General features: G+C 43.1%; 40 protein-coding genes. 9 read left to right on the top strand and 31 right to left on the bottom strand.

Features of this window, described 5'->3' with window-relative positions; translation table 11 throughout:
- Nucleotides 1-14: 14 nt before the first annotated feature.
- The 4 genes from GX654_15570 (at nucleotide 15) to GX654_15555 (ending at nucleotide 9,028) form a co-directional block, all read left to right on the top strand.
- Nucleotides 15-5,894 (top strand): hypothetical protein, encoded by a 5,880-nt coding sequence (locus GX654_15570; GenBank protein ID NLD38281.1) that lies wholly within the window; start codon nucleotides 15-17, stop codon nucleotides 5,892-5,894.
- 26 nt (nucleotides 5,895-5,920) lie between these two features.
- Nucleotides 5,921-6,268 (top strand): hypothetical protein, encoded by a 348-nt coding sequence (locus GX654_15565; GenBank protein ID NLD38280.1) that lies wholly within the window; start codon nucleotides 5,921-5,923, stop codon nucleotides 6,266-6,268.
- Between the two features lie 298 nt (nucleotides 6,269-6,566).
- Nucleotides 6,567-7,955, top strand: a complete 1,389-nt coding sequence (gene rlmD / locus GX654_15560; GenBank protein ID NLD38279.1) for a 23S rRNA (uracil(1939)-C(5))-methyltransferase RlmD — start codon at nucleotides 6,567-6,569, stop codon at nucleotides 7,953-7,955.
- Between the two features lie 83 nt (nucleotides 7,956-8,038).
- Nucleotides 8,039-9,028 carry a ketoacyl-ACP synthase III gene (locus tag GX654_15555; protein NLD38278.1) on the top strand — a complete coding sequence of 330 codons (990 nt, stop codon included), beginning with the start codon at nucleotides 8,039-8,041 and terminating at the stop codon, nucleotides 9,026-9,028.
- A 175-nt stretch (nucleotides 9,029-9,203) separates the two neighbouring features.
- Here the strand turns inward: GX654_15555 and GX654_15550 are convergent, their stop codons facing one another.
- Both GX654_15550 and GX654_15545 read right to left on the bottom strand, forming a co-directional pair.
- A complete protein-coding gene (locus tag GX654_15550; GenBank protein NLD38277.1) occupies nucleotides 9,204-10,943 on the bottom strand; it encodes a thioredoxin fold domain-containing protein in 1,740 nt (579 codons plus the stop codon).
- Nucleotides 10,944-11,064: 121 nt separating this feature from the next.
- Nucleotides 11,065-11,730 (bottom strand): response regulator, encoded by a 666-nt coding sequence (locus GX654_15545; GenBank protein NLD38276.1) that lies wholly within the window; start codon nucleotides 11,728-11,730, stop codon nucleotides 11,065-11,067.
- Nucleotides 11,731-12,013: 283 nt separating this feature from the next.
- Here GX654_15545 and GX654_15540 point away from each other — a divergent pair, with 283 nt between their 5' ends.
- The 4 genes from GX654_15540 (at nucleotide 12,014) to GX654_15525 (ending at nucleotide 15,334) form a co-directional block, all read left to right on the top strand.
- A complete protein-coding gene (locus GX654_15540; GenBank protein ID NLD38275.1) occupies nucleotides 12,014-13,321 on the top strand; it encodes a 3-deoxy-D-manno-octulosonic acid transferase in 1,308 nt (435 codons plus the stop codon).
- Nucleotides 13,322-13,432: 111 nt separating this feature from the next.
- Entirely contained in the window at nucleotides 13,433-13,651 is a 219-nt protein-coding gene (gene infA / locus GX654_15535) for a translation initiation factor IF-1 (GenBank protein ID NLD38274.1), read from the top strand.
- Nucleotides 13,652-13,786: 135 nt separating this feature from the next.
- Nucleotides 13,787-14,917 carry a YjgP/YjgQ family permease gene (locus tag GX654_15530; GenBank protein ID NLD38273.1) on the top strand — a complete coding sequence of 377 codons (1,131 nt, stop codon included), beginning with the start codon at nucleotides 13,787-13,789 and terminating at the stop codon, nucleotides 14,915-14,917.
- A 24-nt stretch (nucleotides 14,918-14,941) separates the two neighbouring features.
- Nucleotides 14,942-15,334, top strand: a complete 393-nt coding sequence (locus tag GX654_15525; GenBank protein NLD38272.1) for a PilZ domain-containing protein — start codon at nucleotides 14,942-14,944, stop codon at nucleotides 15,332-15,334.
- A gap of 147 nt (nucleotides 15,335-15,481) precedes the next feature.
- Here the strand turns inward: GX654_15525 and GX654_15520 are convergent, their stop codons facing one another.
- From GX654_15520 to GX654_15410, 23 genes are all read right to left on the bottom strand, one after another.
- Entirely contained in the window at nucleotides 15,482-15,769 is a 288-nt protein-coding gene (locus GX654_15520) for a flagellar biosynthesis protein FlhB (GenBank protein NLD38271.1), read from the bottom strand.
- 14 nt (nucleotides 15,770-15,783) lie between these two features.
- A complete protein-coding gene (locus GX654_15515; GenBank protein NLD38270.1) occupies nucleotides 15,784-16,863 on the bottom strand; it encodes a flagellar hook-length control protein FliK in 1,080 nt (359 codons plus the stop codon).
- Between the two features lie 18 nt (nucleotides 16,864-16,881).
- Entirely contained in the window at nucleotides 16,882-17,361 is a 480-nt protein-coding gene (locus tag GX654_15510) for a hypothetical protein (protein ID NLD38269.1), read from the bottom strand.
- Nucleotides 17,362-17,365: 4 nt separating this feature from the next.
- Nucleotides 17,366-17,641, bottom strand: a complete 276-nt coding sequence (locus GX654_15505; protein NLD38268.1) for a hypothetical protein — start codon at nucleotides 17,639-17,641, stop codon at nucleotides 17,366-17,368.
- Nucleotides 17,642-17,691: 50 nt separating this feature from the next.
- Entirely contained in the window at nucleotides 17,692-18,252 is a 561-nt protein-coding gene (locus GX654_15500) for a hypothetical protein (GenBank protein ID NLD38267.1), read from the bottom strand.
- A 2-nt stretch (nucleotides 18,253-18,254) separates the two neighbouring features.
- On the bottom strand, nucleotides 18,255-19,049 hold the full coding sequence (locus tag GX654_15495) for a FliA/WhiG family RNA polymerase sigma factor (GenBank protein ID NLD38266.1): 795 nt from the start codon (nucleotides 19,047-19,049) through the stop codon (nucleotides 18,255-18,257).
- A 72-nt stretch (nucleotides 19,050-19,121) separates the two neighbouring features.
- Nucleotides 19,122-20,012 (bottom strand): MinD/ParA family protein, encoded by an 891-nt coding sequence (locus GX654_15490; GenBank protein ID NLD38265.1) that lies wholly within the window; start codon nucleotides 20,010-20,012, stop codon nucleotides 19,122-19,124.
- Complete coding sequence (locus GX654_15485) at nucleotides 19,990-21,132, bottom strand: hypothetical protein (protein ID NLD38264.1); 1,143 nt, start codon at nucleotides 21,130-21,132, stop codon at nucleotides 19,990-19,992. The genes GX654_15490 and GX654_15485 overlap by 23 nt, the downstream gene beginning before the upstream one ends.
- 4 nt (nucleotides 21,133-21,136) lie before the next feature.
- On the bottom strand, nucleotides 21,137-23,212 hold the full coding sequence (gene flhA / locus GX654_15480) for a flagellar biosynthesis protein FlhA (protein ID NLD38263.1): 2,076 nt from the start codon (nucleotides 23,210-23,212) through the stop codon (nucleotides 21,137-21,139).
- A gap of 3 nt (nucleotides 23,213-23,215) precedes the next feature.
- Nucleotides 23,216-24,289 carry a flagellar biosynthesis protein FlhB gene (gene flhB / locus GX654_15475; protein NLD38262.1) on the bottom strand — a complete coding sequence of 358 codons (1,074 nt, stop codon included), beginning with the start codon at nucleotides 24,287-24,289 and terminating at the stop codon, nucleotides 23,216-23,218.
- Between the two features lie 7 nt (nucleotides 24,290-24,296).
- Nucleotides 24,297-25,070, bottom strand: coding sequence for a flagellar type III secretion system protein FliR (fliR, locus tag GX654_15470; GenBank protein NLD38261.1), 774 nt, complete (start codon nucleotides 25,068-25,070; stop codon nucleotides 24,297-24,299).
- A 9-nt stretch (nucleotides 25,071-25,079) separates the two neighbouring features.
- Nucleotides 25,080-25,349, bottom strand: coding sequence for a flagellar biosynthesis protein FliQ (gene fliQ, locus GX654_15465; GenBank protein NLD38260.1), 270 nt, complete (start codon nucleotides 25,347-25,349; stop codon nucleotides 25,080-25,082).
- An 11-nt stretch (nucleotides 25,350-25,360) separates the two neighbouring features.
- Nucleotides 25,361-26,128, bottom strand: coding sequence for a flagellar type III secretion system pore protein FliP (fliP, locus tag GX654_15460; GenBank protein ID NLD38259.1), 768 nt, complete (start codon nucleotides 26,126-26,128; stop codon nucleotides 25,361-25,363).
- On the bottom strand, nucleotides 26,115-26,498 hold the full coding sequence (gene fliO / locus GX654_15455; GenBank protein ID NLD38258.1) for a flagellar biosynthetic protein FliO: 384 nt from the start codon (nucleotides 26,496-26,498) through the stop codon (nucleotides 26,115-26,117). Before fliO ends, fliP begins: the two co-directional genes overlap by 14 nt.
- Nucleotides 26,499-26,528: 30 nt before the next feature.
- Nucleotides 26,529-26,846, bottom strand: a complete 318-nt coding sequence (gene fliN, locus GX654_15450) for a flagellar motor switch protein FliN (protein NLD38257.1) — start codon at nucleotides 26,844-26,846, stop codon at nucleotides 26,529-26,531.
- A gap of 27 nt (nucleotides 26,847-26,873) precedes the next feature.
- Nucleotides 26,874-27,869 (bottom strand): flagellar motor switch protein FliM, encoded by a 996-nt coding sequence (gene fliM / locus GX654_15445; protein ID NLD38256.1) that lies wholly within the window; start codon nucleotides 27,867-27,869, stop codon nucleotides 26,874-26,876.
- 37 nt (nucleotides 27,870-27,906) lie between these two features.
- The gene (locus tag GX654_15440; protein NLD38255.1) at nucleotides 27,907-28,419 is read right to left on the bottom strand and encodes a flagellar basal body protein FliL; all 513 of its coding nucleotides are present in this window, start codon (nucleotides 28,417-28,419) and stop codon (nucleotides 27,907-27,909) included.
- Nucleotides 28,420-28,445: 26 nt separating this feature from the next.
- Nucleotides 28,446-29,210 (bottom strand): motility protein A, encoded by a 765-nt coding sequence (locus GX654_15435; protein ID NLD38254.1) that lies wholly within the window; start codon nucleotides 29,208-29,210, stop codon nucleotides 28,446-28,448.
- Between the two features lie 581 nt (nucleotides 29,211-29,791).
- Nucleotides 29,792-31,222, bottom strand: a complete 1,431-nt coding sequence (locus tag GX654_15430; protein NLD38253.1) for a flagellar hook protein FlgE — start codon at nucleotides 31,220-31,222, stop codon at nucleotides 29,792-29,794.
- A 60-nt stretch (nucleotides 31,223-31,282) separates the two neighbouring features.
- Nucleotides 31,283-31,957, bottom strand: a complete 675-nt coding sequence (locus tag GX654_15425) for a hypothetical protein (GenBank protein ID NLD38252.1) — start codon at nucleotides 31,955-31,957, stop codon at nucleotides 31,283-31,285.
- Nucleotides 31,958-31,977: 20 nt separating this feature from the next.
- Nucleotides 31,978-34,110 (bottom strand): hypothetical protein, encoded by a 2,133-nt coding sequence (locus tag GX654_15420; protein NLD38251.1) that lies wholly within the window; start codon nucleotides 34,108-34,110, stop codon nucleotides 31,978-31,980.
- 321 nt (nucleotides 34,111-34,431) lie between these two features.
- Nucleotides 34,432-36,954, bottom strand: coding sequence for a TonB-dependent receptor (locus tag GX654_15415; protein ID NLD38250.1), 2,523 nt, complete (start codon nucleotides 36,952-36,954; stop codon nucleotides 34,432-34,434).
- Between the two features lie 883 nt (nucleotides 36,955-37,837).
- On the bottom strand, nucleotides 37,838-38,884 hold the full coding sequence (locus GX654_15410; protein ID NLD38249.1) for an HlyC/CorC family transporter: 1,047 nt from the start codon (nucleotides 38,882-38,884) through the stop codon (nucleotides 37,838-37,840).
- 153 nt (nucleotides 38,885-39,037) lie between these two features.
- On the opposite strand from GX654_15410, the gene hisF reads away from it, so the two are divergent.
- Entirely contained in the window at nucleotides 39,038-39,808 is a 771-nt protein-coding gene (gene hisF / locus GX654_15405; GenBank protein ID NLD38248.1) for an imidazole glycerol phosphate synthase subunit HisF, read from the top strand.
- 71 nt (nucleotides 39,809-39,879) lie between these two features.
- On the opposite strand, the gene GX654_15400 is transcribed toward hisF, so the two are convergent.
- The 6 genes from GX654_15400 to GX654_15375 are packed head-to-tail and all read right to left on the bottom strand — an operon-like array spanning nucleotide 39,880 to nucleotide 46,474.
- On the bottom strand, nucleotides 39,880-42,522 hold the full coding sequence (locus tag GX654_15400; GenBank protein NLD38247.1) for a cation-translocating P-type ATPase: 2,643 nt from the start codon (nucleotides 42,520-42,522) through the stop codon (nucleotides 39,880-39,882).
- Nucleotide 42,523: 1 nt separating this feature from the next.
- Nucleotides 42,524-43,330, bottom strand: coding sequence for a DUF4124 domain-containing protein (locus GX654_15395; protein NLD38246.1), 807 nt, complete (start codon nucleotides 43,328-43,330; stop codon nucleotides 42,524-42,526).
- A 24-nt stretch (nucleotides 43,331-43,354) separates the two neighbouring features.
- Complete coding sequence (locus tag GX654_15390) at nucleotides 43,355-43,945, bottom strand: ABC transporter substrate-binding protein (GenBank protein ID NLD38245.1); 591 nt, start codon at nucleotides 43,943-43,945, stop codon at nucleotides 43,355-43,357.
- Between the two features lie 26 nt (nucleotides 43,946-43,971).
- Nucleotides 43,972-44,421, bottom strand: a complete 450-nt coding sequence (gene mlaD / locus GX654_15385; GenBank protein ID NLD38244.1) for an outer membrane lipid asymmetry maintenance protein MlaD — start codon at nucleotides 44,419-44,421, stop codon at nucleotides 43,972-43,974.
- Nucleotides 44,418-45,641: an ATP-binding cassette domain-containing protein gene (locus GX654_15380; GenBank protein NLD38243.1), complete on the bottom strand. Its 1,224-nt coding sequence runs from the start codon at nucleotides 45,639-45,641 to the stop codon at nucleotides 44,418-44,420. Before GX654_15380 ends, mlaD begins: the two co-directional genes overlap by 4 nt.
- Before the next feature lie 29 nt (nucleotides 45,642-45,670).
- Nucleotides 45,671-46,474 (bottom strand): ABC transporter permease, encoded by an 804-nt coding sequence (locus tag GX654_15375; protein NLD38242.1) that lies wholly within the window; start codon nucleotides 46,472-46,474, stop codon nucleotides 45,671-45,673.
- Nucleotides 46,475-46,868 lie beyond the last annotated feature (394 nt).

Below are 46,868 nucleotides of genomic sequence, written 5' to 3'. Positions count from 1 at the left end.
CGAACACAGGAGCATTGGCTTTTACAATAGGAGATGTTGAGACAGCGGTAAATGACCTGACAGTTACAGGTGCTTCAAGCAATACGACACTTGTTCCAAATACGAATATAGTTTTTGGAGGAAGCGGTACAGACAGGACAGTGACAGTAACTCCTGCTGGAAATCAGTTTGGAACTGCCAACATAACAGTGACAGTACAAGATGCAGATGGAGGTAGTGCGCAGGAGATTTTCCAACTGACAGTTACCTCAGTGAATGATCTGCCAACAATAAGTGAAATATACAATCAGACAATAGATGAAGATACCAGCACAGGAGCATTATTTTTTACAATTGGAGATGTTGAGACAGATCCTGCTGCTTTGATACTTACGAAGAGTTCAAGTGATACTACCCTTGTTCCATTGGCGAATATAGTCTTTGGAGGAAGCGGTACAGACAGGACAGTTACTGTTACCCCGGCAGCCAATCAGTTTGGAAGCGCTACTATAACAGTGACAGTAACAGATGGAGATAGTGAAACGGCGTCAGAGGAATTTATTGTGACAGTAACTCCAGTGAATGACCTTCCGACAATAACCGCAATAGATGATCAGATGATATTTGAAAATGGGAACACTGGCTCTCTGGCTTTTATAATCGGAGATGTTGAGACAGATCCTGCTACCCTTACTGTTACAGGTGCTTCAAGCAATATTGCTCTAGTTCCATTGGCTAATATAGAATTTGGAGGAAGCGGCGCCAACAGGACAGTTACTGTAACCCCGGTAGCGGAACAATCTGGAGTGGCAACTATTACTGTGACTGTAACAGACGAAGATGGCGGCAGTACACCTGAGAGTTTTCTGCTGACTGTAACCTCTGTCAACGATGTTCCTTCATTTACAAAAGGGCCGGATCAGGTTGTTATCCAGGGTTCCGGCGCTAAGGCCATAACCGGATGGGCTACTGCAATATCTGCCGGCCCTGCTGATGAGTCGTGGCAGACCCTTACATTCCATGTTTCAACTCCACAAACTAACCTGTTCTCTGTACAGCCTTCTGTTGACTCAAGCGGCACCCTAACATTTACCCCTGCTTCAAACGCAAACGGTATTGCCACAGTAAGCATATACCTGAAAGATGATGGTGGTATTGCCAATGGGGGTGTTGATACCTCTGACACCCAGACCTTTACAATAGCTGTCCGCTCAGCGCCGGTTATTGATGTGAGCACAGCCAAGATTGCAAGGGAAATCTATTATTCTGCCAGAGGAAATGGAAGCCCTGCAAGTGTAACATTTACAGTTACAAACAATAATTCGGGGTATGATCCGCTTAACCTGGATTATACCATAACAAATAATTCATCCGGGTGGCTGACCTGTTCAGGCAGCGGAAGTTTGGCCTCTGGGAGTTCGGATGAGATAACCGTGCAGTTTAATTCAACAGGCCTGGCAGTGGATACCCATGAAGCCCTGATTACAATATCAGACCCTAATGCTCTAAATAACCCGATAGAGATATATGTTAAACTGGGCATTATTGGTGTCGTATCAATACCGGTCGGTGGCAATGCAGATGATGCAGATGAGCAAAATGGAGATGTGATTATCTCCAGCAAAACACTTAATATGGGTGAAAAACTTATAGGTATACGTTTTCCAAATATCAGCATCCCGGCAGGCAGCCAGATAAAAAGCGCCTATATATCATTCGAATCCGCTGCTTTTAAGGATACCTCTACCAGTCTTAATATCTATGGCCAGTATGCAGGGAACGCACTGCAGTTTACCACTGCCCAAAATAATATCTCCTCCAGACCAAGAACAACTGATTATATAACCTGGTCTCCTGATACATGGAGCCAGAATAGCGTAGATATGTCCCCGGGGCTTTCCGGTGTCGTGCAGAATATTGTCAATCATCCTGACTGGGCCAGTGGAAATGCAATGGCGTTTATTATTACTGGTTCAGGATCTCGCATATCGTACTCAACAGACGGAGCACCTGGTTGGACTGAAACTACACGGGGTGCATGCAAATTGTGGTTTTATGGTTTTTGTTGGCAATATGAAGAGATAGTCGTGAATTTTCCAGGAGGGACTCCTCCCACGCTACATGTAGAGTATCTACCAAATGCTAATCCTATCCTTGAAGTCAGCCCCACAGTGTATGATCTTAGGGTATGGGAGGGAGAAAATCCTGATCCTGAAACATTTACAATAGCAAACAGAGGCACAGGGCAACTTCTATATAATATCAGTGATACTAATGATAGTGCTGTTGACTGGATATCTGTTACACCTGATACCGGCGGACCTTTGATGAAAACTGATTCCCCTGACACGGTTACAGTTAATTTTAACGCCTCAACCCTTGCTGCAGGCGACCCCTCTACAGACTATACCGGTACCATAACTATAACAGATGTTGAAGGTGAAGCATTAAACAGTCCGCTTAATATTGGAGTTGGTTTAAAAGTCTTTAAAAAGAAACCCCAAATCGAGATAGACAAAACATATATAGGCGTTACTGCATATGAAGGTAAAAATGCCTTTTTTGAGGAGTTTACCATCACAAATACGGGTCGGGCGCCCCTGAATCCATCTATTTCAGTTAACTATGTGAATGGCAGCGGCTGGATATCCTGTTCATCCCCTGACCCTATAGCAGAGGGTGAATCACGTCTTGTTTATGTCTATTTCCCATCTTCAACCCTCTCTACCGGCACATATGAGGCATATATCAGGGTTGAGGATAGCAATGCAATTAACTTGCTTCAGAGTATTACAGTAAGCCTTACTGTTGAGCCCCCTCCATTGAGTACTGCTTGCGGTGATGTGCCTGTTTATACCGAAAATCTTGTAAGCCCGGCTATTATGCTGCTACTGGATGTTTCGGGCAGTATGAACTGGGATATACCAGTAAGTGTAAGCAAGTATAAGACAACGGAGTTAAAAACGATTGTACAGCAGATAGTAAACAGATCAGACTGGGAAAGCGGGAATGCAATGGCATTTTATCTCCAGGGATCAGGGACAAGAAGGGCCATGTCCTATGACAGTTTCCCCCATTTTGCGCCTATGCTCTATGTGGAACTGACAAACGGAGAATCATATAGTATCAGGATATCGGGTTTTAATAGTGATGCTGTGCAGAGAACCGATACTTCTTATAATCGTATGTACTTAACTGATAGTGAACTTCAATTAGGGGCAAATCGTATTGTAGGGTTAAGATTTGGGGATATACCAATAGAAAAGGATGCTTCAATTGCAACTGCATATATTGAATTTTCCGCCAGGTATACTAATACTACTACAACAAGCATCACCATAAGAGGTGAGGCCACCGGTAATGCCAGTGTATTTAGTGCATCTAATAACGATATCGGGAGCAGATCTAAAACAACCAGCTCTGCTTCATGGTCTGTGCCTTCATGGGTGGAATCGACCATGCAGCGCAGGATAGAGGTCGCACAGGCTGCCCTCAGGGAACTGGTTGAGGATAAGACAATTTCATGGGGTTTTGGTACATGGCATGACGGGTTTAGCTCCACGATTGATTACACAAGAATAAATGTAGGCTGCAAATACCATAGTTCAACACATGAAGGATATCTTAAGACTGCTATAAATGCGGCTGTCCCGGGTTCGGGTACCCCGTTGACACCCTCTCTCAGGGCCGGTCTAAAATATTTTAAGGGGGAAAAAAATGATATAAAATACGATCTACCGTTTGAAAAAATAGATTGCCAGCCCCTTTTTGTAATCAATATTACAGATGGTATGGGTAACACCGGAACAACAGTTACCAATGTTGGAACTGCAACAGAGGCGCTTGCAGATTATGGTGTGAATACAGTGGGTATTGGGTTCGGTCTTGCACCGAATCAAACTGAACAGATCTATAAGCTTGCTGAGATAAGCAACAGCAGGGGGAATGCTTCGGCTGATGATTCACTCTACTCATTGCATAACGAGATTAATAATGTGGCTCAGCCTTTCCTTTCACAAAACAAGGAAGAGCTTCTAGCGGCATTAAGGACAATCACCTCCAATATCAAGGCAGAGGTCTTTCATGGTTCAGCCCCTGCGCCTACTACATCGGTCGATTATGGCGATATAGTTATTACAGCCAAGTTCCAGCCCGCTGACTGGTCTGGTGACCTGGTGGCCACTCAGTATAACAATGATACTGGCGAGCTGACAGATGAGCTGTGGTCAGCTAATGATCGTATGCCTGCTACCATAAAGGCGTTCATAGGAAATTCAACCGGTGATGACTGGGTGCCCTATACTGATTCCACCCTTTTAACAGACAGTTTCATATGCGCCACCAAGGGGCTTGGGGACATAATTAACTCCACCCCGGTTATCGTTGAAAACCCTCCATATTTCTACAACTTCAACAACTATCTGAGAGGGTTTAAATATACAACACAAAGGGATCCTCTTGTATATATAGGCGCCAATGATGGGGCACTGCATGCATTCATGCTTACAGATAAGATAGTTAACGGCACTGTAGTAGTTCCAGGAGGCACAGAGGTGTGGAGATTCTATCCCACTGCTGTACGTAATAACCTGAACAAGGCGCTTACAACATCCAACTGGAATATGTGTGATGAAGATACTTACTGTCACAGGTACTTTGTTGACGGGTCCCCTGTTGTTGGAGATATTTTTGATGGAACAAAATGGCGGACAATGCTTGTATCAGGGTTAAGGGAAGGAGGAGAGGCATATTTTGCCCTTGATATTACAAGCGGGAAATCATTTGACGCGGCAACTAATCCTTCTCAGTATTTGTGGGAATTTACAGATATCGAACTGGGGCAGACCTGGGCTGATCCGGCTATAACACGTGTTGCTAAACAAGACTCTGGCACCGCATGGGGTGTATTCTTCGGGTCAGGATATAAGGAGTTGACTGCGGAACAGTCAAATAAAGAGGCATATCTATATGGCATTGAGGCCCATAACAAAGGTGCTTTATGGAAGGATGCAAGTGATAGCCCTGTTAACCGGGTCAAGATATCATCAGCAACACTGAAAAATGATGCATTATCACCACCCATGCCTGCAGATATTGAAGGTGATTACATTTCTGATAGTTTATATACCGGAAATCTATACGGGTCTATGTATCGAATAAAGAATATTGGCAAGGATATGAAACCTTCAGTATCCATGCTGTTTGATTCTGAAAATATGGGTGATCATGGCAGGCCAATAAGGGCCAAGGCCGATTACGCATATACAACTGATCCAAATGTTATCAGGGTGTATTTCGGCACAGGTATCTATGAGATACAGGTGGATAAGGTTTCTATGGCAAAACAGCACTTTTTCGGGCTAAAGGATGATTATACCGACCACAGGACATATAAAATGGGCGATGCGGACCTTGCCAAGCTTACAGCAAATTATATCACTGATGATGTAACAGGGAAGATTTTCAGGAATATTACAGGCGCCAATAATGATAAGAATTCCTGGGTAATTGGACTGGATAATACCTCACCGGGTCTTATCGGGAGTGAGCGTGTTGTAACCCAGCCTCTGGCTGTAGCGGGGATTGTATTTTTCGCCACATTTATACCTGACGAAGATGTCTGCGCAGGTAACGGAAGGGCATGGCTTTTTGCCGTGGATTATGAGACAGGCCTGCCTCCGACTGAACCTGTGTTTGATATAAATGAAGATGGCGTTATAGACTCGCGTGATGTGGTGACCATTGGGGATTATAAATATGTACCGGCTGCTGTTTCCATTGGTGCTGGTCAGCCTTCAAAGCCGGTGCTTCACAAGGATACCATGTTTGTTACAACAACAGGCGGAGGTCTTGCAAGCTTGAAGGTAAATCTGTCAAAACAATTGACCAGGGTTACTTCCTGGAGTGAGAAGTAAAACTATTTGATCAGGAGAGATAAAATATGAAAAAGAAATTTGGAATAATTGCCTGCCTGATATGCTTATTTTTCTTTGTCGGAATCACAACCGCACAGGAAGAGGATGAGACAGTCACCGGTGAAATCATGGAGATAGCTGAGGCAGAACATATCATAATGGTGAAAGATCGTAACTATATTGTTTCTTCTGTACATGTTGATGACGGACTGTCAGAGGAGCCTCTGCCTGCTTCATTCAATGACCTGAAGGTGCTCAGTATTGTAAAGATAACCCCCGGTGAAAAAACCGAGGGCTTCTGGAAGACCAAAAAGGTGATACTTTTAACTGGTGAAAAGGCGAAAGCGTTCAAGAGTAAACCGGAGGATAATTAATGTAAGGCTATAATCGGTGGGGGGATACCGCTCTACAGTATTTAACTGAAAATTAGCTTTTTTTATTGATCACCTGTAGAGACAAGGCATGCCTTGTCTCTACAATTTCCCACTTTCTAAATTCCAGAGGCGAGGGTTTTGGATGTCTACTTTTTAAAGTTAGATATTAATTGATCTCCAAGATCTTTAAATCCCTTCTTTTTTCTTATTTTTTATTTTTTACTACCATAGCTTGAGCCCATGATGTAACATCGGCCATCTGATTACACTTATAGTAAATATGGGATGGTATACATTAATGATCATAAGAAATAATGATTTGGTTGAATTATATGTAGAGACGCTCGCATTTGGTGGTGAGGGCATTGCCAGGGTAGATGGGTTTGTTGTTTTTGTCAAAGGCGCTATCCCTAACGACAGGGTAATTGCCCGGATAATAAAAAAGAAAAAGGATTATGCCAATGCTGTAATTGCTGCGATGCTTACACCATCCCCTGACAGGATCAATGCCCCATGCCCATATCATGAGCACTGCGGCGGTTGCAGGTATCAGCATCTGGTTTATTCATCTCAGCTCAAATATAAGGAAGAGCATGTGGCAGATTCTATAAAGAGGATAGGGGGGCTCACAGGGGTTCCTGTCCATGATGTGATCCCATCTGATGAGATATATGGTTACAGGAATAAGATGGAGTTTTCATTCTCTGACAGGCCCTGGGTATTACCTGAGGAATACAGCAGGGACAACATCAGGGAGGGTTTTGCGCTGGGGCTGCATGTGCCCGGCACCTTCAGCAAGGTTATAGATATAGATGCCTGCCTTATACAGGATTCTACCGGGAATGCAATCCTTCAAACTGTAAAGGCATTTGTAGATAAGTCTCATTTGCCGGTCTATAACCTGAAAACCAATGAAGGTTTCTGGCGTTTTCTCACACTCAGGCATTCAGTGGCATTTGATGAGTGGATGGTGAACATAGTTACATCTGTAAATGAGCCGGGTCAGATCAAGGCCCTTGCAGATATACTGCATAAGAGTTTCCCCAATATAAAGACAATCGTTAACAATATAAGCAGCAGAAAGGCAGCCACAGCTGTGGGTGAAGAGGAGATAGTGGTAACCGGTGAGGGCTATATAAATGAAAAGATCGGCCCTTACACATTCAGGGTCTCACCCAATTCATTTTTCCAGACCAATACAAAAGGGGCTCAAAGGCTCTATGATCAGGTGTTAAAATATGCAGAACTTACCGGTTCTGAAAGGGCGCTTGACCTTTTTTGCGGTACAGGCACTATCCCCATTTACCTTTCTGGATATGCGGGAGAGATACTCGGTATGGAGATTTCTGAAAGCGCAGTAGCTGATGCAAAACTCAACTGCCGCATTAATAATATATCCAACTGTAAGTTTATACTTGGAGATATTCGTGACACTATCAATAAGATATCATACAAGCCTGATCTGATGATTGTTGACCCGCCCAGGACTGGCATACACAAGGATATCCTGAAGACAATCATGGAGATGGGTGTGGAAAGAATAGTTTATGTATCATGCAACCCTGCAACAATGGCAAGGGATTTATGTGATATGAAGGAGAAGTATGAGGTGCTGGAAATACAGCCGGTTGATATGTTCCCACATACATACCATATTGAGTCTGTCGCAAAAATAAGAATAAAATAATATAGTCTCTTGACTTTTATTACGTATCATTTACACTCTCTTACCTTTATCATATAGAACCTTCAGGAGGTTATTTGGTATAAATGAAAAAGATCAGGATACTCGGCACAGGGTCATATGTCCCTCTAAAAAAACTTACCAACGATGATATAAAAGACATGGGGCTTGACACATCTGATGAATGGATAGTGCAGCGCACAGGTATCAGGGAAAGAAGGATTGCTGAGCCCGATGTTGCTACTTCAGACCTTGCCTTTGAGGCATCTAAAAAGGCCCTTGATATGGCAGGCCTTACGCCCGATGATATTGATCTTATTGTGCTTGGTACCATTACCCCTGATACGCAGTGTCCGGCAGCGGCCAACTGGCTACAGGCCAAGCTCAATGCTAAAAGGGCTATAAATTTTGATGTTACTGCTGCCTGTTCAGGGTTCATATACGCATTGCATGTTGCGTCCCAGTTCATACATGCTGGTTCAGCAAAAAATGCCCTTGTAATAGGCGCAGAGGTAATGTCGCGGGTAGTCAACTGGAAAGACAGGACAACCTGCATATTGTGGGGTGACGGAGCAGGGGCTGCCATATTGACTGCTGATAACAAGGGACATCAGCTTTTATCCACACATGTACATACTGATGGTGAAAACGGGAGGGATCTCCTTGTGCCGGGTGGCGGATCAAAGGTTACCCCTATAACAAAGGAGAGCGTTGAAAGGGGAGAGCACTACCTGAATATGATAGGCGCAAATGCAAGTTTCAGGGTTGCTGTGCGTCACTTTGTTGATTCGATCATGGAAGGGGTTGAGCACAACAAGCTTACCATAGAGGATATAAACTGGTTTATACCCCACCAGGCTAATTTCAGGATGTTTAGCTCGATTGCCAAATCAATAGAGGTGCCCATTGAGAGGTTTTACATCACGCTTGACCGCTATGGCAACTCATCCTCTGCATCGTGCGCCATTGCCCTTGATGAGGCGGTAAGAGATGGGAGCATAAAGGATGGAAACCATGTCTGCATGCCTGTATTTGGCGGTGGCTTAACCTGGGGAAGTGCGCTGATAAGATGGTAATGAAGCTTTCAGCAATCAGCAATCAGCGGTCAGCTTCATTTGATTTAAGATATGGGATTTAAAATAACAGATAAACCTCTGTGCACTCTGTGCTCTCCCTGGCCCGCCATAGCTTTATGCGAAGGCGGCTGTGGTGAGATGAGATTTCAGATTTCAAATTTGAGATTTGAAATCCTTATTCCCCAAGCGCCTTTTTCATATGTTCCAGGAATTCTTCAGCGCTGATTTTTGCCTCTATACGAATTTGCGGGATCTCCTTGCCATCTTTATCAAAAAATATGATGGTTGGCGCACCGTCAATACTGTAGAGCTTTCTTATGCTCTCCTGTTTCGGCTGTTTTCTGGTAATATCGAGCCTCAGGGTAATAAATCTTTTACTTAACTCTACAACCTCCGGGGCATTAAAAACGGTCTTTTCCATGTGTCTGCAAGGCAGGCACCAGTCCGCGTATACATCCAGGATTACCGGCTTTTTATTATCTTTTGCTTCTGTAACAAGGGTTTCATTGTATGGTATCCATTTGACATGCTCACTCAGGTCAATGGATGTAAAGAGATAAAGCCCGGCTGCCAGGATAATCAATACACCAGCTGTCTTTTTCATCAGGCTGAATGACTTAAGCCTTGCCCCTGTTTTATCAAGCCATCCCAGATGGATCGCAGCAATAATTGATAGAGCTCCAAACACCACATAATAGACCATGGGGTTTTTTATAAGGGTGCTTAAGAAATAGTACCCCATAAAAATCATGACCCACCCCATTACCTTTTTTACCCAAAGCATCCAGTCCCCGGACATCGGGAGACGATCTATGGCGCTTGAAAAGATGGCCAACAGGCATAATGGAAGACCTATCCCTATGCTCAATACAAAGAAATAGAGAAAACCTATAAAGGGGTCTCCCTTTTGACCAACATAGGTTAAAAGCCCTAAGACAAAGGGGCCAAGGCACGGCGCTGCCACGATCCCAAGGGTAAGCCCCATAAAAAATGTGCCAAAATAACCGCTGAAATTTTTTGATGCTATCTTTGTGATGCTTCCAGGCACATGGATCTCCCAGAGGCCAAAGAAACTTAACCCCAGTGAAAACATGATAAGCGCAATTATAATAAGCACAACCGGGTACTGAAGGGCTGCACCCAGAATCCCGCCTGTAAGGGCTGCTGTTACACCAAGTATGGAATTGGTGAAGGCAAGCCCGGAGATATAAAGTATGCCAAGAAGTATTGTATGGCTGCCATGCCTGTTTTCTCTCCCTCCAAAGTATGAGACAGTTATGGGGATAAGAGGATATACACAGGGTGTGAGGTTAAGTGCAAGCCCACCCAGGAATATCCACAGTATTGCCCAGAGGATGCCTGAATCATACTTTGAAGCAGACCTATCCATCCTCTCGCTTGCAAGAAAGATATCCTGGTTTATCTGATTCGTTGCAGTACCTGTAGTAACAACATCCAGCTCTATCTCAACCGGTATGGTTTCAGGGGCAAGGCATGATGCCTTTGAGCATGCCTGATAACTGAGCTCACCTGTTATTGATTTTAACCCTGTAGCCGCCCCCTGCTCCACCTTTACCATGCCCTGCGCATAGAAGGTACCGGCATAAACATCAACAGCCCTGTCTGTGTATTCAAATTTTATCTTTTCCGGCAAAGGAAACTCTATGTTCTCAACTGATATGCCATCTGTGCCAGTGAATACAAGGGCGGTGGGTATCAGATAATCCTCTTTTGTTGTCCCGTGAATGTACCAGCCACTGGCTACTGTCAATCTGAAGAGAACAGGGTATGATTTTGACATTTCATGTCTGTCAGTGGAGTGTATAACCTCTACAGATACAGTGGGGGTTTTTGCCTCTACTGTAAAAGATAGTAAGAGATATATTAAAAGTATAATGAGAAAGTTATTTTTCATGGAAAGTTATATGCCTCAGTTCCATTAACCATTTCTAATATATCTTCAGGGGTAAAGCTCAGGTATCTGAATATCTTTTTTTCTACCTCTCTGCATAGCCTGAAGTTATCTTCTATAATTCTCATGAGCGGCTAAGGTAACCCTTTACAAGCTCAAGCATCTCGCTTGTCTTAAAGGGCTTTGCAAGTGTCGGATACCTGTATTTTACAATATCGTCGTCCAGCTCCTCCCTCAGCCTTCTTATGCCGAAAAACCCGCTTATATATATCACCTTGATATCAGGCGTGATCTCTCGGATCTTGCTGACAAGCTCAATGCCGCTCATCTTTGGCATTACCACATCCGTAAACACCAGGTCTGGTAAAAACTGCTTGTACATCTCAAAGCCGTTTACACCATCTACTGCAACCCTTACCTCATAGCCTTCCATCCTGAAGATATCCTTGAAGATCTCCTGGAGACCGAACTCATCTTCAACCACAAGTATCTTTTTCCGGTGATTTTCATTGCCGTTTAGCTTTATATTATCAAAAATGCCTATGATTTCGCTATCCTCCATCTGGCCGATAAGGATGCTGAGTCTGTTAAGGCTCTGCTGTGTCTTTACAGCCATATGAAGATTTTCAGGATTAAGGTCAGGGTGATATACCTTGCTTAAAAGGCGATGGCTTGACCTTATATATGAGACAACAGCCCTTTCACCAAGCTCATTAAAGATTTCCCTAGCCTTGTCATATAGATTAAGAAAGACAAGCTCTTTTTTAAGTTCTGTCAGATGGTCTGTCAATATTGGCCCCTCACTAAGTATTTTCCATCCAGAAAGATAAAAATCCTGGATGTGGCTTTCAGCAGTCAGCGATCAGCTGTCAGCTTGCATCTGAAAACGACAGTTCTTGGATGCATACCAAGTAAAATCTAAAATCGGGGCATTTTGGCATAAGAAAAAAGATATTGCAATATCCTTTGGAAGGGGTGACCCTGAATTGATCCTTGACAGGTAATCCCCTTTTACCTATCCTGTCTCCTAAATATTAATTCCATAAGGCTATAAGGATGTATTATTTAACTGTATGAATATATTATATTTTATTTACAGGGTGATAACCTCTGTCATTTTTGTTATTCTCATAATACCCTTTATGCTCTTTGTTATCTTTTCAGGAAAGTACAGAAGGCATTTATTGGAGCGGTTTGGTTTTATACCTGAGCGCTCCGCCAAATCCCTAATTAGCGGGCCAAAGATATGGGTTCATGCTGTATCCCTTGGTGAGATAAGGGTGGCAAACTCTATAATTTCTTCTCTTAAAGGTCTTGTACCAGGCTCCTCTATCATACTCTCCACCAGCACTGAACATGGAAGGGCCCTTGCCCTGGAGCTGTTTGGCAATGATGTGCCTGTTATATATTCACCCATTGATTTTTTTCCCCTGGTAAAAAATGCCATTAACAGGATAAAGCCCGACATCCTCATATTTCTTGAGACAGAGATATGGCCCTCATGGATAATAGAGGCGAAAAAACGTAATGTTAAAATTGCCATGTTAAACGGCAGGATATCCGGCAGGTCAATCAGGGGCTACAGGCGGGTAATGCCCTTTTTCAGGATGGTTTTATCCAGATTTGATCTCATGAGCATGATAGGTCAAGGGGACAGGACCAGGATCATAGAGATGGGTGCAAGGCCTGAGACTGTTTCAGTCAACGGGAATGCCAAATATGACATGCTGATCCGTAGCACCACCCAGGGGATGAATGAAAATATCCGCAGGATGCTGCATATACCACCAGATGCCCCGGTTATTGTTGCGGGGAGCATAAGGACAGGTGAAGAGGAGATCATACTTGAGGCATATAAAAAGATAATCGATGCCTTCCAAGATACAGTGCTTATTATTGCACCCAGGCATCTTGAAAGGATCAAGGAATTAACAGAACTCATAAGTATAAAGGGGTTGAAATATCATTTGCGGAGCGAACTTTTAGCACCGGGGGGTGCCAGAACTGAGGGCATCATAATTGTAGACTGTTTTGGTGAGCTGTTTAATATCTACAGCGCTGGAAATATAGCCTTTTGTGGAGCAAGCCTTGTGCCCCTGGGAGGACAGAACCCCCTTGAACCGGCAGCCTGGGGCGTGCCTGTGTTTCACGGGCCACACATGGAGGATTTTTCAGATGCCATGCATCTTTTTAAAAAATATGATGCAGATATTGAGGTGCAGGGGGCCTTTGACCTTGCGGAAAAGATCATCTATTATCTGAATAATCGTGATCTCCTTTCTGAAAAAGGCAGGGCAGCAAAAGATGCGCTTATGGAAAACTCCAATGTTGCAGAAGTTCAGGCATCCCTTATTAAAGGGCTAATTGAAAAAAAGCTGTGAAAATATTTTTGGTTAGCTATTGACTAATTTGATTAATGTAAGTAGATTGCCCAAATTATTCTTAAAAGCCTTAAAAAACCATATATTATTAATTTTATTGAAAGGGACATTTTGAGTAGAACAGACTTAATAGAACTGGAAGGCCTTGTAACCCGCGTAATGGGGCGAGGCACAATGGAAATTCAATGTGATAACAATGTTATCGTTCACGGTGTGCTTTCCGGTCGAATGAAAAAAAACAGGATCAAGGTTATTCAGGGAGACAGGGTAAAAGTCAGTGTTTCACCATATGACACATCACACGGTCTTGTAACCTATCGTTTTAAGTAAACCCCAAAATCCTAATGCAAACCTGCGCGATCTCCTGGGCAGCATTCTCCTTTACCTGTGATATTTATGTCCTCAGGCGATTTATCTGCCTGTTATTTTTTTTTATTTGCCTGAACCATAAAGACAGGTGACCCTTTGAGAATTACACTTATTAAATATATTTCAAAGGAAATCTGGTCAATATTTCTGACCTGCATGATGGTATTTATATTTATCATTATGGCCTCACGGATACTTAATCTGACAGAGCTGATTGTCAACCAGGGGGTGGGTCTTAAAGAGCTTTTCGGGCTTATCCTGTCTCTTTTACCAAAGGTTATACTTTTTGCAATGCCGGTTGCATGCCTTATGGGGGTGCTGCTATCATTTATAAGAATGGGTAGTGATAATGAGATCATTGCTCTGCACTCCTCAGGTATAAGCCTTAATCAGTTGATGCCGCCTGTTGTTCTTTTCTGTTTTATCTCTCTTATCCTTTCCCTTTTTTTAACCTTGTTCTTAAGCCCCTATGGCAACAGGACATATAAAACCCTTTTAATGGATATCATGAAGTCAAGGGCTGATTTTATGGTAAAGGAAAGGGTTTTTACTGATATTACACCGGATCTTATGCTTTATGTAAACAGCTATTCTCCCAAAGAAAGGGTAATGGAGGATGTATTTGTTGTAGATAAAAGAGGCGGAAGGGAGAAGACCTTTGTAGCAAAAAAGGGACGGTTTATTCACCAGGAAAACAGCGTCATGGTACAGCTTTTTGATGGCTCTGTTTTCCCTGATGACAGGGATGGAAAATCTCAGGTGCACTGGTTCAAGGTCTTAAGTTATAACCTCGAACTGGGCGATATGTCCATCTATCAGGAGGGGCATGATAGAGAGCCTGAAGAGATGTATCCCGGAGAATTGCTTGACCTGATCAGGTCTCAGGGTGATGATAAAGCTAATAAGACCCTGGCGGGTCTTACTTATTATGAGATGTTTTCTATCCCTTTTGCAGTCTTTCTCATCGGCATTGCCGGTGCCCCTCTGGGCGCTCACATCAGGGCGCAGGGAAGGGCAAAGGGTATTGTTATCAGTCTGATTTTATTTTTAAGTTATTATGTTATCCTCATGTCAGTGAGGTATATGTGTGAAAGAGGTTCAGTTGATCCGGCTTTTGGTGTCTGGCTTCCTGTTATATTCCTGCTCATGATATCGATCTTTCTTCTCATGGCCTCTTCAGGAAGGTTGTTTTTCGGTGTTCTTAACCGGCTTGTATTCAGCCGTTAAAATTCAATAATACAGGTGGTGTGTATGGGAGAGCATAACCAAAAGGAACAGAGGGCGTATGAGAGATTTCGTGTAAAGGATGGTGTCTTTGCGGTGATCAGGAAAAATAATGACACAAAACTTACTGTCGGGCAGATCATAGATATCAGCCAGGGGGGTATGAGCTTCAAATACCTCGCCAATTGTGAACCAATAGATGGTGTTCATAAACTGGATATCTACTCTTCAGGGAATGGCGCACAGCTTAAAGATATAACCTTCAGGGTTGTAACCGATTTCAGGATTGACAGCCCGTTTCCTTTCAGCACTGTTTTTATGAGAAGGGGAGGTCTGCAATTTCAGGATATGTCAGATGATCATATGAGCAGGTTTTTTGAGTTTATCGGAAAATTTGCTGATATAGAAACGCTTAATTAGTGTACATTCATAAAGAGGGCACAGGCGCTTGTCCACCATAGCTTTAGCGACGGTGGGCTGTGCCCCTACGTTGTTTGATATCCTAACACAAGATGGTGTGTTGAAATCGCCTGTTCGGGCGAATAATTATTCGCCCTATCATGGGTATCATTTCATGCCCGTCTTCATCTTATTGTTTATGCTATAGGCAAAGGCAAGTATCTCTGCTACAGCACGGTAGAGTTCAGGGGGTATCTGGTCATAGAAATCAAGCCTTGCTAGGGCAGTAACAAGGTCAGGGTCTTCGGTAATGGGGATGCCCTCCTTTTCCGCGATCTCAAGTATCTTTTCTGCAATAAGGCCTGTCCCTTTTGCGGTTACCTTTGGCGCGGCATCCTTTCCCCTCTCATATTTCAGGGCAACAGCCTTTTTTATCTCGTTCTTCTCTTCTTCCATAAGCTTTTTATTATCTATATTGTTATGTCAACCTGTGAATGACCGGCCTTTTCAACAGCTTCGTCCGGCACAACATTCTCTCTTACCTCGCACCTGATCTTACCTGTTATAAACCCTGCCTTTTTAAATGCCTCTTCAAGCTCATGGCCATTTTCAATGATAATGTCCCTTGTCTTTTCATTCTCCACATAGATCATTACAGATGCTGTTTCATTTAGAAACAGGGTATCTATATTCATCCTGCCTGTAAAGGTCATATCAAGGAATATGGAAAAATGCAGGCCCCCTTCCTTTGATTTTTTGATAAAAAGCTCAGAGGATAAAAAATCATCCTTATCTATAAATGGGAGGTTCACAAACCAGCCTATGCCATTCCTCATACTGTCCAGATTCAGGACCTGTTCCTGTTCAATAAGGTGCAGTGCATCTCTCAAACTGATTGATAATGATTGCACCCCCTCTTTTCCTTCCTGGGTTTTATCTAGGTTCTTGAGGATGTTAATGAGTATCGCCTTGATATCCTGATCAGCAAGCTCTTTTGGCGCATCACCCTTTTTCCCCATTATCAGATGAAGCAGTTTTGCCTCCCAGAAGATGCCGCTTCCCTGGATATTCTTTGTTACCCATGAGACTATCTGGGGGATATCTTTTGCAGAAATGGGTCGCTTAAGTATCTCCTGGAGTTTATCCATAAGCCCAGAGACCTGGGCAGGGAGATTCTTTATTTGTGGAAATTGTATTGCATTAGAAAGTGCCTGGGTGAGTTTATGGCCTATTGTGTTTGCAGAGGATATGAGGGTTGATATGTTTCCCTGAACCTTGTTCTCTCCTTCAATCAACCTGAGTTCAAGAGGGTCTTTAGCAGAAATGACCTTAAAATCATATTGATGCCCCACCCTTAGGGTCAGAGATGAATGTGCCCTTAAATCCTTTCCGCCTGAAGAGATAATAAATTCGCCATTCTTCAGCCGCTGCTGTACGGTGCCTTTGATTATGGCCCCCTGTTTCAGGGGAGTGGTAATGCTGTTTCTTGTTTCACCTGATGTGGCGGAAGGACCGCTTTTGGGTTGGACAGGGCTAATCATATCATCCATTGCCACCCTTGTTACCGGTTATTTTTTGGCCTCGCCTTTCTGCCTTTTGTTCAGCTTGATAAGAAGCTCAATTTCACTTGTGGATATGCCAAGCTTCCCGGCTATCTCTTCCTTTGAATGCCCCTGTTTTAAGAGGTCATTAACTGAGGTGCGCATCCTTTTTGAATCCTGCGCTGCCGGATGGGCGTTAACAGGGCTTAAACTGTATTCCTTCATGAGGCTTTGAAGCTCATTGTGTGTATGGTCAGCCCTCTTCAGGATATCCTCAAGCTGGCCCAGCATCCTCCTGCTTATCTCCTTTTTTTCTTCAAGGTTTTTCTCAAGTGTCCTTGTAATCTCCTGCATCTCAGAGATAATTTTCTCAGGATTTTCAAAGATGGCCCCTATTTCATCATTTTTTTTACGCATTGCATTGTGACTTTTTATAAACCACAGCATGAGGCCTATAATAATTATCTCAACAATAGACTGACCTATTATCCATGTCTGTATATCCATATTTTTATATCTTGAGATCAATCCTGATGGTGGAGTGGGGTTTTTTATGTTTCAGAGCCCCGTAGCCAGCCTGATCTTCATACTCCCTTTCATCGACACTTTCTGTTTCAGTTTCTGCAAGCTGGGCACTCTCTTCATCCGTGTCCGAATGACCCTTGCCCTGATACTTTAGCTGTTTACCCTTTCTGTCCCTGGCCTTTCTCTTCTTTTCGACCTGCCACACCCCGCCAGGGGTATTGGGGATCGTTATCGGCCTGTCCACTTTTGTAAAATCGTTCATTTCAGTCTCCTTTGATCTATAAAGGAGGAGGTGGAGTCTCCACTTATGAATCAGAAATACCGAATCTCCTTTATCCTTATATTCAAACTCTGGACACCCAGTGAACTTCTCAGTATTGAACCGATTTCATTTTCCAGATCAGATTTTACAGCATTCAGATCCGGGTGCTGCTTTGCCAGTTTATAGAAACGCTCAGCCATCATGTGCCTTGCGCTCAATTCATTTTTTTTATATTTAATGGATGCTATACCATCCCATACTATCGTAAGGTCTATCCTTATGCTCTTGTCAGCAGGCCCTGGGGGAATAAAAAAGGGTGATATCTTTTCTTCGCTAAGGTTATCTTCATTTATGATCCCTGGGCCTTTGAACTCCTTTTTAAAAAGGTTGTTAAACCTATCTGGCATGAACTGATACCCGATGCCGGATGCAACCAGTATTAAACCAGCAACAATAATGAATACCCATTTTTTTATGCCCGGCTTTTTTACTGCCTCCTGGGGCTTTTCTTCATCAGGGGTCTTTTCCTCCTCTTCTGAAGGCTCATCATCCCTGATCTCTTCTTTTTCATCCTGCGCGAGGTTTTTACTCTCTTTTTTCTTTTTCGGCATTCTTATTTATCAAAGTAATTTTTAAGGTTATTTTTTAGCCTTATCACAGCCTTTGTATGGAGCTGGGATACACGGGATTCTGTATAGCCCATAACCTCGCCTATTTCCTTCATTGTAAGCTCTTCATAGTAATAGAGGGAGACAGCTGTCTTTTCATTTTTGGGTAGTCTGTCGATTGCTCCTGCAATAACCTTAACAAGCTCGGCCTTTTTAAGGGTCTGTAAAGGCGATTGATCAAATCCAAGCTCAAAGGTATCTTCTTCTGCGGATTCACCGTCACCGTTACCGTTCTGGATCTTCATGTCATACTCATTAAAGATGCTTATACCCCTTGAATCATCAAGCAGTTTGTAAAAGCCATTCAGATCAACACCCAGCTCCTTAGCCACCTCTTCATCATGGGCAGGGCGCATGGCCCTGTTTTCCACCTTTGAGTATGCCTCGGCAAGCATTTTTGCGTTTTTACGCACTGAACGGGGTACCCAGTCCATTGACCTTAATTCATCAATCATAGCGCCCTTGATGCGGAATTCAGCGTATGACTTGAACTCAACGCCCTTTTCAACATCAAATTTGTCAATGGCATCCAGGAGCCCCATAAGACCTGCGCTGGTAAGGTCATCCTGGCTTATGTGCTGCGGCAGCCTCAAGGCAAGCCTGCCAGCGATTGTCTTTACAAGCGGGGCATACCTTGTGACAAGGTCCTCCCTTTTGGTCTCTTTTTTATCGTTTGACCTTATGGGGACTGGCCGGTTATACACCTTTAATTTTCTTTTTGTTGCCTGAGGGGACTGCATTCCCCGGTACCTCGCTTCAATTTGATTTAATTTAATTTAAACTATACAAAATTACATATCTTCTGTCTACCTTCAACAATTAAGCAGCCTTCTCCAGAAAAATTTTATATCCCCTTCAAAATTAAGTTCCTCTTCCTTGAAAAGTATCCTCTCTGCAAGGGCAAAGATGCTTTTGCTTGCAGGCGAATCAGGATGGGTATCAATAAGCGGTTTTTGCCGCCTTATTGCCTTTGGAATCATCTTATCATATGGTATCCACCCTATATAATCAAGCGAAGGAGACTGAAGATATTTATCAACAGCAATGGAGAGGCTCCTGAATATGCGGTCTGCCTCACTCGCATCCTGTACAAGGTTTATAAGCACCTTGAACCTCTTCTGATTATATTTGCTTGTAAGCACCTTGATAAGGGCATATGCATCTGTAAGTGAAGTGGGCTCATTGGTTAATACGACAAGCCTTTCCATTGCGGCAAAATTGAAATACATCACGTTTGATGATATCCCGGCGCTTGTATCAATAAGGATTATATCAAATTCCTCATTGATGGCATCCAGTTCGTTCAACAGAAAGCGTTTTTGATCCTCACCCAGCTCTGTCAGCTCCTGCATCCCTGACGCGGCAGGCAGCAGCTTGAACCCGGCAGGCGTGGTCACAATAACATCCTCAAGGGATTTTTCACCGCTAAGCACATTCCCTATGGTGTATCTTGGGTTAATGCCAAGCATGATATCCATATTGGCAAGCCCAAGATCTGCATCGAGGATGAGCACCCTTTTATTGAGTTTCTGAAATGCAACCGCAAGGTTTGCTGTAATGCTTGTCTTGCCAACGCCCCCCTTTCCGCTTGTAACTGAAATAACCCTCAGGGGCATACTTTGAGCCCTCTTTTTATCAACTGTTAAAGGCGGCATTGTAGTTTCCATATTGACCATTTTTCTAAGGCCTGCAGCTTGATCCATTGTATATACCCTCACTTGATACCTTGTGTGATTTTTCTTTTATTCCTGACAGTAATATTGATGCCATCTTTTTCCTTGAGGCGAGCTCTATATCCTCCGGCACCTGTTGCCCGGTCGTAAAATATGAGACCGGTTTTTCCTTTAATATAAGGAAATTTATCATTGGTGAAAGATCATCTGTCTCATCCAGTTTTGAAAAAATGTAACTGTGAAATGGCAGATTTTCAAACCTTTCCGATGCATGAACCATGTTTTTATAATGTGTTGTGGCGCTTAAAACAAGATACCCGTGGACATTGGCATTGTCCCTGAAAAGATTCATAATATCCTTATTGCCATGATCGCTGTTCGGGCTCCTTCCTGCTGTATCTATAAATATCCTGTCATAATCGCTGTATTTTCTTATAGCCGCATTAAGCTCTTTGCTGCTGACTGCCACCTCTACCGGAAGCCCCATGATCCTTGCATATGCCTCGAGCTGGGCTGCTGCTGCTATCCTGAAGGTATCTAAAGTTATCATGGCTGTCTTCATACCGCTGTTTATAGCGCTCTGGGCAGCAAGTTTGGCCAGTGTAGTTGTCTTGCCCACACCTGTTGGACCTATGAATGTGTATATCTTTTGCCCTTTTCCTGTATCCCTCTCACTGTCTATCTTTATCTTTGTCATAACCTTGAGCAGGGATTCCTGAAGCAGGTGTGACCTGTCCTGGCTGCTATATGACGTCTCACGCCTGTTCTCGGACATGATTTTACCTATGAGATTCCGGTTGATCCCGAGGGTTTTAAGATAATTATATTTTTCCCTTATATCACGGTCAAAATAGAACTCAGGGGTAAGCACATCAGTTGCATCCGAAAAAAGAATCGCCTCTTTTATCTCTTTTAATTCACGGCTGAGCTCCTTTATCTCTTCATTAACATCACTTCCAGACTGCTTACTGCCGGTAGCATCATAGTCAATGGCTGCTGTCACCTCTATACCCTGTCCTGGTCTTTCAGCATCTTTGCCGGAATATGGCACATTCCTTGTCCTTAGGATAACAGCGTCGTCACCCATCTCCTTTTTGACCATCTTGATGGCCTCACTCGAATTCCTGGCTATGAATTTCCTGATATTCATTCAATTAACCTATCTCTCCCAGGGACTGAACTTGAAGCCCTCCTGGGATCTCATTATGGGAAAATACTGCAACATTGATCTGAAAGCTGTCACAGAGCTTTTTCAGATGCCTTCTCACTGTTGTTGAGCATAAGATAACAGGCTGTTCAATCCTTGCTGCAACATCATCAAGTGATCTCTTCACATGATGGATAATCTTGTTTGCCTCGCTCGGTCCAAGCGCAAGGTATGCGCCGAAATCGGTTTGGTTTATACCCTTTGTAATAAGCTCCTCAATAGATGGCTTGATGTTAAGAACCTTTAGTGTCTTTTTATTTTCAAGGTAGGGCTTTGTTATTGTGCGTGAAAGCCTCTGTCTTACATATTCTGTGAGTATATCTGTATCCTTTGTAAGGGGTGCGTAATCTGCAAGTGTCTCAATGATGGTAAGGAGATCCCTTATTGAGACCTGTTCCCTTACAAGGTTCTGGAGTACCTTCTGCACTGCGCCGAGATTAAGAAGACCAGGAGTAAGTTCCTCAACCACCTTTGGATCGGTCTTTCCGATATTTTCAAGAAGGCTCTGCACCTCCTGCCTGCCCAGGAATTCATATCCGTGACGTCTTACCACCTCAGAGAGATGGGTTGTTATAACACTCGCCGGTTCAACAACCGTGTATTCAGCAAGCTGTGCCTCTGACTTTCTTTCAGGTGATATCCACACGGCAGGAAGCCCGAATGCCGGGTCTTTTGTCTGTATTCCTTCAAGTTTCATCCTGGCGTCTCCAGGGTCAATGGCGAGCAGATGGTCTGCAAGGATTTCTCCCTTTGCAACATCATTGCCCTTTATACAGAATGCATATTCATTTGGTTTGAGTTCAAGGTTATCCCTTATATGTATGGAGGGGATTACCATGCCCATATCGACCGCAAACTGTTTTCTCAATGCGCGTATGCGATCAAGGAGGTTACCCTGGGATTTATCGTCAACTATTGTAATGAGTCCGTAACCTATCTCCATCTCAAGGCTGTCAAGCGGAAGGAGTTTCTGGACATCTTCAGGCGCCTGGGCCTCTGCCTGTTCCTCCTTTACAGTGGGAGCCTCGGCTTTTGCCAATGCTGCTTTTTTCTTAACTGACCTTGAAATAAGGTAAACTGATCCGGCCAGTATAGTAAATGGGATAAGAGGCATGCCGGGCGCAAGGCCAAAAAGGAAAATTATGCCGGAGGCGATCACAAGCGCCCTTGGCTGTAACCCGAGCTGACCTGCCATCTCAACGCCCATATTGGTGCCGTCAGATGATGCCCTTGAAACAAGTATACCCGCGCCGGTTGATATAATAAGGGCGGGTATCTGGGAGACAAGACCGTCACCAATGGTTAGAAGGGTATAGAACTGAACTGCCTTTCCCAGGTCAAGATTCATCTCGAGAACGCCTATGATAAGGCCGCCTATTATGTTGATAAGGGTTATGATAATGCCTGCTATAGCGTCGCCGCGCACAAACTTGCTTGCGCCGTCCATTGCACCGTAGAATTCCGCCTCCCTTGATATGCCAGACCTTCTGCGTCTTGCCTCACCCTCGTCTATAAGACCTGCATTGAGATCCGCATCAATGGCCATCTGCTTACCTGGCATTGCATCAAGGGTGAAACGGGCAGCTACCTCAGCGATTCTACCTGAACCTTTTGTGATAACCACAAAATTGATGATAACCAGTATGACAAATATCACTAGACCCACGGTAGGGTTTCCACCAACAACAAAGGAACCGAAGCTTTTTATCACATGACCTGCTGCATCCGGGCCGCTGTGTCCGTTAAGGAGTATCAGCCTTGTTGAAGAGATATTTAGGGCCAGCCTGAAAAGTGTTGTAATCAGGAGAAGCGATGGAAAGACTGAAAAGTCAAGTGGCTTTGCGGCATATATGGTTACAAGTATAATAAGCACCGAAAGGGTAATATTAATGGCAAGACAGACATCCAGCAACATGGTCGGCAGTGGTATGATCATGATCATGAGCACCCCCATGATGCCTACTGCCACCCAGATATCCATGTGTGCAAATAAAGATGGACTGTTTTTTTCTACTGCTTCCATTTTTTATCCTTTATAACCTCTTTTTTTTAATCCATATACATAGGCCAGGATCTCTGCTACTGCCTGGTAAAAATGCGAAGGAATCTCAGTTCCCAGCTCTAATTTATACAAGTTCTGTGCCAAGGGTTTGTTCTCGATTAGCGGTATATTGTGCTCTGCCGCTATTTCCCTGATCTTAAAGGCAATATTGTTTGCCCCCTTTGCAACGATTAAAGGTGCCTTCATTCCTTCAAGGGGTTTGTACTTGAGCGCAATAGAGAGATGGGTCGGGTTTGTGATGATAACATCTGCCTTTGGAACCTCCTCCATCATCCTCCTCCTTGCCATTTCCCTCTGGATAGACCTTATGCGCGATTTAACCATTGGGTCTCCTTCAGACTGCTTGAATTCGTCCTTTACCTCCTGTTTTGTCATCTTAAGATTCTGTGAGTATTCCCACTTCTGGTACATGAAATCTAGGATGGCAAGCACAAGGATAACGCAGCAGCATTTTACCATTATGTCAAAGGACAATTCTCCAAGTAAGTAAAATATCTGGGCATTTTCCTGGTATAAAAGGGGTATCATCCTGGGTAGATCATTTTTGAATGCAGAAAAGGCCACCCAACCGACTATTGCTATCTTGAGGATTGATTTAGCCAGCTCAACAAGAGATCTCTTTGAAAAGACCCTTCCAAATCCTTTTATCGGATCTATTTTTGACGCCTTTGGCGTCAAGGCTTCGACACTGAAAAGTATGCCTATCTGAGAGAGGTTTATCAGTATGGCAACAATCATAAGAATCAGGAGCAGCGGGGCAAGCAGGATGAGAAAGTCAACTATTATGTCTGAAACCATTTGAGGTGACAAGTCACCGGCTGCCATGACCTCGGGTATCATGGTAAAGCTTTTTCTAAGGTTGTTTCCAAGGGTCATTGTTATGGTTTTTGCATTAAAAAAAAGGTATATGGTGCCTGCGGTGAGGATGGCTATTGAGGATAGTTCGCGGCTTTTAGCTACCTCGCCTTTTTTACGTGCGTCATCCAGTTTTTTAGGTGTTGCCTGTTCGGTTTTATCCTGAAAACTCTGTTCTGCCATATTGCTCCTACATCAGGCCTAAGAGCCTTATCAGGCTCTTGCTCATACTCTCTTTAATGTTGAAAATAAGAGGGTAGATATTCATTAGTATTAAGCAGAAAAGGACAAAACCTATAGAGAGGTTAACCGGGAAACCTACCATGAGTATATTAACCTGAGGTACTGTTCGTGCGATAATGCCCAGGCACAGGTTTGATAAGAAAAGAGCAACAAGGATCGGCGCAGCTATCTTTATGCCTAATATAAACATGCTTGTTCCTGCCTTGATGAGTTCATTCGCTATGCCCGGTTTAAAGCTGATGCTGTTTACAGGAACAGAATAGAAGGAGTTTGCCATTACCCTTATAAACATATGATGACCATCCATGGAAAAGAATATCAGCAATGTGAATATATAGATAAACTGTGTAAGTACATTGCTCTGCGCCCCTGTCTGTGGGTCTATTGCGCTGGCCATTGAAAAGCCCATCTGGAAGCTCATAAACTGACCTGCCATTTCGGTTGCCGCAAGGAATATCCTGATGGTGGTGGCAAGTATAAGGCCCATGAGCATCTCTGAAGTAACCCCCAGGATTATACCAGGGGCTGTAACAGGCAGGTTCTGAGGCGCAGGTACAACCGGGGTCAGGACAATGGCAATGACAAATGAAAGCCCTGCCTTCCAAAGTGACGGGATATTTCTTGCCCCGAAGAGCGGCAGCAGGAAAAAGAGGGTTCCAACCCGGACGAGTATCCAGAAGAATCCCTCAAGCTGCTCAAATGTTTCAAGGGGTAAAAACATTTTTAGCCATTACCTGATAATAGATGGAATGCTCTGTATCAGGTTGCTTGTAAAGCCTGTGATCTTCTGTAATATCCATGGTGAAACTGCGAGCAGTGTTAGCAGTACGGCGACGATCTTGGGGACAAATGATAGGGTCATCTCCTGCACCTGGGTTGTTGCCTGTAAAATGGCAACCAGTAATCCGACAATAAGGCCTACGCCCAAAAGAGGAAGCGATAAAAGCAGTGCAAGCTTTATTGCCTCTGCGCCTAGATTTATTACATATTCAGGAGTCATTTATATTTTCCTCATAAAAAACTTTTAACCATTGACCCTACAAGGATGTTCCAGCCATCAATAAGGACAAAGAGCATGAGCTTGAAGGGGAGAGATACCATGAAGGGTGGCAGCATCATCATGCCCATTGATAAGAGCACACTGGCTACAACCATGTCTATGACAAGGAACGGGATATATATTACAAAGCCTATTTGAAATGCGGTCTTGAGTTCGCTTACCACAAAAGAAGATATGAGAACGACGGTTGGTATCTCATCATAATTAGCAGGTTTTTTAAGCTTTGCGATATCCATAAACAGAGCAAGGTCCTTTTTCCTTGTCTGCTTTAACATGAAGGCCCTTATTGGTTTAACCGCCTTTTCCATAGCATCTTTCTGGGAGATCTCTTCAGCAAGGTAGGGCTTGAGTGCTACATCATTGATCTCATTAAAAACAGGGGTCATGATAAAAAATGTCAGTAATAGCGCAAGCCCAATGATGATCTGATTTGGGGGCATCTGTTGTGTGCCTAATGCATGCCTTACAAGTGAAAGTACGATAGCAAGCCTTGTAAATGATGTCATCATAACAACAATAGCAGGGGCCAGTGTCAGGACTGTAAGCAGGAGGAGTACCTGCAATAATGTTGAGACCTGTTCTGGGTTATCTGCCTGCCCAAGACCTATTGTCAGGTTCGGAAGCGATGGGGCTTGAGCCATAGCATTAGATGCTAATAACAGAAGCCCCGTGCCCATTATGACAGCGATTAATATTGTTATTTTTTTATCTTTTTTCATCTTTTCTGCTGCTTTTTTCAGGTGATTTTCCGGTTATCCCTGCCCTTAAAAGAAATGAGGCAAACGCTCCTTCACCATTTGACTTTGTATTTTCACCTGTCTCTTCCGGTTTATCGTACTTTGATAAGATGGAGATGTTTTCAGCCCCTACACCAAGGAGGAGCCATTCATTACGGACTTCAACAATAGCAAGAGATCTTTTCGGCGCCAGGGAGAGTGTGCTGATGATCTTCATTGCAGGGTATTTTCTTAATGAGAGTGTGCCCCCTTTTAATCGTTTCAGTATGAGCATAAACAATATCAGCAGGATAAAGACAATAAGCATGGAGATTCCATGCTTGTATGATAGTATATTGATGTCAGGGTTCAAGATGTTTCTCCGTGTTTCATGGCCACATAATCAGGTAAGGCTCTTTACCCTCTCACCGGGGCTTATTATATTGGTCAGCCTGATGCCGAATTTTTCATTGACCACAACAACCTCGCCGTGTGCCATCAGTTTTTTGTTTACAAATATCTCAAGGGGCTCATCTGTAAGCCTGTTAAGCTCTACCACGGATCCCTGGCTCAGCTTTAGCAGTTCGCCGATCTTGATCTTTGCATTTCCCAGTTCAACCGAGATTTCCAGCGGGATATCCAGCAGAAAATCCATGTTTCTTCCGGCCCCGTTCTGTCCCAATCCTGGTTCAAGTTCTGTCAAATCCATTCCTCCTGGCATTATTGTCTCTCCTTCGTAAATATTGCTTTATACCTGTTCAACATAAGGCCTTTCCACCTTGAAGACCTTATTGTTTTTGTATCTGCCTGCAAAACCCTCAAACAGCTTTATATCCTCAACTTTACCTATCAATGGCTGTTTAAAGTGTTTATCAAGTATGAGGATATCCCCTTCTCTTAGGTTCAAAAAATCACCGACAGAGAGCTGGGTTTTACCAAGATCAATGTTCATGGTTACTTCAGTTCCCCTGAGCTGGTATTCGATACCCTCTATCCATGTCCTGTCTAGCTGGGTTGTCTCTGCCTCGTCTCTGTAATCACCCGCAAGCTTGTGCCTTATTGGCTGATACGATGCGTAAGGAAAACAGATGATTATGTTGCCCAGAACCTTTGTGAGTTCTACCTCATACTTTGTTGAAATCATGAGCTCCTCACCTGGAATAACATTTACTACAAGGGGGTTACTCTCTGATCTTAAAAATTCTGTCTTCAGAGGGTGCACATCCTCCCACGCCTCTGCGAGGTTATTGAGCGCCATATGCACAACCTTCTCGATGATCCTGTTTTCTATTACTGTGAATTCCCTGCCTTCAATCTTTGTTGCGCCGATGCCTTTTCCTCCGAAGTATGCCTCCACAAGGCTGAATACAAGCCTGCTTTCAACAACGATTATGCCGATGCCCCTTAAGGGCTCCATTTTGAAGAGGTGCATGCTGGTTGGCACAGGAAGTGACTTCTGAAAGTCGCTGTATTTTATTGTTTCAAGAGGGTCAGGCGTGATATCCAGCATTTTTCTTAATGAATTGGAGAGTGTTCCCCTCAGTTTCTGACTGAACTTGCTGTTCACAACCTCAAGAAGAGGCATATTGCCCCTTACATTAAGGCCTGCTATTGCCCAGTCAAATGAGTCTACATTGACATCATCACTGTTATCGGAAGAAAAGTCATTGATGCTGTCAATATCTCCTGCATCAAGCCCTTTTAAGAGGGAATCAACCTCATCCTGTGATAGTAGCTTATTCATATCCTAACCTATACTCCTGTAAAGCACATAATTCCCATTACTGGATAATAAAATCTGTCAGGAAGACATTCCTGATCTTCCCTGTTCTAAGGTATTGGTTTATCGTGGTCATTATCTCAGCCCTTAACTGGAACTTGCCATCAAGGGTGTTTATATCCTCGCTTGACTTTGAGCTTAATAACGTCAGTATTGAATCTCTTATCTGGGGAAGCCGTTTATTTATCTCCACTATTGTTTTCTCAGAATCAAGTTCCAGCTCCACCTTTGCCTTGAGATAGTTTTTACCGCGGTCACCGATAAGATTAACAATAAAGGTGTCCAGTGTAAGTATAGGCCCGATGAGCTCCTTATTTTGTTTTTCTGTATCTATAGCAGAGCCATCAGTGCCTTTTGAGAAGAGCCCGCTCTTCCAGACAAATACACCACCGCCGACAAGGCATAAAACCAGTATGATAATGATAATCATATTTATAGGGACCTTTTTTCGTTTTGGCGCCTCTTCGCTCTTTACTGCCTCATCTTCCCTTTCATCTCTTTCTTTTTCTGCCATTATTTTATCTCCATGTGGATTTCTTATTATTTAAAGCTCGTTTCACGCTTTTCAGGTGAGAGAAATGCATTCAGCTTTTGCTCCAGTAGTCTAGGGTTATCGCCCTTTGCTATGGACATGATCCCCTCCAGCATGATTCCCTTAATCGCTACCTCTTCTGCACTCTTTCCTCTCAGTTTGCCGGCGATGGGGAGACAGCAGATATTAGCCAGTAGTGAGCCATAAAATGTGGTCAAAAGGGCAACTGCCATCGCGGGTCCGATGCTGCTTGGGTCATCCATTGACTGGAGCATCTGTACAAGCCCTATAAGTGTACCCAGCATACCCATGGCAGGCCCGAATGTCCCCATTGTACTGAATATCTCGGCGCCAAGTTTGTGCCTGTCTTTGATGTTTTCGATTTCCGTGTCAAGGATATCTTTAATGGATGTAGGCTCCAGCCCGTCAACAGAAAGCTGAAGACCTTTTTTCATAAAGTCATCTGTGATATCATTCAGGGCGGTCTCAAGGGCCAGGATCCCCTCTCTTCTCGCTGTTCCTGCCAGGCTTACAAACTTGCTGATTAAATCCTTGGATGTGGCCGGTTTAACAAAAAAGGCATTTTTAACCACCTTCATTACCTTGAGGATATCAGGGAGCGGATAATTTATCATTGAACACCCGAAGGTGCCTCCGAAAACTATCATCACTGAGGGTAAATCAATAAACAGAAAGAGCGAACTCCCCATCATTATTGACCATATCACAAGAGTGAATGCAGTAATAATTCCTATTATGGTTGCTATATCCATATTCAGATCTCCAGATTAGCGAAAGAAATATTCTCACCGTACTGTAAAGCAACCTCTGTGCCACATCAGTTTTTAGGGGGGGTATATTTTAAGGACATAAGATGTGTGGTGTTAACATGCTGTATTAACTAAGGAATAATCTGTGATTACAAGGAAGGAGTAAATGGCTTTAAATCTGTTGCCTCTATTTTTGCTAAAGGGATTTAAAACATTTAAAGATAGATGTCAAAATAATGACATTGATTTAGAGGTTATTGGCCCCTTTATTCTGTCAAAATAATGACTTTAATTGTTGTGATAATGGTCTGTCAAAAAGCTGATATCCTTTTACTAAAGGAGTTACTGAGATTGGGTGAATGACTCCTGCCGTATGAAACAGGGTCTGTTTCACAGGGCAGAAGAGCATTACCCGCCTGGAGGCATAATTATTTCCGCCAGGGCCTTGGTTGTGGAGGCAACTTATTATGCCCTGGAGGAAATACTCCAATCTCTACTTTCACATTTTTTATAATGCCTTTTGGTGAAGTCGCCCCTGTCACCGGGCAGGCATTATTTATGCGCCCTTATATAACCCGAAAATATTACCTCTTCAGGTTGATAAGCTCTGAAAGCATGGTGTCGGTTGTTGTGATGATCTTTGAGTTTGCCTGGAAATTCCTCTGTGTTGTGATCATCTTAACAAACTCGGCCGCCATATCAACATTTGACTGCTCCAAAGAGTTTGGCGCAATACTGCCTAACCCGTTTGAACCGGGCAGGCTCGTTGTTGCTGAACCGCTTTCCCTTGTCTCCCTGTAAAGGTTACCGCCCATCTTGTGCAGACCCTGTACACTCTGGAACTTTGCAAGGGCTATCTTGTACAGAGGAAGCACCTGGCCGTTTGAGTATACACCTGTGATCAGGCCATCAACATCCACATCAACACCCTGCAGGTCGCCGGCGCCGTAACCGGTTGCAGACTGATAAATGGTGGTGGATGCGCTTGCATACTGTGTGGTGGAAAGTGAATCCGGTACAAATGAGGCGCCATTCCATCTGACCCCTATATCAAGGGCTATATCCTGTGATGTTACTGTGCCGCCAAGAAAGTCTGCCCCGAATTCATAGTACCCGTCGGCGTTGCAGTCTGCTGTTGTTAAATTTGTCCACACAGGACCTGTACCTGGATCTGTAAGCCTTGACATGGTAACATCTGTAATAGTACCACTCCCTTCATTAAATGTAATAGTGCCACGTGCAAGAAGGCCGGCTGACACTGACCCTGGCATATTTTCTCTCAGGTCTTCACCTGGAGGGCATGTTACAAGATATTCCCATTGAGGAGGGGTTGATCCATCTACCTTGTCATAATAGATAGTTATATCGTGGGTACTGCCAAGTGAGTCATATGCTTTTACAGTTGTCTGATACCCATAAGAGGAAGCCGCAATAGGCGGCGAATCGATTACACTACCATCCCATGCGTCTGATAAAAAGGGGTCCTCGTTGTTACTCACCTGGTCCTTGTCAAGGTTTGTAATAATGGAGACACTGTCGGTTGGCTGGGGCTGTGATGTAAATGATGTCATCGCTATATCCACTGCTGATCCCATGATATTTCCATTATCATCAACAGCCCATCCCTGCACCACATAGCCTTCAGGGTTTATCATCTGACCGTCATTGTTAAAGCGGAAATTACCAGCCCTTGTATAGAATAAGCTGTCTGAACCTGATTCCCTTATTACAAAAAAGCCATCGCCGCCTATTGCAAGGTCTGTTGTGTTGCCGGTAGTCTCAAAAGAGCCCTGCTCAAATGATGCATAGACATCAGCTATTGCTGTGCCCCTGCCTACCTGGGATGTCCCTGACCTTGTGAACATGCTCTGGCTTAAAAGGTCCTGAAACGTAAAACTGCTGCTTTTAAAACCAATGGTGTTTAGATTCGAGATGTTGTCACCAATGATCTGCATTGCATTGCCTAAATTTGTCAGACCGCTGATACCTGAAAAAAGTGCACTTGATAAAGCCATAATTGCCTCCTGTAATTATCTTAATTAATAATTTCTCCGGAACTGTTCCGGGATATTGATTTATATTTGCGTATCCTTGACCATGTTTACATTCATTATTTGAGACATGGATATAGGTGTTGAATTTACATATATTACCGGTTCTTTATCATTTAAGTTTATCCCTGTGACTACCCCCTTAATGGTTTTATCAACAGATACTAAATTATTATTGTTGTTAATGGCTGTTACCTCATAGATGAACTGGCCGGATTTATAGAGTTTTTTATTGTTGTCAAATCCATCCCATTCGAATTCGTTGTTACCGGGTTCAAGCACCCCAAGATCAATTTTCCTGATAGAGGCGCCGTTTTCATCAAATATTTGCACTGTGCAGTTCGCTGCCTCACCAAGATAAAACATGCCATTTGCCGCCTTCCCATTATCCAGGACAAGTGTGCTGCTGTCTGCCTGTACCTCTTTCCCTATCAGGTCAATTGACTGGTACCTGTTGCTGCTGTTCTGGATACCCTCAATAGATTCGAGATTACTGTTTATATTCAGCAACTGCTCAAGGGAGCTGTACTGTGCAAGCTGCGAACTCATTTGTGATATATCCATAGGGTTAAGAGGGTCCTGATTATTCATCTGGGCGATAAACATCTTGAGGAAGGAATCTCGCCCAAGCTTGTCCTCTGCCTTTGCTGTTGTGGTTTTTGTCTCGTAAGTTGGTAATGCGCTGATTCCTGTTAACATATTATCACCATTCCTTTATTCTATACATGAACATCAATCTGGTTGTTGCCTGTAAAACTTTTTGTTAAAGAGGCAGCCGCAGGTATCTCTGCTATGCTATCCTGTTTGAAATCATGACCCCGGCCAGAACCTTTATTCTCTTTTTCATGTGCCCATGTGCTGTTATCTTTTCTCTCTCCATTATCAGGGCTGACCATTACATTGAACTTATCTATAGTTAACCCCTGGTTGTTTAACTGCTGCTTGAGCTGGTTAAGGTTAGCCTCTATGATCTCCTTTACAGCGGTACTTTCTGCGCTCAGGTTTGCCTGCACATGGCCGTTTTTTATTGTGAGATCAATATCCAGCCTGCCAAGTTCAGGTGGTGTTATCTGAAGTCTGCTCTGGTATTCCCCTGCCCTGAACATGAATATCATTTTTTCAACTATCTTTGGGAGCGGCTGGGGTATATAGGTTCCTGTATCTGCCTGGCCTGTCTTAGCAATATTCCTGATGCTGTTTGCATTGAGCATGTTGATAGAGGCCTGATCATTAGATTCCTTTATAGTAAAACTGCCCTTATCCTTTGCTGAAAGGGTAGCTTTAAAGGTTGTCTCTGAGTGTGTGCCGCCTTCAAATGATTTTCTGTTAAATTCTGTGCCCGATCCTTTTTCGGCTGTCTTGAGCAGTTCTGTAAAGTTAAGTTTCAGGTTTCCCTGGGTGTCTGAAGAAGTGAAGGAATTATTCTTTGATGCGCCTGGTATCCTGTCATTTAAAAGGGCAGACCTGAGATTATCATTCTGATTAAGGTCTGTGTTTTTAGAACCCGCTCTTAATGATTCAAGTATGTTTTTTACATCCCTGTCCGTGACTCCCCTGCTCTTTAAGAAGGAGGTGATATTTTGGCCGGAATTTTCCCCAAACATGCCTGATATGACCTTTTTATCTTCAGCCATTGTACTGATGGTGTTTCGTGCCCCAGTTATTGAGTCCTTTACCTGCTGTTGATTGACTGCTAATCCTGTAATAGCGGAATTGAGCTTTTGAACAACAGAATCAATCTTTTCTTCAGAAATGCCTGCTTCTTTGAGTGTGGCAAAGATATCCTGTTTTGCATTGTTTTCTTTTGTGCCTGATATGTTCTTGTTAGCGTTTGCAGTTATATTATTTGCCTGCTGATCAATGCTGAATCGCATGATTGCCGAATCCAGCCTTGTCATTACTGAGCTGATTTTATCTTCGGAAATGCCTTTTTCTTTGAGGAGTTCATCTATATTTTGTTTCAGCTCCCTCTGTATTACATTTAACCTGTTTTCTTTTGAATAGGCTGATAAATTATCCAATGCGGTTTTTTCATCAGGTTTACTGAACATGCGTTTTGTCACAGAGATGCTGTTTTCTGAAAGGAGAGATATAATGCCTGATTCAGTAACAGGGTTTGTCAGTAACCTGTTAAGCTCCAGGGTGAGTTTACCTGTCTCAATTTCACCCTTGCCATTCGTACTCTTTTCAAGCACCTTTTTTACATCATCTGCGCCAAGACCCAGTTTGAATAGGACTTCACCTGTGGCTGGAACAGAAGATGGCTCTATAAAGGATGACTCTTTTTGACCGTTGCTTGCATGTTCATTTTTAATCCCGGAAAGAAAGCCTTCGAAATTTTTAATATCAATGCCCTGTTCATTCAGGAAAGCTGAAAAACCCTGCTTAAAGGATACTAAGTTTATAACCCCTGTATTTTCATTTGTAATGGCTGTAAGCCCCTTGAACAGCCTGCCAAGCTCTATCAGGCCATTTTGATTTTTTGATGCGGAGATAGCCTGGTTTATGTCTCTGAATGAAAACCCCTGTTTTTCAAGATAGGCTATCAACTGGTTCTGCAGGGCCGCAGGGAGGATCATTTCATCAGGATTTAAATTTTTATTTTTAAGATTCTCAGTTGCAGATTTTATGACCGGTTTGCCTGATATTAAACCACTTTTGTTGATAGTCTCTCCGCTGTTGTCTGAGTATAGCGCTGAAAAGAGATTCTTCCCGCCTGCATTTTTGCCTATGTTCTCCAGCATGGATGCGAATAGATCGTTCTTGCCTGCACCACCGGTTTTCATGCCATCCATATTACCAAATGATCCAGGGCCGGGAAGTTTATTTATCTCAAAAAAGTTGTTCATCATGCATCCTTGTATACAGCAATATTTTATTCATGCACTGCTATAAAGCAATGGCTGTGCCAAAAGAGATGTGATGGAAAAATGCAGTATAATCAATGTGATACAGTGATAGTGGAAAATGGGAGCCATTGTTTAAAGGTAAAAAATTACCAACAGGATAAAAGAGTAGGTAAATTTTTCCCTGTGAAGGACAGTTTTTTATGCAAAAAGAAAAGGCGGTTAAAAGGTATAACCTTTTAACCGCCTTGATACTTCAGGATCTAAGAAGTTACTAAAATCTTTTAGAGCAGGAAGCCCTAATTAGCCCTTCTAAGACTCCCTATGTTAGAAATCAAATGAAAGTGTAACACCATAGGTCCTGGGTGAAATATAAGTACCCGATGCATAACCCGTGTTAGGCTGTCCCCCATACTGGGCAAAATATTGAGCCATATCTGTCCAGTAAAGACTTGCCAAATGTTCACTTCCAAATACATTATTGCACCAGAACCTTGCATTCCATCTCGTGCCTTCAGGCACCCAGCGGCTTGAGCTGTATGTAACTGAAGCATCCATTGTCCAATAGTCAGATGTAGTTGGCATAGTATACTGGTTGTCCCTAAATTTAAGCATTATCTGATCCAGTGCCTTGCCATTATAATAGGCAGTCGTATTAAAGGTAAGCATATCCATACCGATAAATTCAGTGTGGGAGTAGCCTACATTAAAACGATAGGGGGCGCTGCCGAACCTCTCGCCATCAAGATCGTTATACAGCTCTGGATCTAACCTTGCGTTATCAGCGCCAGGGTACGTTGCCAATATAGCATTGCTAATATTATAATCCTTATACTCATTTTTTGAGTATGAACCATTAAATGAGAATGTATCTTTTGCTGTTAAGAGATACATTATGTTTAAATTAGCGCCCATCTGCTCTGCCCCGCCGGGTGATACAGCAATAGAGGCTGCATCTCGCTGGTCAACATAATCCCATCTGCTAACATTGTTGTCAGGGTAGATACCTTGATAAGTTTCATTTGTTTCATCGGAGTCAATATCATAGCAGATACCATTCGTGCTTCTTGCTGGAATCATCGGCCCCTCCGGATCGTCTATATTTGGTACCATCGGCGCAGGTCCGTCAGCCGGATAGGCACAGTAGACAGCGGTTGTCCATTTGGTGTAGTTTTTATAATCATAATAGTATGCAGTGCCATTGACCTGTAACTTGTTGTCAAGGAACCGGGATTTAAAACCTACCTCATATGAATCCATGAACTCTGGCGGGCTCACCTTGCCGCCGTAATTAAAATTCCCGGTCTTGTAACCCTTTGAGTACTGTACATAGGTCATTGAATTATCAGTTACAAACCAGTTCAGGTTTATTTTATATACGTTTTCATCCCAATCTACTTTTCGATAAGGGACATCAACCTCAGGAGTGACTATATAATCTCCATTATACTCCTTTTCATCCATAGCACGGCGATAGCCAACTGAGAGGTTCAATTTGTCATAGAGCTCATATGCTGCCTGGGCATAAAGGCCGTATGATTTAGTCTTGATGTTAACCCAGTAATTGGCTCCCAGATCATTAACTTCATCTGTTTCATCATCCTGAGCCATAGCGCCCACAACCCACTCATATTTGTCTCCCTTGGTTATGGTCTCCTTTGAAAGCAGGCGCACTTCCAGAGAATCAGTCTTTCCCTTTGAGATTGAATGTGAATAAAGATAAGGTTCGCGAGTATATAAGCCAACATCTGTAATTAAGCCGGGGGTTGGCTGTGTCAAGTCAGGCGCAAATGGAGAAAGCATTGCATAGCCATACATGTATGCCAGCTCCTCCTCCATGTCACGATGCCCATAAAGCGCTACTCCATATGCAAAGGGGAGTTCTCTTTCCCACTGTGCCATGTAACCGTATGAATCGTTAAAAACCCCGCCATTCCTCAAGGCATCATTCTTGTACCACCTGGTTTTATATGGAAGTTCCAAAACAGTTGTATAGTCTGTTGTCCAGGGAGAAACAGGCACTATCCTGACTCCACCGTAAGTTGCAAAGTAAGAACCGCTGTTACCGTAACCATTTGAGTCAGATTTTCCCATGTCAAATGTCATGGTGATTGTATCTTTATCAGTAGGTTCCCATGTCATTGATAAGCGTCCGCTTCTGGCTTCACTTGAACCGTCGCCAGCATCACTGTAGCCGCCTTTTCTTATCCAGCGCCCTGAAAGACGAAAAGCCAATTTATCCATGACAGGAATGTTTATGGCAGCCTCTGATCTGCGGAGGTCATAATTACCCTCTTCAAAGGTGAAATTACCACCAAATTCGCCAATAATAGGCTTCTGGGTCAGCATATTCATGCTTCCTGCGGTTGATCCACGGCCATAAAGGGTGCCCTGGGGTCCTTTAAGCACTTCAACCCTCTGGAGATCATAGAACATATTGTCAAAACCATTTGCTCTGGTAAGCTGAATACCATCAATGTGAATAGCGGTTGTTGTTTCATGAATAGGGTTCCATAATGTATCTGCTGCGCCGCCAACGCCACGGATACTAACCATTACCTGGTTACCTGTCTGTGTGGCGGTATCAAGATCAGGAATCACCTTCTTAAGGTCATATATGGAATACACGCCCGAACGGTCCATCTCTTCAGGCCTGAGTACAGTGATGTCAATAGGCACCTTCTGTAATTCCGCCTCTCTTTTTTCTGCTGTTACAGTAATCTCTTCCAGCATAAACTCCTCGTCTTCTGCTGCAAAGATTGGAGTTGCAGTGCTGAAGATAAACAATGCCAACAGCATGAAGCAACTAAATTGCCAGTTTTTACAACGTAAACCAATTCTACTGCTCATTTAAATCCTCCAAAAAAATTAATAGTAAAAAAGGTGAAAATTCTATTTTCAAAAGTCCCCTGAAAATAATGCCTTCACCTGAAAGGCCTATCTTTTGTAAAAAAGAACCCGCTAGTTTGCCAAAAACTTGGCCCACCTCTCCCATTACGCCAGTAAAATCCTAAAGAAAATACTGATCGCCTGTTGTTACAATTGGAAAGCAATGATTTGCTGAAAACTGGTAGTCACAGAAAAATCTCAACTACGTCCTGGAGAGAAAATCCGTAAAACTTAAAACCGTAAATCTGTAAATCATAGCTTATAAATATATGCCAAAGACCCTACATATTATTTCAAGCGTTGAATTAATCTAAATCGAATAAAAATTAAAATCAAGGCTTTTTTTAAAATGATCAAAATATGCATGAAATATTTTGATAATAATTAATTTGGCTATTGGTTTGCCATATCTTGATTCAAATTTGTTGAAAGTCTGTTTTTTAGGAAAGGCCGGACTGCCCGGAGGAATTCTGGGAGGAATTCATTGAGGCAAGTCCGGCCTTGTAGGGTCTTAGACTTTCGTCTAAGCTTTGGCATCTGTGATGTTAAAGAAATTTGCTGGTTGTGTCAATAACAAAAAGGTAAAAAAATGTAATTAAATTGTTAAAAAAATGTAAAAAATAACCAATAAGGTCATATAAATAATAAAAAATGCTTGAATAGAGCAAAAATTAAATGTGTTATAGATAAATACATGCCTGGATAGCAGATATCATATATGAAAATGGTTTATTTCAACGATCTATTCGGCAACAAAACAGGTCATGCAGAGTTTTTTTAACCATAAAGCGGCATTCAAAACGATAATATCAGGAGGTATGGCCTTCTCAGATATTTTTTAAGGCTATTTTTCCAGTAGTTTATATTTAGTCTGTCTTGCCTTCCATCTGTCGCGGGCAAATTTCTGCATATCACTGAACACATCCTTTTCATCTATTATCTCGAGGCCCAGGAGTGTTTCAATAATATCCTCCATTGTTACAATGCCTTCAATCCCTCCATACTCATCAACGATTAATGACAACTGCTCTTTTTTCTGTAAAAGCGTCTCCCATACCCCGAACAGGTTTTTGGTATCAGGTATGATTACTATCTCACGTTTGATATCCTTAAGCCTTAAGTCATGGCTGCCTTCAGCAAGTTTTTCAAACACCTGCTCCCTGAATACATAACCGGAAATGTTTTCAATATGCCCTGAATATACAGGTATCCTGGAAAATTTCAGGTAATCTTTTTGCATCAGAAATTCTTCCAGAGATAAATTTTCATCAGCAGTCACAAGCACCACCCTTGGGGTCATGATATTGGTTACCTTCACATTCTTGAGCTTGAGTATATTCTGTATTATTTTATGTTCCCTCTCATGGACAATACCCTCTTCAACCCCTATGCCTGAAAGGGCGGAGATCTCTTCCCTGCTGGTTGTTCTCTCGGGGCTGCTTTTTGAAAATACCTTTGTGATAAATAGAGACATATATACAAGCGGATAGGTAATTATGATCATGAAACTGATCATCTGTGACGAAACCATAGCAAGCTCGCGCCAGAATCGTGCGCCAATAGACTTGGGGATGATCTCCGTAAAAATGAGAATCATTATGGTCATTGTTGCAGAGATAATCCCGAAATAGGCTTCACCGAAGACCTTTATCGACTGTGCGCCCACACCTGCTGCCCCTATTGTGTGGGCGATAGTATTCAAAGAGAGGATGGCAGACAATGGTCTATCAATGTTTTCCTTTAACCCTGATAACCTTACAGCCCATGATTTTCCCTGCTCTTTTTGGGAAATCAGGAATGACTGAGGTGTAGAAAGCAGGACTGCCTCCATTATTGAACAAAGGAATGAAACAAATAATGCCATTAACAAGAATAAAAATAGTAATATCATATTTTCCTGTTACAAAAAATTAATAATTTATAAGTAAAGGTGTTTAATATTGATCTGGGTTTTGTTAATACCAAAAGCAGCGGTTGAAGGCAAGAGGCTTTACATCATATATATTTTAGTGTATGCCGGGTATAAGACGAAAGGAGAAGGTTTATGGGAAAGAGTGTGAAAATCATGCCCTGTCTGGATATGCAGAACGGGCGCGTTGTAAAGGGAGTTCATTTTGTTGATATAAAGGATGCCGGTGACCCTGTTGAATGCGCACGCGCCTATTGTGCATCCGGCGCTGATGAGCTGGGGATGCTTGATATCACCGCCACTGTTGAGGGAAGGATGACCATGCTTGAGGTTGTAAAACGTGTCGCAAAGGTCACAACAGTGCCATTTACCGTGGGTGGGGGCATATCAGATGTGAAATCAGCCGGTCTAGTGCTTGAGGCAGGGGCAAGTAAGGTATCTGTCAGCAGCGCCGCCTTCAGAAGGCCTGAAGTTATCAGCGAGATGATAAGGTCATTCGGGCCTGAAAAGATAACCGTGGCCATTGATGTTGATAAGAATCCTGTAATGCCGTCAGGATACGAGGTATATATTGATGGGGGGCGTACAGCGACCGGCGCTGATGCGGTTGAATGGGCAAAACGTGTTGACGGTTATGGCGTACCGGTAATTCTGCCTACAAGCAAGGCAGGCGATGGTGTGAGGACCGGTTATGATCTTCCGGTGATCAGGCTTATAAAAGGTGCGGTATCAGCAGAGGTTGTTGCATCAGGCGGGGCAGGGGAGTTAAAGCATTTTTACGAGGCCACAGAGGCAGGTGCAACAATACTTCTTGCGGCCTCTGTATTCCACTTCGGGATAATAGGGATAAAAGAGCTTAAAGAATATCTCCACAAAAAGGGCGTCTCTGTGAAGTTGAAAATATAGGTAAAGGCAAATAAGCCACTGAAAGATAGTTTCTTATGATGGTACTGCCTTTTATGTGGGCAGTACCTGTTTTATTTTTTCCAAAAAAATAGTTTTGATATTTCCCTGAATATTAGTGGTATAAGACCCGCCACGATTATTACCATCCATGCAAACATATCCGGTGTAGTAAGTTTAAAGGCAGATTTAAGGGGCGGAACAGTCAGGATGGCTACCTGAAGCATGATGGCGATTGCTATTGCCCCGATTAGATACCTGTTGGACAGGATGCCTGTTGTGAAGATGGTTTTCCGGTTATGCCAGAAAGACAATGAGAAAAACAACTGGCTGAAAATAATGGATAGAAATGCCACTGTCCTTGCATATTCCAGCACATAGGATGGTGCAGAGTGATCAAAGGGGCTGTACCCGTGAATATAGTATCCATACCAGAATGTGATAACAGTGATAATTCCTATGGCAAGCCCTCCTGATATCACGTTAAAGCCGGCCCTGCCTGAAAAGAAACCCTCATCAGGGCTTCTTGGCTTTTCCTTCATTACATCAGGATCAGAGGGGTCCATACCAAGGGCAACGGCGGGAAGCGAGTCAGTAAGAAGATTAATCCAGAGTATCTGGGTGGCAAGAAGTGGCGCCTCCCACCCTGCTGTTACGGCCACAAACATGGCTGTAACTTCACCGAGGTTGCTGGAGAGAAGAAATATTATTGATTTTTTTATGTTGTTATAGATATTGCGGCCCTGTTCAACTGCCTTTACTATGGTCGCAAAATTGTCATCAGTAAGGATCATGTCTGAGGCATTTTTGGCTACATCTGTGCCTGTGATGCCCATAGCCACACCGATATCAGCGGCCTTGAGAGATGGGGCATCATTCACGCCATCTCCTGTCATGGAGACGATCTTCCCTTTTGCCTTGAGTGCATGTACTATCTTTACCTTGTGTTCAGGGGAAACCCTTGCAAAGACACGATAGTCCAGTATCTTTTCCTTTAACTTTATGTCACCCGCATCATCGATCTCACTGCCTGTTATTACCTGATCATGGTGATTCGCAATGCCAAGGGATTCTGCTATGGCAAATGCCGTGTTTTTGTGATCACCAGTAATCATTACGGTTGTGATGCCCGCTTCAGCCGCCTGTTTTACAGAATCCCTGACCTCGTTTCTGGGTGGATCGATCATGCCGATAATCCCTGTAAGGACAAGCTCCCTTTCCATATCCAAGGGCGGAATCACTGAGTCTACCTCTCTGTAAGCGGCGCCAAGGGTGCGCAATGCCTCATTGGACATACTCTCCATTGTCTGCCTGAACCTGTTTTTATGCCCTTCTGTCATCGGTACCGATCTTCCGTCAACAATCACACTGGTGCAGAGGTCTAAAAGGTTATCTATCGCCCCCTTTGTGTTAACCACAAGCCTCCCCTCATTTTTAGTAAGGGTTGACATGAGCTTTCGGTCAGAATCAAATGCATACTCTGATATACGTGGATTTGATGAGTTCAAATATTTTCTGTCAATGCCGAGTTTATCCCCAAATTGCAGTAGCGCAGTCTCGGTCGGGTCGCCTGTGCCTTTGCCATCTTCATACGTTGCATCACTGCAAAGGATCATGACCTCTGCCAGCCTTTTTGCATCACTGCCGGCTGGTTGCATATCTTCATCAACAGTGACCGCATCACTATCAAGTGTGAAATATTTTACCACGGTCATCCTGTTCTGTGTGAGTGTGCCTGTTTTATCCGAACAGATAATATTTACCGAGCCTAATGTCTCAACAGCAGGCAGGCGCCTGATGATGGCGTTTCTTTTTGACATGCCCGTAACGCCTATGGAGAGCACTACAGCTACAATAGCCGCTAGCCCTTCAGGGATTGCAGCTACTGCAAGTGAGACGGATACAAGGAACATCTCAACAAGATCACGGCCCTGAAAAAGGGAAACTGCAAAGATAAAAAGGCATATACCTATTGCGGACTTTCCAAGGGTCTTTCCAAGTCGGCTCAGCCTTATCTCAAGTGGTGTCTTGTTTTCCTCTTCACCTTCAATAAGACCGGCGATTTTACCGACCTCCGTATTCATCCCTGTAGCTGTAACAACACCTTCACCACGTCCGGATGTGACTATCGATGACATGTAGGCCATGTTCTCACGATCACCAACAGGGGTTTTAGGGGCAAGAACCATGCGTGCCTCTTTTTCAGATGCCATTGACTCGCCTGTCAGAACAGACTCTTCTATGTGTATGGCAGCAGTATTAACGAGGCGGATATCCGCAGAGACAAACCTCCCTGCATCAAGGATAAGGATATCACCGGGCACAACCAGTTCCGAATCTATCTCCATGATCTTATTATCCCTTTTTACAAGGGATCTTGGTGAGGACATTCTCTTTAATGCCTCTATGGCATTGCCTGCCTTTATCTCCTGAAATACACCCAGCGCTGCATTAAGGATGATAACTGCCATGATAATTATTGAATCTACATATTCACCAAGGATAAGGGTGATTATTACCGCGGCAAAAAGTATATATATAAGCCAGTCATTCAGCTGGGCCAAAAAGAGCTGGAGTATCCCCTTTTTCTTTTGGGCTGTAAGCCTGTTATAACCGTATTTGCTGAGCCTGGCCTTTGCCTCATCACCGGTAAGACCTTTTTCCGGGTTCGCATTCAGTTCATTCAATATTTCTTCAACAGATTTTGTGTGTGGCATTTTAATCTTTTGTATACCCCCTGTATTCATTTAGGATATACTCTGATGGCACCGCAAAACCAATACCTGATACGGGAACCCCGTCATTTGAAAGCAGTTTCCAGCTCACAGCCCCTAGAACTCTACCATCTTTATCTATAAGTGGGCCTCCGCTGTTTCCGGGGTTAACAGGGGCGGAAAATTGAACAGCCATTATCTCTGAAGGCATCTGCCTTCTAACGCCTGTAAAAAGGCCGTCTGTTATTGTTGACTGAAGGCCGACGGAACTTCCGACCGCGTAAACCCTGTCACCGGCTTCCATTGTAAACGGGTCTCTGAATTTTAAATAGGGCACCTTTTGATGTGTTGTTACCAGGATCAGGGCCAGATCATATCTGTTACTCTTTGAGATTACGCCTATAGGAAACTCTTCCTGGTTGTTAAGTATAGCAGTATGTATCCCGTTTGCCTCGATGACATGTTTGCATGTAATGGCATATCCATCCGGGGATATGAAAAATCCTGTCCCTGTGTTCTTGCTGCCCTTTATGGTAAATGTACTCTTGATAGTGTTTCTAATGGGGTTCTTTTCATCTGCATCAGGCCTTTCTGCTGATATCTTTACAGCACTACCACCAGGTTCTTCATTATTTTTTGCAAGGATAATATCACGGCTGGAGTCAGGGTCATCAGGTGTCCGGTCTGAAAAATGCACCACCCCATCCTTATCGACCCATTTATATGTCTCACTCGCATTAATGCAGATTAAGCCTGTAATAAGTAATATACCAATGGCCTGGATTATTATCCTTTTAATAGCATAAATCATGGTTGATAGTGATACCCTAACGGCCTATTTAAGTTTATTCTTTAGCATGGCTATAAGACCTTCAGGCTTTTCCCTGATCAGTATGTTGCTGAACTGAGTCCTGTAGTTTTTTAACAGGCTGACCCCCTCAATTTTTACATCATATATGCGCCAGCTATCCCCTTTTTTTTGCAGGCTGTAATGTATAGGGGTCTTTACGCCCTTTCTTATAAGGTTGGTCATCACAACAGCCTTTGTAACGGACAAAAGCTCTTCCCCTGTATACTCAACCTGCTCGTCTGAAAAACCTGACTGTATCTTATCAAGGTAGGTATTGCCTAAAAACTGCCCGAACAATCCGGAGAACTCTTCCTGCTGTGACGGAGTAAAGGCCTGCCAGTTTCTTGCAAGTGTAAGCCTGGCCATCCCGTTGAAATCAAATGCCTCCTCAATTATGCCATAGAGTATATCATGCTGTTCGGTTTTTTTTGCCTGATCGGAATAGACAGGGTCATTCAGTATTCTGAAGACCCGGTCAATTTTATCCTTTATGATATCAAATGGTTCAGATGCGTTTGCAGTGAATATGCAGGTTATAAGGATAAAAATGCAGAGGATAGGTTTAAATTTTTTCATATTGGTCTCCGATGGTTTCGTTTATTTTATTTTGCATCGCCAAACAGATATTTGCTGATCAGGTCTTCCAGATCAACAGCCGATTCTGTTTCAAGTATCATATCTCCATGCCTTAATATTTCATCGGAACCACCGGGCGAAATCATAATATATTTATCACCGATAAGTCCGGATGTTTTAACTGAAGCGATTGCATCCTCCTCCAGCTGAACATCATTTTTGATATTCAGGATTACGTTCGCCAGTTTTTTCTCATGATCCAGTGATATGGCTGCTATATAGCCTATCTGCACCCCTGCGATTTCGACTGAAGAGCCTGCCTTAAGACCGGAAACAGACTGGAAACGGGCCCGCAACTGGTAATGGTCAGACCTGAACAAATCTATGTTTCCAAGATGAACAGTCAGGTATCCGACACAGATAATACCGATAAACATAAAAATTCCAACTGAAGTCTCTATCGATGATTTTTTCATTGTTCCTCCATTCCACTTAAAAAACAGGTATCTTCTATGTTTGATTCAGCTTCTCTTATTATGTGTTCAAACTGGAGGTCTTTTTTTGCCTCGGCAAAACCTACATTGATTGAACATTCAAGAGCTGACCCACTCACTATTTCTGTTATTTTCATTTTGTCTATCTTTTTTGAAAGTTTTCTGCATGTCTGGCGGGCCTGTTCAAGACCGGTATCCGGCAGTATGGTTATTATTTTATTCATGCTGTATCTGAAACATACATCGGTTAGCCTTAGATGGCTTCTGAGTTCTTCTGCAAAACGCCTGAGAAGTTCCTGCCCTGCAACATGCCCGGCATTTTTATTGATATTATCCAGATCTTTGATCCTGAACACTATTATTGAAAAAACATAATTGTGTCTTTTAAACCGTGCAAGCTCTTCCCTTAGCCTCTCCTCTCCTCTGGGCTGAGGAAGCAACCCGGTTAGAGAATCATGTCGGTTCTCAAGGCCATTAATAAACTGTTTCACGACTGTGGCATTAGTCTCATGGAGTGCTTCAGCTGAACCCTGGAAGATAATCCCGCCTTCGTGGAGCATAACAATTTTCTGGGATATATAGAATATCTCAGGAATTTCATGGCTTACAATTATTCCCGTAAAGCCCAGCTTTTTCTGATATTCTGATATCATACTGTGCACTGCGTTTCTTCTTATAGGGTCAAGGCCGGTAGTAGGCTCATCAAAAAGTACAATTTCAGGGTCTGTAACAAGTGATCTCGCAAGCGCTACCCGTTTTTTCATTCCTCCTGAAAGCTCTGAGGGGTATTTATTTGCCATGGTTCCGATATCTAGCTGCTCCATTTTATCGAGAACCAATCTCTGTATCGCATTTTGGGATAAAAGGTTTTTTTCCATAAGGGGAAGGGCAATATTTTCATAAACAGTCATGGAATCAAATAATGCAGTGCCCTGGAACATATAGCTGAATTTCTTTTTTAATTGACTCTTTTCTCTGCGGGGTAGTTTTGCGATATCTCTTCCCTGAAAAAGGATTTCACCCGAATCAGGGTTGATCAACCCTATTATATGCTTGAGAAGCACAGATTTACCAACACCGCTCATGCCGATAATGGTAGTGATCTCGCCTCTGTCTATGGTTAGGTTAACATTGTTCAGCACCACCTGATTGCCAAAACTTTTTGTGATATTTCTGAACTCTATAAGATGATTATATTCCATATTCCCTCATAACTTTTCAGGGGCCATTATTACAGCAGTAACGATGTCATGATATAGTCGGAAACAAGGACAAGGACACAGGATATCACTACAGCGGATGTTGTCGCAAAACCTACCCCCTTTGCCCCGTGACCCTCTTTTCTAGTATGGGTGTAGTAACCCTGGTAGCAGCATATTGTTGCAACAATGATGGAGAATACAATGGATTTAATGCCGCATCCGGTCAGATCATCCATGGATATCCCCGATTGCACCCTTGAAAAATAAACCCCCTTATTCAAACCCAGCAAGATGGAACCAGTGAGATATCCTCCCCATATTCCGATCACATTGAACATAGCAGTAAGCAGAGGGAATGATATAAGGGAGGCAGCGATCCTGGGGCTTACAAGAAACCTTACTGGGTCAATATCCATTGTGTCAAGTGCATCTATCTGTTCGGAGATCCTCATTATGCCTATCTCTGCAGCAATGGCTGACCCTGCACGTCCTATTATCATAATAGCGGTAAGCACAGGCCCCAGCTCGCGGATCAAAGAGAGTGCAACAGCAGCTCCAAGGAGCCCCTCTGAACCGAATTTTGAGAGGGTATAATATCCCTGGAGCCCGAGCACCATGCCAGTGAAGGCCCCTGTCAGGCAGATTACAAATACTGATTTAAGACCTATAAAATATATCTGCTGTATAATCTTTGAAAATTGAAAGGGGAATGTAAAAATACTGTAGAAACCCCTGAAAAAGAAAGTGCCACTCCTGCCCATCTCCTGCAGTATAAATAAGGTATATCTGCCAAGGCTGGTAAATGGCACTATAACAGAGTTAGAATTGATCATTTCTTTTTTCCCCAAGTATATTGATAATATTTCATAGCTTTAAATAATATCATTTCGCATCTGATTAAATAGACACCTTGTTATATAGCAGACCATATTGCAATAATCAAATCTATAAACTGCTGCATAGAAAGTAATAATAACTGCCAATTAATATGATATATAGTTGGTAAGTATGCACTGATATGTTACTTTAACCCATGTTAAGAGTTTGCTATTATAGAAAAGGTAAAAATAATTAAAATAGTTTGCATTCCGTTTCTTCTTGACCTAAATATGACCACATCATATAATCCCCTAAAATTTTAAAATCTAATTGTTGCAGGGAGAACTGAAAAGAGCATTACCAGGAAAATAGCTTTATTCCTAAAAACCACCCGGAAAGGACTCTTAA

Source organism: Desulfatiglans sp., from assembly GCA_012513605.1.
Classification (GTDB): domain Bacteria; phylum Desulfobacterota; class DSM-4660; order Desulfatiglandales; family HGW-15; genus JAAZBV01.
Note: the sequence above shows the minus strand (reverse complement) of the source record. Positions and strands in the feature narration are given on the sequence as shown.

Excerpts from the sequence above, each read along its gene's own strand:
- GX654_15420 (NLD38251.1), bottom strand. The coding sequence starts at position 34,110 with ATGATGAACAACTTTTTTGAGATAAATAAACTTCCCGGCCCTGGATCA.
- GX654_15540 (NLD38275.1), top strand. The coding sequence starts at position 12,014 with ATGAATATATTATATTTTATTTACAGGGTGATAACCTCTGTCATTTTT.
- GX654_15435 (NLD38254.1), bottom strand. The coding sequence starts at position 29,210 with ATGGATATAGCAACCATAATAGGAATTATTACTGCATTCACTCTTGTG.
- flhB (NLD38262.1), bottom strand. The coding sequence starts at position 24,289 with ATGGCAGAACAGAGTTTTCAGGATAAAACCGAACAGGCAACACCTAAA.
- GX654_15485 (NLD38264.1), bottom strand. The coding sequence starts at position 21,132 with ATGAATATCAGGAAATTCATAGCCAGGAATTCGAGTGAGGCCATCAAG.
- GX654_15430 (NLD38253.1), bottom strand. The coding sequence starts at position 31,222 with ATGGCTTTATCAAGTGCACTTTTTTCAGGTATCAGCGGTCTGACAAAT.
- rlmD (NLD38279.1), top strand. The coding sequence starts at position 6,567 with ATGATCATAAGAAATAATGATTTGGTTGAATTATATGTAGAGACGCTC.
- GX654_15510 (NLD38269.1), bottom strand. The coding sequence starts at position 17,361 with ATGGATATACAGACATGGATAATAGGTCAGTCTATTGTTGAGATAATT.
- fliM (NLD38256.1), bottom strand. The coding sequence starts at position 27,869 with ATGAATAAGCTACTATCACAGGATGAGGTTGATTCCCTCTTAAAAGGG.
- GX654_15380 (NLD38243.1), bottom strand. The coding sequence starts at position 45,641 with ATGGAATATAATCATCTTATAGAGTTCAGAAATATCACAAAAAGTTTT.
- GX654_15425 (NLD38252.1), bottom strand. The coding sequence starts at position 31,957 with ATGTTAACAGGAATCAGCGCATTACCAACTTACGAGACAAAAACCACA.
- GX654_15550 (NLD38277.1), bottom strand. The coding sequence starts at position 10,943 with ATGAAAAATAACTTTCTCATTATACTTTTAATATATCTCTTACTATCT.
- GX654_15520 (NLD38271.1), bottom strand. The coding sequence starts at position 15,769 with ATGGAAGAAGAGAAGAACGAGATAAAAAAGGCTGTTGCCCTGAAATAT.
- GX654_15390 (NLD38245.1), bottom strand. The coding sequence starts at position 43,945 with ATGAAAAAATTTAAACCTATCCTCTGCATTTTTATCCTTATAACCTGC.
- fliN (NLD38257.1), bottom strand. The coding sequence starts at position 26,846 with ATGCCAGGAGGAATGGATTTGACAGAACTTGAACCAGGATTGGGACAG.
- GX654_15395 (NLD38246.1), bottom strand. The coding sequence starts at position 43,330 with ATGATTTATGCTATTAAAAGGATAATAATCCAGGCCATTGGTATATTA.
- mlaD (NLD38244.1), bottom strand. The coding sequence starts at position 44,421 with ATGAAAAAATCATCGATAGAGACTTCAGTTGGAATTTTTATGTTTATC.
- GX654_15415 (NLD38250.1), bottom strand. The coding sequence starts at position 36,954 with ATGAGCAGTAGAATTGGTTTACGTTGTAAAAACTGGCAATTTAGTTGC.
- GX654_15500 (NLD38267.1), bottom strand. The coding sequence starts at position 18,252 with ATGCCGAAAAAGAAAAAAGAGAGTAAAAACCTCGCGCAGGATGAAAAA.
- GX654_15400 (NLD38247.1), bottom strand. The coding sequence starts at position 42,522 with ATGCCACACACAAAATCTGTTGAAGAAATATTGAATGAACTGAATGCG.
- flhA (NLD38263.1), bottom strand. The coding sequence starts at position 23,212 with ATGGAAGCAGTAGAAAAAAACAGTCCATCTTTATTTGCACACATGGAT.
- GX654_15375 (NLD38242.1), bottom strand. The coding sequence starts at position 46,474 with ATGATCAATTCTAACTCTGTTATAGTGCCATTTACCAGCCTTGGCAGA.
- GX654_15440 (NLD38255.1), bottom strand. The coding sequence starts at position 28,419 with ATGGCAGAAAAAGAAAGAGATGAAAGGGAAGATGAGGCAGTAAAGAGC.
- fliP (NLD38259.1), bottom strand. The coding sequence starts at position 26,128 with ATGAAAAAAGATAAAAAAATAACAATATTAATCGCTGTCATAATGGGC.
- GX654_15410 (NLD38249.1), bottom strand. The coding sequence starts at position 38,884 with ATGATATTACTATTTTTATTCTTGTTAATGGCATTATTTGTTTCATTC.
- fliQ (NLD38260.1), bottom strand. The coding sequence starts at position 25,349 with ATGACTCCTGAATATGTAATAAATCTAGGCGCAGAGGCAATAAAGCTT.
- GX654_15490 (NLD38265.1), bottom strand. The coding sequence starts at position 20,012 with ATGGATCAAGCTGCAGGCCTTAGAAAAATGGTCAATATGGAAACTACA.
- GX654_15505 (NLD38268.1), bottom strand. The coding sequence starts at position 17,641 with ATGAACGATTTTACAAAAGTGGACAGGCCGATAACGATCCCCAATACC.
- GX654_15565 (NLD38280.1), top strand. The coding sequence starts at position 5,921 with ATGAAAAAGAAATTTGGAATAATTGCCTGCCTGATATGCTTATTTTTC.
- GX654_15495 (NLD38266.1), bottom strand. The coding sequence starts at position 19,049 with ATGCAGTCCCCTCAGGCAACAAAAAGAAAATTAAAGGTGTATAACCGG.
- hisF (NLD38248.1), top strand. The coding sequence starts at position 39,038 with ATGGGAAAGAGTGTGAAAATCATGCCCTGTCTGGATATGCAGAACGGG.
- GX654_15555 (NLD38278.1), top strand. The coding sequence starts at position 8,039 with ATGAAAAAGATCAGGATACTCGGCACAGGGTCATATGTCCCTCTAAAA.
- GX654_15525 (NLD38272.1), top strand. The coding sequence starts at position 14,942 with ATGGGAGAGCATAACCAAAAGGAACAGAGGGCGTATGAGAGATTTCGT.
- GX654_15515 (NLD38270.1), bottom strand. The coding sequence starts at position 16,863 with ATGGATGATATGATTAGCCCTGTCCAACCCAAAAGCGGTCCTTCCGCC.
- fliR (NLD38261.1), bottom strand. The coding sequence starts at position 25,070 with ATGTTTTTACCCCTTGAAACATTTGAGCAGCTTGAGGGATTCTTCTGG.